Annotated in this window: 55 protein-coding genes (2 of these 55 cut by a window edge); 26 read left to right on the top strand and 29 right to left on the bottom strand. The window is 53.1% G+C overall.

What is annotated here, in order from left to right; genetic code table 11:
- Positions 1-563, bottom strand: the beginning of a protein-coding gene (locus ACXAGQ_RS03425) for a copper-translocating P-type ATPase (protein WP_475251850.1). The gene continues 2,431 nt to the left of window position 1, outside the view; the window shows 563 of its 2,994 coding nt (coding positions 1-563); the start codon lies at positions 561-563; the stop codon falls past the left edge of the window.
- A 176-nt stretch (positions 564-739) separates the two neighbouring features.
- On the opposite strand from ACXAGQ_RS03425, the gene cueR reads away from it, so the two are divergent.
- On the top strand, positions 740-1,132 hold the full coding sequence (cueR, locus tag ACXAGQ_RS03420) for a Cu(I)-responsive transcriptional regulator (protein ID WP_475251848.1): 393 nt from the start codon (positions 740-742) through the stop codon (positions 1,130-1,132).
- 95 nt (positions 1,133-1,227) lie between these two features.
- Here the strand turns inward: cueR and ACXAGQ_RS03415 are convergent, their stop codons facing one another.
- The 3 genes from ACXAGQ_RS03415 to tesA all read right to left on the bottom strand — a co-directional run bounded on the left by ACXAGQ_RS03415 (position 1,228) and on the right by tesA (position 4,100).
- The gene (locus tag ACXAGQ_RS03415; RefSeq protein WP_475251846.1) at positions 1,228-2,082 is read right to left on the bottom strand and encodes a co-chaperone YbbN; all 855 of its coding nucleotides are present in this window, start codon (positions 2,080-2,082) and stop codon (positions 1,228-1,230) included.
- 549 nt (positions 2,083-2,631) lie between these two features.
- Positions 2,632-3,471: an SDR family oxidoreductase gene (locus tag ACXAGQ_RS03410; protein ID WP_475251844.1), complete on the bottom strand. Its 840-nt coding sequence runs from the start codon at positions 3,469-3,471 to the stop codon at positions 2,632-2,634.
- A gap of 29 nt (positions 3,472-3,500) precedes the next feature.
- Positions 3,501-4,100: a multifunctional acyl-CoA thioesterase I/protease I/lysophospholipase L1 gene (gene tesA, locus ACXAGQ_RS03405; protein ID WP_475251842.1), complete on the bottom strand. Its 600-nt coding sequence runs from the start codon at positions 4,098-4,100 to the stop codon at positions 3,501-3,503.
- On the opposite strand from tesA, the gene ACXAGQ_RS03400 reads away from it, so the two are divergent.
- Together ACXAGQ_RS03400 and ACXAGQ_RS03395 are read left to right on the top strand one after the other, a co-directional pair.
- Positions 4,099-4,773, top strand: coding sequence for an ABC transporter ATP-binding protein (locus tag ACXAGQ_RS03400; RefSeq protein WP_475251840.1), 675 nt, complete (start codon positions 4,099-4,101; stop codon positions 4,771-4,773). The genes tesA and ACXAGQ_RS03400 overlap by 2 nt on opposite strands.
- Positions 4,770-7,226, top strand: a complete 2,457-nt coding sequence (locus tag ACXAGQ_RS03395; RefSeq protein WP_475251838.1) for an ABC transporter permease — start codon at positions 4,770-4,772, stop codon at positions 7,224-7,226. The genes ACXAGQ_RS03400 and ACXAGQ_RS03395 overlap by 4 nt, the downstream gene beginning before the upstream one ends.
- A gap of 201 nt (positions 7,227-7,427) precedes the next feature.
- On the opposite strand, the gene ACXAGQ_RS03390 is transcribed toward ACXAGQ_RS03395, so the two are convergent.
- Entirely contained in the window at positions 7,428-8,336 is a 909-nt protein-coding gene (locus ACXAGQ_RS03390; protein ID WP_475251836.1) for a TIGR01777 family oxidoreductase, read from the bottom strand.
- 215 nt (positions 8,337-8,551) lie between these two features.
- Here ACXAGQ_RS03390 and ACXAGQ_RS03385 point away from each other — a divergent pair, with 215 nt between their 5' ends.
- The 6 genes from ACXAGQ_RS03385 (at position 8,552) to focA (ending at position 12,651) form a co-directional block, all read left to right on the top strand.
- Entirely contained in the window at positions 8,552-9,286 is a 735-nt protein-coding gene (locus tag ACXAGQ_RS03385) for a DUF1538 family protein (protein WP_475251834.1), read from the top strand.
- 10 nt (positions 9,287-9,296) lie between these two features.
- Positions 9,297-10,091: a DUF1538 domain-containing protein gene (locus ACXAGQ_RS03380; protein WP_475251832.1), complete on the top strand. Its 795-nt coding sequence runs from the start codon at positions 9,297-9,299 to the stop codon at positions 10,089-10,091.
- Positions 10,081-10,431, top strand: coding sequence for a P-II family nitrogen regulator (locus tag ACXAGQ_RS03375; protein ID WP_475251830.1), 351 nt, complete (start codon positions 10,081-10,083; stop codon positions 10,429-10,431). Before ACXAGQ_RS03380 ends, ACXAGQ_RS03375 begins: the two co-directional genes overlap by 11 nt.
- On the top strand, positions 10,428-10,835 hold the full coding sequence (locus ACXAGQ_RS03370) for a CBS domain-containing protein (protein WP_475251828.1): 408 nt from the start codon (positions 10,428-10,430) through the stop codon (positions 10,833-10,835). The genes ACXAGQ_RS03375 and ACXAGQ_RS03370 overlap by 4 nt, the downstream gene beginning before the upstream one ends.
- A gap of 76 nt (positions 10,836-10,911) precedes the next feature.
- Positions 10,912-11,460, top strand: coding sequence for a phosphodiesterase (yfcE, locus tag ACXAGQ_RS03365; protein WP_475251826.1), 549 nt, complete (start codon positions 10,912-10,914; stop codon positions 11,458-11,460).
- A 345-nt stretch (positions 11,461-11,805) separates the two neighbouring features.
- The gene (focA, locus tag ACXAGQ_RS03360) at positions 11,806-12,651 is read left to right on the top strand and encodes a formate transporter FocA (protein WP_475251824.1); all 846 of its coding nucleotides are present in this window, start codon (positions 11,806-11,808) and stop codon (positions 12,649-12,651) included.
- A 135-nt stretch (positions 12,652-12,786) separates the two neighbouring features.
- On the opposite strand, the gene ACXAGQ_RS03355 is transcribed toward focA, so the two are convergent.
- From ACXAGQ_RS03355 to ACXAGQ_RS03345, 3 genes are all read right to left on the bottom strand, one after another.
- A complete protein-coding gene (locus tag ACXAGQ_RS03355) occupies positions 12,787-14,109 on the bottom strand; it encodes an anaerobic C4-dicarboxylate transporter (RefSeq protein WP_475251822.1) in 1,323 nt (440 codons plus the stop codon).
- A 300-nt stretch (positions 14,110-14,409) separates the two neighbouring features.
- On the bottom strand, positions 14,410-16,563 hold the full coding sequence (gene pta, locus ACXAGQ_RS03350; RefSeq protein WP_370577377.1) for a phosphate acetyltransferase: 2,154 nt from the start codon (positions 16,561-16,563) through the stop codon (positions 14,410-14,412).
- Positions 16,564-16,715: 152 nt separating this feature from the next.
- Positions 16,716-17,912 (bottom strand): acetate kinase, encoded by a 1,197-nt coding sequence (locus tag ACXAGQ_RS03345; RefSeq protein WP_475251820.1) that lies wholly within the window; start codon positions 17,910-17,912, stop codon positions 16,716-16,718.
- 333 nt (positions 17,913-18,245) lie between these two features.
- On the opposite strand from ACXAGQ_RS03345, the gene yfbV reads away from it, so the two are divergent.
- The gene (yfbV, locus tag ACXAGQ_RS03340; RefSeq protein WP_475251818.1) at positions 18,246-18,698 is read left to right on the top strand and encodes a terminus macrodomain insulation protein YfbV; all 453 of its coding nucleotides are present in this window, start codon (positions 18,246-18,248) and stop codon (positions 18,696-18,698) included.
- Between the two features lie 82 nt (positions 18,699-18,780).
- Here the strand turns inward: yfbV and ACXAGQ_RS03335 are convergent, their stop codons facing one another.
- The 6 genes from ACXAGQ_RS03335 to rlmA form a co-directional block, all read right to left on the bottom strand.
- Positions 18,781-19,083: a DUF6172 family protein gene (locus tag ACXAGQ_RS03335; RefSeq protein ID WP_475251816.1), complete on the bottom strand. Its 303-nt coding sequence runs from the start codon at positions 19,081-19,083 to the stop codon at positions 18,781-18,783.
- A 94-nt stretch (positions 19,084-19,177) separates the two neighbouring features.
- Positions 19,178-19,972, bottom strand: coding sequence for an ABC transporter ATP-binding protein (locus ACXAGQ_RS03330; RefSeq protein ID WP_475251814.1), 795 nt, complete (start codon positions 19,970-19,972; stop codon positions 19,178-19,180).
- A 6-nt stretch (positions 19,973-19,978) separates the two neighbouring features.
- A complete protein-coding gene (locus ACXAGQ_RS03325) occupies positions 19,979-20,917 on the bottom strand; it encodes an ABC transporter permease (RefSeq protein WP_475251812.1) in 939 nt (312 codons plus the stop codon).
- Positions 20,918-21,063: 146 nt separating this feature from the next.
- On the bottom strand, positions 21,064-22,035 hold the full coding sequence (locus ACXAGQ_RS03320; RefSeq protein ID WP_475254653.1) for an ABC transporter substrate-binding protein: 972 nt from the start codon (positions 22,033-22,035) through the stop codon (positions 21,064-21,066).
- A gap of 480 nt (positions 22,036-22,515) precedes the next feature.
- Positions 22,516-23,484: a ChaN family lipoprotein gene (locus tag ACXAGQ_RS03315; RefSeq protein WP_475251810.1), complete on the bottom strand. Its 969-nt coding sequence runs from the start codon at positions 23,482-23,484 to the stop codon at positions 22,516-22,518.
- Between the two features lie 156 nt (positions 23,485-23,640).
- Positions 23,641-24,459, bottom strand: a complete 819-nt coding sequence (gene rlmA / locus ACXAGQ_RS03310; RefSeq protein WP_475251808.1) for a 23S rRNA (guanine(745)-N(1))-methyltransferase — start codon at positions 24,457-24,459, stop codon at positions 23,641-23,643.
- 303 nt (positions 24,460-24,762) lie between these two features.
- On the opposite strand from rlmA, the gene ACXAGQ_RS03305 reads away from it, so the two are divergent.
- Positions 24,763-25,782 carry a porin gene (locus tag ACXAGQ_RS03305; RefSeq protein ID WP_475251806.1) on the top strand — a complete coding sequence of 340 codons (1,020 nt, stop codon included), beginning with the start codon at positions 24,763-24,765 and terminating at the stop codon, positions 25,780-25,782.
- Between the two features lie 53 nt (positions 25,783-25,835).
- Here ACXAGQ_RS03305 and ACXAGQ_RS03300 read toward each other — a convergent pair whose 3' ends face one another.
- From ACXAGQ_RS03300 to ACXAGQ_RS03285, 4 genes are all read right to left on the bottom strand, one after another.
- A complete protein-coding gene (locus ACXAGQ_RS03300; protein ID WP_475251804.1) occupies positions 25,836-27,107 on the bottom strand; it encodes a sigma-54-dependent transcriptional regulator in 1,272 nt (423 codons plus the stop codon).
- Positions 27,094-29,454 carry an ATP-binding protein gene (locus ACXAGQ_RS03295; protein WP_475251802.1) on the bottom strand — a complete coding sequence of 787 codons (2,361 nt, stop codon included), beginning with the start codon at positions 29,452-29,454 and terminating at the stop codon, positions 27,094-27,096. Before ACXAGQ_RS03295 ends, ACXAGQ_RS03300 begins: the two co-directional genes overlap by 14 nt.
- Positions 29,451-30,719: an ABC transporter substrate-binding protein gene (locus tag ACXAGQ_RS03290; protein WP_475251800.1), complete on the bottom strand. Its 1,269-nt coding sequence runs from the start codon at positions 30,717-30,719 to the stop codon at positions 29,451-29,453. Before ACXAGQ_RS03290 ends, ACXAGQ_RS03295 begins: the two co-directional genes overlap by 4 nt.
- A 319-nt stretch (positions 30,720-31,038) precedes the next feature.
- On the bottom strand, positions 31,039-31,539 hold the full coding sequence (locus tag ACXAGQ_RS03285; RefSeq protein WP_475251798.1) for a YfbU family protein: 501 nt from the start codon (positions 31,537-31,539) through the stop codon (positions 31,039-31,041).
- 282 nt (positions 31,540-31,821) lie between these two features.
- Here ACXAGQ_RS03285 and ACXAGQ_RS03280 point away from each other — a divergent pair, with 282 nt between their 5' ends.
- Entirely contained in the window at positions 31,822-32,475 is a 654-nt protein-coding gene (locus ACXAGQ_RS03280) for a hypothetical protein (protein ID WP_475251796.1), read from the top strand.
- A gap of 383 nt (positions 32,476-32,858) precedes the next feature.
- On the top strand, positions 32,859-34,109 hold the full coding sequence (locus ACXAGQ_RS03275; RefSeq protein ID WP_475251794.1) for a NupC/NupG family nucleoside CNT transporter: 1,251 nt from the start codon (positions 32,859-32,861) through the stop codon (positions 34,107-34,109).
- 116 nt (positions 34,110-34,225) lie between these two features.
- Here the strand turns inward: ACXAGQ_RS03275 and ACXAGQ_RS03270 are convergent, their stop codons facing one another.
- The 8 genes from ACXAGQ_RS03270 to ACXAGQ_RS03235 all read right to left on the bottom strand — a co-directional run bounded on the left by ACXAGQ_RS03270 (position 34,226) and on the right by ACXAGQ_RS03235 (position 42,795).
- Positions 34,226-35,980, bottom strand: a complete 1,755-nt coding sequence (locus ACXAGQ_RS03270) for a formate--tetrahydrofolate ligase (RefSeq protein WP_475251792.1) — start codon at positions 35,978-35,980, stop codon at positions 34,226-34,228.
- Between the two features lie 366 nt (positions 35,981-36,346).
- Positions 36,347-38,443: a flagellar biosynthesis protein FlhA gene (flhA, locus tag ACXAGQ_RS03265; RefSeq protein WP_475251790.1), complete on the bottom strand. Its 2,097-nt coding sequence runs from the start codon at positions 38,441-38,443 to the stop codon at positions 36,347-36,349.
- A gap of 79 nt (positions 38,444-38,522) precedes the next feature.
- Positions 38,523-39,665 (bottom strand): flagellar biosynthesis protein FlhB, encoded by a 1,143-nt coding sequence (flhB, locus tag ACXAGQ_RS03260; protein WP_475251788.1) that lies wholly within the window; start codon positions 39,663-39,665, stop codon positions 38,523-38,525.
- A gap of 1 nt (position 39,666) precedes the next feature.
- Positions 39,667-40,458 carry a flagellar biosynthetic protein FliR gene (fliR, locus tag ACXAGQ_RS03255; protein ID WP_475251786.1) on the bottom strand — a complete coding sequence of 264 codons (792 nt, stop codon included), beginning with the start codon at positions 40,456-40,458 and terminating at the stop codon, positions 39,667-39,669.
- Positions 40,445-40,714 carry a flagellar biosynthesis protein FliQ gene (gene fliQ / locus ACXAGQ_RS03250; protein WP_475251784.1) on the bottom strand — a complete coding sequence of 90 codons (270 nt, stop codon included), beginning with the start codon at positions 40,712-40,714 and terminating at the stop codon, positions 40,445-40,447. The genes fliR and fliQ overlap by 14 nt, the downstream gene beginning before the upstream one ends.
- Positions 40,714-41,424 carry a flagellar type III secretion system pore protein FliP gene (gene fliP, locus ACXAGQ_RS03245; protein WP_475254651.1) on the bottom strand — a complete coding sequence of 237 codons (711 nt, stop codon included), beginning with the start codon at positions 41,422-41,424 and terminating at the stop codon, positions 40,714-40,716. The genes fliQ and fliP overlap by 1 nt, the downstream gene beginning before the upstream one ends.
- Positions 41,425-41,470: 46 nt before the next feature.
- Positions 41,471-41,845, bottom strand: a complete 375-nt coding sequence (fliN, locus tag ACXAGQ_RS03240) for a flagellar motor switch protein FliN (protein ID WP_475251782.1) — start codon at positions 41,843-41,845, stop codon at positions 41,471-41,473.
- A gap of 2 nt (positions 41,846-41,847) precedes the next feature.
- The gene (locus tag ACXAGQ_RS03235; protein ID WP_475251780.1) at positions 41,848-42,795 is read right to left on the bottom strand and encodes a FliM/FliN family flagellar motor switch protein; all 948 of its coding nucleotides are present in this window, start codon (positions 42,793-42,795) and stop codon (positions 41,848-41,850) included.
- A 590-nt stretch (positions 42,796-43,385) separates the two neighbouring features.
- Between ACXAGQ_RS03235 and ACXAGQ_RS03230 the strand changes: the two genes are divergently transcribed.
- Genes ACXAGQ_RS03230 through ACXAGQ_RS03195 form a run of 8 tightly spaced genes read left to right on the top strand, consistent with a single transcriptional unit; the run spans position 43,386 to position 51,467 of the window.
- Positions 43,386-44,252, top strand: a complete 867-nt coding sequence (locus ACXAGQ_RS03230) for an OmpA family protein (RefSeq protein ID WP_475251778.1) — start codon at positions 43,386-43,388, stop codon at positions 44,250-44,252.
- Complete coding sequence (locus ACXAGQ_RS03225; protein ID WP_475251776.1) at positions 44,249-45,616, top strand: sigma-54-dependent transcriptional regulator; 1,368 nt, start codon at positions 44,249-44,251, stop codon at positions 45,614-45,616. Before ACXAGQ_RS03230 ends, ACXAGQ_RS03225 begins: the two co-directional genes overlap by 4 nt.
- A 12-nt stretch (positions 45,617-45,628) precedes the next feature.
- Positions 45,629-45,961, top strand: a complete 333-nt coding sequence (gene fliE, locus ACXAGQ_RS03220; RefSeq protein ID WP_475251774.1) for a flagellar hook-basal body complex protein FliE — start codon at positions 45,629-45,631, stop codon at positions 45,959-45,961.
- 10 nt (positions 45,962-45,971) lie between these two features.
- On the top strand, positions 45,972-47,726 hold the full coding sequence (fliF, locus tag ACXAGQ_RS03215) for a flagellar basal-body MS-ring/collar protein FliF (RefSeq protein ID WP_475251772.1): 1,755 nt from the start codon (positions 45,972-45,974) through the stop codon (positions 47,724-47,726).
- A complete protein-coding gene (locus ACXAGQ_RS03210; protein WP_475251770.1) occupies positions 47,713-48,744 on the top strand; it encodes a FliG C-terminal domain-containing protein in 1,032 nt (343 codons plus the stop codon). The genes fliF and ACXAGQ_RS03210 overlap by 14 nt, the downstream gene beginning before the upstream one ends.
- A 2-nt stretch (positions 48,745-48,746) precedes the next feature.
- Positions 48,747-49,709 carry a flagellar assembly protein FliH gene (gene fliH / locus ACXAGQ_RS03205; protein WP_475251768.1) on the top strand — a complete coding sequence of 321 codons (963 nt, stop codon included), beginning with the start codon at positions 48,747-48,749 and terminating at the stop codon, positions 49,707-49,709.
- Positions 49,706-51,046: a flagellar protein export ATPase FliI gene (gene fliI / locus ACXAGQ_RS03200; RefSeq protein WP_475251766.1), complete on the top strand. Its 1,341-nt coding sequence runs from the start codon at positions 49,706-49,708 to the stop codon at positions 51,044-51,046. The genes fliH and fliI overlap by 4 nt, the downstream gene beginning before the upstream one ends.
- Positions 51,039-51,467 (top strand): flagellar export protein FliJ, encoded by a 429-nt coding sequence (locus ACXAGQ_RS03195; protein WP_475251764.1) that lies wholly within the window; start codon positions 51,039-51,041, stop codon positions 51,465-51,467. Before fliI ends, ACXAGQ_RS03195 begins: the two co-directional genes overlap by 8 nt.
- Before the next feature lie 80 nt (positions 51,468-51,547).
- Here the strand turns inward: ACXAGQ_RS03195 and flgN are convergent, their stop codons facing one another.
- The 3 genes from flgN to flgA all read right to left on the bottom strand — a co-directional run bounded on the left by flgN (position 51,548) and on the right by flgA (position 53,166).
- On the bottom strand, positions 51,548-51,982 hold the full coding sequence (gene flgN / locus ACXAGQ_RS03190) for a flagellar export chaperone FlgN (RefSeq protein ID WP_475251763.1): 435 nt from the start codon (positions 51,980-51,982) through the stop codon (positions 51,548-51,550).
- A 38-nt stretch (positions 51,983-52,020) separates the two neighbouring features.
- Complete coding sequence (gene flgM, locus ACXAGQ_RS03185; RefSeq protein WP_107300628.1) at positions 52,021-52,329, bottom strand: flagellar biosynthesis anti-sigma factor FlgM; 309 nt, start codon at positions 52,327-52,329, stop codon at positions 52,021-52,023.
- Between the two features lie 69 nt (positions 52,330-52,398).
- The gene (gene flgA / locus ACXAGQ_RS03180; RefSeq protein WP_475251761.1) at positions 52,399-53,166 is read right to left on the bottom strand and encodes a flagellar basal body P-ring formation chaperone FlgA; all 768 of its coding nucleotides are present in this window, start codon (positions 53,164-53,166) and stop codon (positions 52,399-52,401) included.
- A 202-nt stretch (positions 53,167-53,368) separates the two neighbouring features.
- Here flgA and flgB point away from each other — a divergent pair, with 202 nt between their 5' ends.
- The 5 genes in view from flgB to ACXAGQ_RS03155 are tightly spaced (at most 37 nt apart) and all read left to right on the top strand, a layout consistent with a single transcriptional unit that may run on beyond the window.
- Complete coding sequence (gene flgB, locus ACXAGQ_RS03175) at positions 53,369-53,737, top strand: flagellar basal body rod protein FlgB (protein WP_475251759.1); 369 nt, start codon at positions 53,369-53,371, stop codon at positions 53,735-53,737.
- A 6-nt stretch (positions 53,738-53,743) separates the two neighbouring features.
- The gene (gene flgC, locus ACXAGQ_RS03170) at positions 53,744-54,166 is read left to right on the top strand and encodes a flagellar basal body rod protein FlgC (RefSeq protein WP_475251757.1); all 423 of its coding nucleotides are present in this window, start codon (positions 53,744-53,746) and stop codon (positions 54,164-54,166) included.
- 9 nt (positions 54,167-54,175) lie between these two features.
- Positions 54,176-54,892, top strand: a complete 717-nt coding sequence (locus tag ACXAGQ_RS03165) for a flagellar hook capping FlgD N-terminal domain-containing protein (RefSeq protein ID WP_475251755.1) — start codon at positions 54,176-54,178, stop codon at positions 54,890-54,892.
- Positions 54,893-54,929: 37 nt separating this feature from the next.
- Positions 54,930-56,144: a flagellar hook protein FlgE gene (gene flgE, locus ACXAGQ_RS03160; protein ID WP_475251753.1), complete on the top strand. Its 1,215-nt coding sequence runs from the start codon at positions 54,930-54,932 to the stop codon at positions 56,142-56,144.
- A 10-nt stretch (positions 56,145-56,154) separates the two neighbouring features.
- Positions 56,155-56,742, top strand: the 5' portion of a protein-coding gene (locus ACXAGQ_RS03155) for a flagellar basal body rod protein FlgF (protein ID WP_107300634.1). It continues 144 nt past the right edge of the window; 588 of the gene's 732 nt are visible here — the first part of the coding sequence; the start codon lies at positions 56,155-56,157; its stop codon lies beyond the right edge, outside the window.

Below are 56,742 nucleotides of genomic sequence, written 5' to 3'. Positions count from 1 at the left end.
CCGATAACCTCAGCCTGATCCAGCGAGGTTTGTATGCTGGCATGGGTTTTGGTCACCGAGAAGCTGTTTATATCTGTACGCTCTTTGAGCAAGGCTTCGACTTTGGCGACACACTTGCCGCAGCTCAGGCCCGACAGGGAGAACTCGTAGCTGCTTGGCGTAGCCGCTGGTTGCGCTGCGCCATGGGCGGGCACACTGAAGCCAAGCGATTCAATCAGTTCGATTAATTTTGGTTCGGGCAGTGTACCCGTTGCCGTAAGCTCGGTTTTGCTGACATCAAAACTGAATATTTCAGGCTGGCCGTCCAGCGCTTCCTTGACCTTGCGTACGCACTTGCAGCAAGACAGCCCAGCGAGGGGAAGCTGGTATTGGTACCCTGCTTCGTAACCCAGCTGTGAGATAGTATCGATGGCTTCAAGGGGGGCAAAGGTACCTTGAAGGTTAGCTTGCTTGGTATCGACGTCGACGGACTCGACGCCCGGTAATTCTGTGAGGGCCGCTTTGATTTTATTGGCGCAATTCATACAGCGCACTTTTCGTAGTGGCAGGGTTAACTCGACCATATTGAAGCCTTACTGATAAGACAGTTTGATGCATTTGAGGTAATCATAAAGCTTCCATCAACTGGAAGGTCAATAAATTTTGAATTCGGTGGGGGATAAGCACTAATTGACTTGCGACCGAAGCGATGACAGAGAATACTATTAAGTATAACCTTCCATTAACTGTAAGGCTGGATATGAATATCAGTGAAGTTGCCCAACAGACCGGGTTGACGACAAAGACCATTCGTTTTTACGAAGATAAGGGCATCATTTCACCGCCGGGCAGGGCGGCTAACGGTTACCGCCAGTACAGCGCCAAGCATGTCGATGAACTGCATTTGATCCGGCGTTCTCGCTTGGTGGGCTTTACCCTTGATGAAGGCCGCGAGTTGTTGGCGTTTTCCCGTGATCCGCAGCGGCGCAGTGCCGACGTCAAAGCCAAGGCAGAGCAAAAGCTGGTGGAGATCGACGAGAAAATCAAAGAGCTGCTGGAAATGAAGCAAACTCTAGAGGCATTGACGCAGCAATGCCCGGGTGATGAGGGGGCAAGCTGCCCTATCATCGAAGGGCTGTGCCGGCATGGCTAACCTTCTCTTTCCCATGAAAAAAGGCAGGGATAATCCTGCCTTTTCAAAATTTATTATTAAAAAAAACAGCCTCTTAATCGCTGTTTGCTAACCCACTAGTAAAGCAGCGAGTAAAGCTGGCGGCGGTATTTGCTGGCTACCGCGTTGCCTTGGCCTAGCGCAGCCAGGATGTCCATCATGGTTTTCTTGGCGCCGCCATCGGCAAAGTTCATGTCTTTGCGCAGCAGGCTGATCAGTAGTTCCAATGCTTCTTCTGCACGCTCAACCTGGCTGTACTGCACCGCAAGTTCAAATGCGATCTCCCGGTTGTCAGGCTCAGCTGCCAGCTTCTCTTCCAACAGGCGGATTTCCGGTGAATCGCTGGCTTGCTGGTGTAGCTCTAATTTTGCCATCAGGCCTTTGTATTTGGCGTCCTGATCTTGCATCGGGATAGTCGCAAGTAGCGTTTCAGCCTCATCGTATTGGGAGGTTGCTAAAAGACACTCGGCCATCGCCAAATTGATCACGCTGTTTTGGGGGAATTTGGTCGCTAGCTCACGCAGCACTGGCAGTGCTTCGTTGTATTGCTGGTTGTCGACTTGCTCTAGTGCTGCTTTGAGCGCCAGCTCTTCTGGGCTTGGTAGGTGCTTGGCGAGCATTTCCATTAGGCTTTGCTCTGTTTGTGGGCCTGCTGCGCCATCAACCGGTTGGCCATTTTTAAACACTGCGACAGTCGGCAGGCTGCGAACGCCGAACTGGCCAGCAACCATGGCTTGGGTCTCACAGTTTAGCGTTGCTAGGGTGAACTGGCCCTGATAGTTAGCTGCTAGCTTCTCCAGTATTTGGTTAACTTCAGCGGATTCCGGCATAGATGGTGCCCAGAAGCTGATCACCACAGGAGTTTGCATCGATTGCTCGATCACCTGTTGTAGATTCTGTTCGTTCAGTTCGATGGCTAGATGTGCATACATGGGTTTCTTCACTCCCTGGACTTCTTAAAAAGCGCTGAGGCCATAAATTTGGTGGTTGAAATAGTTATGGGGGGAAAGTGCCTTCTTTTCAAGGTGAAGCAAGAAGATGGAGGCTGGAAACCATGAGCAGGGCAGAAAAAGACAGCAGAAATAAAAATGGAGAGCCGGGCTTGGGCTCTCCAGATTTATTGAAACGTTAACAGCAATGCGAGTGTCACACACACACAAAGGATATTTATTTGGCGCAATGTCATCGTCACACCTTTCTTTATTCTGTATCGGAACGGTTATTGAGGAAAATAAAGGCCGGTAGGGAACAACCTCAATTTACACTACAAGCTTAACCGTGCTGTGTGACACAAATATGACATTTCTTACTTTTTTCGGCGGAAGATCTGCTTCCGCCTGCCTATTCAGTATTTTTTCAGGTTTGTTGTCCCTCAGTGGTGCTTTTTTGAACCCGGTTATTGGTAAGTGACTTATTTTTCAGTGTGTTTATTGAACACCATTTGCCAGTGTTATGTTTGGAACTATGCCTGATTTAGTTTATTAATCACTTTTGACCAACAGTGAATCGAGCAGCCTGGTAGGTAAAATACGGCGTAGAAAGCCAAAGATATATGTGGGTTGTGTAACGTAATATCGGGCTTTTGGCTCTTCCGCTTCCAAGATGGCTTGTAATGGCTTCAGAACGGCTTCTGGGCCGAGGGTGAACTTATTTGATGGTGAGTCTTTGCCCAACCGGTCTAGTGTGTGCTGGTAATTGGCCTGATGGCGTGAGCCTGTCATATTAATATGCTGCTCGAACTTTGCCTTGGCATTGGCTCTGAACTGGCTCTCAATCGGGCCGGGCTCGATCAAGCTGACTTTGATTGGGGTATTGCTAAGCTCTAGGCGCAGAGTATCCGTGTACCCTTCCAGGGCGAATTTACTGGCGTTGTAGGCCCCGCGGTACTTCATGGCAACTAGGCCCAATACCGAGCTGTTCTGGACAATTTTACCGTTGCCCTGGGCCAGCATCACCGGGATAACCAGCCGGGTTAGGTGGTGCCAGCCAAATAGGTTGCTTTCGAACTGCTGGCGCAGGGCATGGGTCGGGAGGTCTTCCAGCGCGCCTGGCTGGCCGTAGGCGGCATTGTTGAACAAGACATCCAGGGTGCCGCCGGTTATTTCAAGGACCTCGCTGAATCCTTGCTCGATGGAGGCTTCGCTGTCCATGTTCATCAGCACACAGTTAATGCCTTCACCCTGCAAGCGTTCGACATCACTTTGCTGGCGGCAGCTGGCAATAACCTGATGGCCCTGCTGGTGAAGAGTTTTCGCGCAGTAGTAACCAATGCCGCTGCTGCAGCCGGTGATCAGAATTCGGAGTGGGTTCGTTGCCGTCATTAGGGGCATTCCTTGTCTGTTTATTGTCGTTAGAGGTGCGGGGCAAGCTCTTTGGCCATGAAATCGGCTATCCACGGTTGGGCATCGGGTTTGGGATGCAGGCCGTCATCCATCATCCATTCTTGCTTGAGGATAATGTGCTCGAGGAAAAAGGGCAGCAGCGGGATCTCAAGCTGCTTGCTGATATCTTGATACACTTTTGCAAACTGGTCGCTGTAGCGCTTGCCGTAGTTTGGCGGTACAAATATCTGCATCAGCAGTGGATAGGCACCCGCTTGCTCGATCTCGGTGATCATCTCACTGAGATTATTGCGTATAGTAGAAGGAGGAAATCCTCTAAGCCCGTCGTTGGCACCCAGCTCAATCAAGACGAAATTAGGTTGGTGTTGTTCGAGTAGGCGGGGAAGCCGAGCCATCCCATTGCCTGTGGTATCGCCGGAAATACTGGCGTTGACCACAGTGACATCATGGCCATATTTTTCAAGCTCAGCATCCAGCAGGTTAGGCCAACTTTGCTCGGCCTGCATCTGGTAACCGGCACTGAGGCTATCGCCCAGTACCATCAACTTGGCCGCGAAGGCATGCTGAGTGAAAACAAGAAAAAAGATTACTGAAAGGAATCGCATCATGTCTACATCCGTGATTAAAGCTGTATCAGTGTCCAAGCAGGTGACGACAGCATCATCGTCTCTCACCATTTTGCAGGATGTTTCGCTCGAGGTCGAGCAGGGCGAGGCAATTGCCTTGGTTGGTGTTTCGGGGGCGGGCAAGTCGACCTTAATGACCTTGCTGGCCGGGCTGGATATCCCAAGCAAGGGCAGTATTGAGCTGCTGGGCAAGCCACTGGCAGCGATGGATGACGAGGCGCGGGCAGCACTGCGTAGTGACAGCATTGGTTTTGTATTCCAGAGCTTTTTGCTGATCCCGTCGTTGTCGGCACTGGAGAACGTGATGCTGCCTGCCATCATCAAGGGAGAGGAAGCCGATGAGGGGCGTGCCCGTGAGCTGCTTGAAAAAGTAGGCTTGAATGGTAGGGAAATTCACCTGCCTGCACAGCTATCGGGCGGAGAGCAGCAGCGGGTAGCACTGGCGAGGGCATTCATGACCCGGCCCAAGGTGCTGTTTGCCGATGAGCCGACCGGAAACCTGGATCAGCATACCGCCGCCAATATTATCGAGTTGCTGTTTGCCCTCAACCGCGATCACGGCACCACCTTGGTACTGGTGACCCATGACCCTCAGCTTGCCCAGCGCTGTGACCGCACCTTGACGCTAGAAAGTGGGAGTTTGGTAGCCGCATGACTGAAATGACCGATATCCAATCCGATTCCCCAGCTGCCAACCGTTCGTTGCTGCTCAAATGGAGCTGGCGCGAATTGTGGCACGGCCAGTTATGGCCAGTTGCCGTGGCCCTGACATTGATTATCGCCTGTGTGTTTGCCTTGGCGGCCTTGGTGGTGAGGGTCGAGAAGATCATGGTCGATCAAGGCCGATCCATGATTGCCGCCGACTTAGTATTCCGCTCGGCCAATCCGGTTGAACAACCCATTCTGGACAAGGCGGAGCAGCTAGGGCTGGTGGTTTCCCAGCAGGTTCGCTTCGGCACCATGGCCTTCAGCGACGAGGCCATGCAGCTTGTCAGCGTCAAAAGCGTCGAGGGTGACTTCCCGCTCAGGGGCGAGCTTGAGCTGAAAAGCCCGGCCGGTATCCACCATCAGGTTCAGCCCGGTGATTTATGGTTGGCGGAGCGGTTGTTTGATTTGCTGAAAGTCGAGCCCGGTGATGTGCTTGCTATTGGTGATGCCGAGCTCAAAGTGAGCGGCACTATCGTGCAGGAGCCGGAGCTGTCGTTTAACCCGTTTAGCCAGATGCCAGCCGTGCTTATTCACGCTGGAGACTTGGACAGTACCGGGGCAATCCAGCCCGGCAGCCGGGTACAGTACCGGGCGTATTTCACCGGCGCAGATAGCCAGCTCAAGGCATTGCAGGAGCAAGTAGAGCTTGAGCCCGGGCAGCGCTGGCTGAGTGAAACCTCGCAAGGGCGAACCGGTGATGTTATCGAAAAAGCCCGCCAGTACCTGTCGCTTACCCTGATACTGGTGATTTTGATGGCGACTGCCACCTTGGTGCTGACCTGCATGCATTACGCCTCGACCCGTACCGAGGTCGTGGCAATGATGAAAAGCCTGGGGGCTAGCAAGAAGTGGCTGTGGCAATGGCTGGCACGGCAGCTCGGTATGCTGTTTGGCCTTGCGCTGGTGGCAGGGGTAGCGATCGGTGCCCTGCTGGAATATTTGCTTCGGGTGCCCTTGGTGGATGTTCTGCCTGATCCCTTACCGGGAGTTGGCTTTACTCCGCTGGTGGTGAGTGTGCTTGTTGCCTTGCTGGTTGCTATCCCGGGCATGGGGATCCCGTTGCTGAAGCTGGTGGATGCGCCAGCGATTTCGGTGATCCAGAGAATGGATAGCTGGCAGACCAGCAACAAGGGCTACCTGCTTGCCCTCTTGCCGTTGGTAGCTGGCCTACTGTGGTTGGGAAGCAACGGGTTGATGTGGCTAACTTTGTTGGGGCTGGCTGCTATCCTTGTCATTCTTGCCGTGGTTGGGGTCGCCATTGTCCGGGGGCTCAAGCGGGGTCGCTGGGGGCCAGCGATAACGCTGGCGTTGAGCCGGATTAACCGTAGTCCGATGGCAACTGGGGCTCAGTTGGCGGCTCTGACCAGCTCACTGATGCTGCTGACAGTGATTTGGCTACTGCGCTCAGATCTGCTGGCGGACTGGCAGCAAACCCTGCCAGCAGATGCGCCGAATGTGTTCGCGCTTAATATCAGTGCAGAGCAGCAACAGGAGTATCTTAAATATTTGGATCAGCAAAATGTGATGCGATCTGATAGTTATCCTGTGATCCGTGGGCGGATAACCCATCTCAACCAAGAAGACCTTCTTGAGCGAGCTAAACAGAGTGACCAAGAGGTTGATGGCTCGTTGCGACGTGAGCTCAATTTGACGTGGCGTGAATCTATTCCTGTTCATAACAAAGTTATTGCTGGGGAATGGCAAGCCACCAATGGGGTCTCTGTTGAATCGGGTGTGGCTGAAAGGTTGGGGATCACTGTGGGTGATACTGTGGCTTTCAACGTAAACAGCCAGCCTTTCAGTGCCAAGGTGACCAGCATCCGTGAAGTCGAATGGCGAAACATGCGGCCCAACTTCTTCTTCATCTTCACCCCTGATGTGGTGGCTGATATACCGTCTACGTGGCTGGTGAGCTTCCGTATTGAGGCAGACCAACAGGCTATTGTTAACCAGCTTGGCCGGGATTATCCAACCGTTACTTTGCTCGACTTGCGCACCATGGCAACCCGTATCCAGGGCATCATGCAGCAGGTCTCCTTGTCGTTGTCGGTGCTGGCGGGCCTGGGTGTGGTCAGTGGCTTATTGTTGGTAATGACCTTGCTGCGCTTGAGCCTAGCCCAGCGCCGGGACGAAATCCGCTTGTACCGGACACTGGGTGCCAGTCGGAAAAGAGTCTCAGCAACGGTGTGGGGTGAGTACGGCATCATGGCTTTGCTGGCAGGTGTCATGGCGGCAGCAGGTGCCGAAGCGGTAGTGGCGGCGTTGGTGAAGTGGGGCTTTGAGCTGCCGGTAAGTCTGCACCCGGTGATGTGGCTGGTGGTGCCATTGCTATCACTGCTGCTGGTGGTGTTAATTATCCGTTCGATGATCAACAGCCTGCTGCAGCCGATTAGGGGCTAGGCACTACTTATTTCGTCATTGCTTTAAAAAGGCTTCCCGGTTCAATCGTGCCGGGAAGCCTTTTTTGTCATCACTATTTCTGTAGCCAGTTCTGTTGCTTGTTCTGTTACCTGTATTGGGGCAAGCAACCTGCCCGGTGGGTTTAGCTCAGGAGGCAGAACTCTGGCCGAAGCTATTCAGGTAGAAGCTATGTCACCCAAGTCAGGACGAAATTATGTCACCCAAGGCCATATCAATGGTTTTGTAGTGGAAGTCATAGCCGAGCGCTTCGAGCTTGTCCGGTACCGCCCGCTGGCCTTCTAGCAGCAGCGACGCGGCTTCGCCGAGGGCTAGCTTCAGCACGAATGCCGGGGTGAAGAAGATATGGGGCCGGCGCAGTGCTTTGGCTAGGGTTTGGCTAAATACCTTGTTGGTGACAGGCTCCGGTGCAGACAGGTTGAATGCCCCCTTGGCTGCCGGCGTCTCGAGCAGGAACACAATGGCATCGACCATATCCTGCAGGTGGATCCAAGGTGTGTATTGCGAGCCGTTGCCGATAGGCCCGCCCAGCCCAAGCTGGTAGGGTGGCAGCATTTTTGCCAGCGCTCCGCCATGTTTCCCTAGCACAATGCCAGTGCGGAGCAGGCACACCCGAGTTTGCTCGCCCTCAGCTTCGCGTGCGATGTCTTCCCAGCGCTGGCAGACATGATGGGCAAAGTCGTCGTGGTTCACATGGTCGCTGATGGCAAACGACTCGTCGATAATTGTGCTTTTCTGATCGCCATAAACCCCCACGGCAGATCCACTGATAAAGGTATGGGGCGGTTGGCTGCCGGCTCTGATTTTTGCGACCAGCTGTTCTGTCAGATCCCAGCGGCTGTGGCAGATTTTCTTCTTCTGCTGCGGGCTCCAACGCTTGTTGATGATCGGCTCGCCGGCAAGGTTGATGACCGCATCAAAGTGATCAAGGTTATCGAACTGGTCAAGGGAGGCGACGGCGTTGATTTTGCTGCCTAGGTTTTGGCTAGCCTTGGCCGGATCCCGGCTCAATACGGTGACATCATGCTGCTTTAGCGCATTGATCAAAGCTGAGCCGATAAACCCGGTTCCGCCGGTCACTAATATCTTCATGCTGCTCCTTTCAGGCTATGGCTTTGCCCTGCGTGTATGACTCTCGACATAAGTATAGCTAAACCAAAGGGTTGATACCGCTAACTATTTTCTTTATGACATTTGGTTATGTGGGCTAGCTCTCGTGTTGGCATATAAAAGCTGTGTCTATGTACGATTGGGGAGTACCTTGAAGGTATACCCTTTTGATTACCGGGCGGCAGCCAGGAGGTGGAATGTCGTTTGTACTCGCCCTGCTGAAATCCCTGCTTTCTAGCCTGCGTGACTTATTGCCGATTATTCTGGTGATAGGCTTCTTCCAATTGGTTGTGTTGCAGCAGCCAATGCCGCAGCTCGGCCCGATCTTAGTTGGTTTGGCATTTGTGGTGATCGGCCTGACTTTGTTTGTGTTCGGGCTGGAAATGGGGCTGTTTCCGATCGGTGAGTCAATGGCGCGATCCTTTGCCAGCAAGGGCAGTGTATGGTGGCTGCTGTGCTTCGCGTTCTGTCTGGGGTTTGGTACTACCATTGCCGAGCCGGCACTTACCGCAGTTTCGGCAGAGGCCGCCAAGGTGGCGGCTGAAGGGGGATTGATAGCCTCCGATGCCAGCAGCCAGCTGGATTATGCGACAGGCCTGCGTTTGACGGTGGCGCTGTCGGTCGGTATTGCCATTATGCTTGGGGTGATCCGTATCTTAAAAGGCTGGCCAATCCACCGGATGATCATCGGTGGCTATTTGCTGGTGATGGTCATGACCTGGTTTGCTCCTTCAGCCATTGTCGGGATAGCCTATGATTCCGGCGGGGTGACCACGTCGACCATTACCGTCCCGCTGGTGGCTGCACTCGGTGTTGGGCTGGCATCATCAATAAAGGGCCGGAACCCGATAGTGGATGGCTTTGGCCTGATCGCCTTTGCCTCGCTGACACCGATGATATTCGTCATGGCCTACGGCATGCTGGTGCACTAGGAGGACTGGGATGACAGAGCTCAATGGGATTGTTCCTCACTTTTTCTCCACCTTGCTGATGACAGTGCGCGATGTGGTGCCGATTGCCGTTATCATTTTCGGTTTCCAACTGGTGGTATTACGCCGCCCGGTTACCAACTGGCCGAGGGTCGCCCTTGGGTTCGTTTATGTCGTGGTCGGGCTGTCATTTTTCCTGCTCGGCCTCGAGCTGGCACTGTTCCCGCTGGGTGAGTCTATGGCCGCCCAGTTGACCGCGATGGATTTCCTGTTCGACAGCGGGGAAGGGATCCCGGATGTGATCCCCTGGACCCGGTACTACTGGGTATACATTTTTGCTGCCGCGATTGGTTTTAGCACCACCATCGCCGAGCCCTCGCTGATTGCCGTGGCGATAAAAGCCAACCAGGTCTCGGGGGATACCATTAGTGTTAACGGCTTGCGTGTTGCGGTGGCGCTGGGTGTGGCGGTGGGGATCTCGCTTGGCAGCTACCGGATTGTGGCCGGCGACCCGCTCCATTATTACATTCTGGCGGGTTACTGTGTGGTGGTGGTGCAGACCTACTTTGCACCCAAAATGATTGTTCCCTTGGCCTATGATTCTGGCGGGGTGACGACATCAACGGTGACGGTACCGATAGTCACGGCCCTGGGGCTGGGGCTGGCTTCCACCGTGCCGGGAAGAAACCCGATGCTCGATGGGTTCGGGCTCATTGCGTTTGCCAGCCTGTTTCCGATGATCACAGTAATGGCTTATGCCCAGCTGTCGGCAAGGCAGGCTAAGAGGAGAGAAGGAAATGCGATTTAAGTTGTTATTGGCCTTTGTCGAGGACTCGAAAACCGATGCGGTTCTGGATGCTGCGCGCAAGGCCGGGGCGACGGGGGCAACGGTGATTAACAATGCCCGCGGGGAAGGCCTGTACCAGAAGAAGACCTTTTTCGGCCTCGGGCTGGATGTCCAGCGGGATGTGATCTTGTTTGTGGTCGAAGAGCACTTGGCGAGGGCTATTTTGGAAACTATCGAGCGGGTCGGGGATTTTGATTCCTCCTCAGGGCAGGGAATTGCCGTCCAGCTCGATATCGAAGATGCGGTGGGGGTAGCCCACCAGGTTGAAACGTTAACCAAAGTTGTTGAGGCGAAGCTATGAGTGATGACACCTTGGTTCGGGTACGGGATGTAATGATGGACACCTTTGCGACGGTTGAAGGGCTGACAACGGTGGCCGAGGCGATCCGCACAGCCAAGCGCAAGCAAGTCAAGGCGCTGATCGTCAACAAGCGCAATGACGACGATGAGTACGGTATCGTGCTGATGAACGACATTGCCAAGAAGGTACTGGCGCTGGACCGCTCGCCGGAGCGGACGAATGTCTACGAAATCATGACAAAGCCGGCCTTGTCAGTTAGTGCCACGATGGATGTCCGCTACTGTGCCCGTTTGTTCGAACGCTTCGGGATCAGTCGCGCCCCGGTTATTGAAAATGGTCATATCATCGGTATGGTGAGTTACAACAACATCGTACTGAACGGCATGCTGCAGGAAGAATCGTAACCGTTCGTGCAATGGCATTGTCATGGGCTTAGGTGTAGGATCACTGGCATCCTGTACCGAAGAAAGATCACCTGACATGAAATTGTTTTTTGCTTCTGATATCCACGGCTGTGCCGACAGCACCCGCCGCACTCTGGCTAAGTTCGAGCAGAGTGGTGCCGACCACCTGATCCTGCTTGGTGATGTGCTAAACCACGGCCCGCGAAATGCATTGCCTGCGGGATATGCACCGATTGACGTGGCTGAGCAGCTCAACCAGCATGCCGAGAAGATCACCGCAGTACGAGGCAACTGCGACAGCGATGTGGATCAGATGCTGTTGGACTTCCCGATGATGGCCGACTATAACCTGGTACTGCTGCCGAATGGCCGCCGCCTGTTCCTGACTCACGGCCACCTCTACAACGGTGACAAGCACCCGCGCCTGCGCGATGGCGACGTGGTGGTGTCAGGCCATACCCACCTCCCTGTTGCTGAAAAGAAAGAATCTCTTTTTGTTTACAACCCAGGTTCAGTAACAATTCCGCGTGGCGAGTACCAGGCAAGCTACGGCCTGCTGGAAGACAATACGCTGAAAGTGCTGTCGTTTGATGACGAGATCATTTGCCAGGTTGAGTTGGTGTAACTGGAAAATTATTCAACAGTTTAGGTTAAGGCGGCTAATTAGCCGCCTTTTTTGATCCTGGCCGCTTAGGTTTGCTGGTTTGAGCCGCTGCATAATATTCTACAGCTATGCACATAGGGGTATAAATGTAGTTGCAATGTGACGGCATGTTAGCGCTATTTGAATCTTTGGCGTACGGATTTGTTGCTCAATGTTTACAATATTTGTTGATTCGGTATAACCGAGCAATTCGTTCGTATATCTCGAATTATTGTTTTGATGAAGCCTTGAATATTTGTGTGATAAAAGCCACTATCTCGCCTCCTTAATTTTGTGTGTTTCAAGATGTGTCAGGTGCCAAACAATATGTGTCAGAATCAGTTTGATTCGCTATTACCGCCACAGATGGCGGAGAAAGCGGCCGAGGTAGGGGTAAGCAAGGCCACCAAAGATCCGATGAAGTCGTTGCTGCTGGCGATCACTGCCGGGATGCATATTGGTATCGCGTTTGTTTTCTACACCACGGTCACCACGGGTGCCGGCGACATGCCGTGGGGAATGTCCCGCTTTATCGGTGGCTTGGCCTTTAGCTTGGGCCTGATCTTGGTGGTGATCACCGGAGGTGAGCTGTTTACCAGTTCGGTGCTGACATTGGTAGCCCGTGCCAGCGGTAAGATCAGCTGGAAGAGCCTGTGGCTCAACTGGGGGGTGGTGTACATCGGAAACTTGATCGGGGCACTGTTGCTCGTGGTCATTATGCTGATGACCAAGCAGTACATGTCCGGCAGTGGTGCGGTAGGTATCAACGCGATGCAAATCGCCCAGCACAAGCTGCATCATGACTTTACCCAGGCGGTCGCCCTCGGTGTCATGTGTAACGTGCTGGTATGTGTGGCGGTATGGATGACCTTCAGTGGCCGCACTCTGACCGATAAGATTCTGGTGATGATCCTGCCGGTGGCGATGTTCGTTTCCTCGGGCTTCGAGCACTGTATTGCCAACATGTTCCAGGTGCCGATGGCTATTGGCATCAAGCATCTTGCAACGCCTGAGTTCTGGCAGATGACCGGCATGAACCCGGCTGACTTTGCCGATTTGACCTTGAGTAATTTTGTTATCAATAACCTGATCCCGGTGACATTGGGGAACATCATCGGTGGTGGTGTGTTTGTCGGTATGGGGTATTGGATTATCTACTTACGCAGCAAGTAAGTGGGGAGTACCGTGTTCTACGTTTTACTAGCTTGGTATTGAGTTAGTGTTTTAAATTGTGTTGATTCGAGTCTGACATGTTGGCCGCTACGGATGTAGCGGCCTTTTTTTATTTTCGCTACAGATTAATAGGGCTTAGTTCACCATCATAGAGATGAAGTAACCAATGATGGTGGCAGAGCCCACACCAATAAAGCCAGGGATCATGAAGCTGTGGTTAAGTACGTACTTACCGATTGCCGTGGTGCCCGAGCGGTCGAAGCTGATAGCCGCCAGATCACTTGGGTAGAACGGGAAGAAGAAGTAAGCGTAACACGCTGGTAGCACACCAATCAGCACCGCAGGGTCGATACCTAGGGCAAAACCAAGCGGCATCATAATCGTCAGTACGGCTGCCTGGCTCTTCAGGAACACAGAGACGAAGAACATCGCAAAGGCGAAGGTCCATGGGTAGACGTTCACCATACCGCTCACCAGGCCAACTAGGTACTCTTTGTGGTGGCCGATGATGGTGTCACTGAACCAAGCGATACCGAAGATGGTGATCACCGCGCTCATACCGGCAATGAACACGTTGCTGTTGACGATACGCTTCGGTGAGATTTTAGTGGTCAGTAGGATAACCGCACCAACCGATAGCATCATGAACTGGATAGCAACCGACATGCCGACGCCTTGTGGCAGCACTTGCTTGCTGAACAGAGCAATACCAACTACCGCTAGAATACCCAGCAAGAATACAGTAAGGCCTTTCTTGGCCGTACGCTGGTGCTCAGCTTCTTCTTCGGCAGAGCCTTCCTGATCAGGATCAACTAGGCTGTTACGGAACTCTTCGTCTTCAAGGCGAGCTTGGAATTCAGGGTCTTTGTCCAAGTCTTTACCGCGCTTCAGGCTCCATAGGCACGCAATCAATAGGCCGCCGAAGGTTGCCGGAATGGTGACCATCAAGACGTTGATCAGGTTGATATCCAGGTTGTTGTCCATGGCCGTTGCCATTACAACAGCCGCAGCCGCTGCGATTGGGCTAGCTGTGATACCCATCTGCGAAGCGACGGTGGCCATTGCCATCGGGCGCTCAGGACGGATACCTTTTTTGTAGGCGACATCATAGATAACAGGCAGCAGCGGGTAGACCGAGTGGCCAGTACCTACTAGTACTGTCAGGGAGTAAGTACAAATCGGGCCGAGAAAGACGACGTGCTCAGGGTGTTTGCGAAGCAGGCGCTCGGCAAATTTAACCAGTAGCTTCAGGCCGCCGGTGGCTTCAAGCGTGGCAGAGGCGGCAACGACCGCGAGGATGATAAGCATAACGCCAACAGGCGGTGAGCCTGGCGCAATACCAAACACGAAGGTCATTACAGAGACGCCGAGGCCCCCGAGTAGACCAAAGGCGATACCGCCGTGGCGTATACCGATCAAAATAACAGCTAGCAGTAGTAACAGGTGTATCCAGAACATTATTCCATTATCCTTGTTTCATATAAGTTGCAATCCGCTCGAACTTCTGCACTAAGTTCATGGGGTAGACTTATAAACCATCAAATACACAAAAAGTGGTATACAAGTTCCGAAAAAACATCCTGTTAACGAATACTTATACTCTTTATATGGTTATTGTGATACCTGTCACCATATGATGTTGGATGCATGAAAATGGCTGAATATTATTTCATCGTAATTATTAAGCAACTGATTTTATACAGATAAAAAAATACCCCGCAGTGCGGGGTATTGAAAGGTTATGCAAGTAACAAAAAATTACTTGTTAGCGTCGTCAGCTTGTTTTGCCTGGATCGCAGTCAGAGCAACGGTGTAAACGATGTCGTCTACTAGTGCACCGCGAGACAGGTCGTTAACTGGCTTGCGCATGCCCTGAAGCATTGGACCGATAGATACTAGGTCTGCAGAACGCTGTACCGCTTTGTAAGTCGTGTTACCCGTGTTTAGGTCTGGGAATACGAATACAGTCGCTTTACCTGCTACAGGCGAGTTAGGCGCCTTAGAAGCAGCAACGTTTTCCATGATCGCAGCATCGTACTGTAGAGGACCGTCGATCACTAGATCAGGACGCTTCTCTTGAGCAAGCTTGGTTGCTTCACGTACTTTCTCAACGTCTGCACCCTTACCAGAAGTACCGGTAGAGTAAGAGATCATTGCAACGCGAGGCTCGATGCCGAATGCTTTTGCAGAGTCAGCAGATTGGATAGCGATTTCTGCTAGCTGCTCAGCTGTTGGATCTGGGTTGATCGCACAGTCACCGTATACCAGTACTTGGTCAGGCAGTAGCATGAAGAATACAGAAGATACGATAGACGCATCAGGTGCAGTCTTGATGATCTGGAATGGAGGAACGATAGTGTTCGCAGTGGTGTGAACCGCACCAGAAACCAGGCCGTCAACTTCGTCGTTTTCAAGCATCATAGTGCCTAGGAAAACAGAATCCTGAAGTTTTTCACGGGCAACAACATCAGTCATGCCTTTAGCGCCACGAAGCTCTACCAGGCGAGCAACGTAGTTTTCACGTACTTCATCAGAGTTGATGATAGTTACGCCAGCACCTAGAGTTACGCCCTGCTGCTCAGCAACACGCTTGATCTCTTCTGGGTTACCAAGAAGCACACATTCAGCGATGCCGCGCTCAGCACAGATAGCTGCTGCTTTAACAGTACGTGGTTCGTCGCCTTCTGGCAGAACGATACGCTTAGCCGCTTTACGAGCAAGTTCAGTTAGCTCGTAACGGAATGCTGGTGGGCTTAGGCGACGCTCTTTAGCTGAACCTTCAGTTAGAGATTCAATCCACTGGCCGTCAATGTGGCTTGCCATGTATTCGTTAACTAGCTCAACACGCTCTTTATCGTCAGCTGGTACTTCTAGGCTGAAGCTCTGAAGGTTCAGAGATGTCTGCCAAGTGTTACCCATCGCAGTCATAACAGGTAGGCCTGTTTCGAATGCGCGCTCACATAGGTCCATAACTGGCTTAGGTAGCTCGTAGCCACCTGTAAGCAGTAGGGCACCGATTTCAACGCCGTTCATTGCCGCAAGACATGCTGCAACGATAACGTCTGGGCGGTCTGCAGAAGTTACTAGCAGAGAGCCAGGGCGGAAGTGCTCAACCATGTGCGGGATAGAGCGTGCACAGAAAGTGATGCTCTTGATACGGCGAGTTGCGATATCACCTTCGTTGATGATTTCAGCGTTCAGGTGCTTAGCGATGTCAGTTGAACGAGTCGCGATCAGCTCAGCGCTCCAAGGTGCACAGCCTAGTACACGGATAGGGCTAGAGTTGAATACCTGCATAACTTCAACGTTTGAAGGTACTGTCGCTTCAGCGTCGTCGAAGATTTCAGATAGGTCTGGGCGAGTACGGCCTTCTGCGTCAACAGGAGCGTTAAGCTTGTTAACGATAACACCAGCGATTTGCTTGTTCTTGATACCGCCGAAGTTAGAACATGCTACTTCGATGCGCTCTTTAAGCTGAGAAGGGTTATCTGTACCAGAAGCAACAACGAATACGATTTCCGCACCTAGAGTTTTGGCAATCTCGTAGTTGATCTGGTTAGCAAATGGGTGCTTGCGAGTTGGAACAAGACCTTCGATTAGTGCAACTTCAGAATCAGCGGTTGACTCTTTGAAGCGTGCTACGATGTCTTCTAGCAGAACGTCGCTCTTATCGTTACGGATAAGCTCTTCTGCACAAGCCATTGAGAAAGGTTCAGCCACTTTCATATCGCTGTTAGCAGCAATGATGTTAGTTGTTAGATCTGGCTGATCACCGCCGTGACGAGGCTGGGCGATAGGCTTGAAGAAAGAAACGCGAACACCTTTGCGCTCCATTGCACGAAGCACACCAAGGCTTACGCTAGTAAGACCAACACCGGCGCCAACCGGAACAAGCATAATAGTACGGGACACTATGGATTCCTCAACTATTGAAACAAGACAGCGCTGTGCAATAACGATGGGTGAACCGGTATTGGACAGCACCACAAAAAAGCATGACCTAAGGTCATAAGTCATGAAAAAACGGCCGGCCTAGGCCAGCCGTTGGAATCAGTATCGACCGATTAGATTTCAGCTAGACGAGCTGTATCTTCAGCGATAACTAGTTCTTCGTTAGTTGAAACAACCATTGCAGGAACACGGCTGTTTTCAGTAGTGATCACACCTTCGCCGCCGAAACGAGCTTTAAGGTTAGCTTCACCGTCAACTTCAACACCTAGGATAGCAAGGCGGTTTAGAACCATCTCACGGATAGGTGCAGAGTTTTCACCGATACCACCAGTGAAAGTGATTGCGTCTAGGCGACCTTCTAGAGAAGCTGTGTAACCAGCAACGTACTTAGCTAGACGGTGGCAGAACACGTCCATTGCACGTGTTGCTTCTTCTTTCTCGCCGTAGTTGTCTTCAACGAAACGACAGTCAGAAGTCACTTCAGTCAGACCTTGTAGGCCAGACTCTTTAGTTAGCATCGTGTTGATCTTCTCAACAGAGTAACCTAGGTTGTCGTGTAGGTGGAAGATGATAGCTGGGTCGATGTCACCACAACGAGTACCCATTACTAGGCCTTCAAGAGGAGTTAGACCCATAGAAGTATCTACAGACTGACCGTTCTTGATTGCACAAACTGAAGCACCGTTACCTAGGTGACAGTTGATGATGTTTAGCTCTTCTTCTTTCTTACCTAGCAGCTTCGCAGTTTCGCGAGTGATGAATAGGTGAGAAGTACCGTGCATACCGTAGCGACGGATACCGTGCTCTTTGTATAGGTTGTACGGTAGTGCGTATAGGTACGCTTCTTCAGGCATAGTCTGGTGGAACGCAGTGTCGAATACAGCAACGTTCTTCAGCTCAGGGAAAGACTTCTGAGCGGCCTTGATACCGATGATGTGAGCAGGGTTATGAAGAGGTGCTAGTGTTGCACAGTCTTCGATACCTTTTAGTACGTCTTCACAGATCAGTGCAGACTTAGTGAACTGCTCGCCGCCGTGTACTACACGGTGACCGATAGCTTTTAGGTTTTCAGATAGTTCAGGCTTAGAAGCAAGAATTGTGTCTACCATGAACGCTAGAGCTTCTTCGTGAGCCGCGCCGTCACCTAGTTGAGCTTCGTGCTTGCCGTCAAGTTTCCACTTGATACGAGCTTCTGGAAGGTGCAGACATTCTGCAAGACCTGTCAGGTGCTCTTCACCTGATACCGCGTCAACAACAGCGAACTTTAGAGAAGAACTACCGCAGTTTAGAACTAAAACCAGCTTAGACATGAGTGACTACCTATAATCTGTCTGAAAGTTGATATTCAACTGAAATAAAAATTACCCATAGGATAGACGACTTTTCGACAAGCCGGTCTAATCAGGGTCAAAATCGTGCTACATCCGTATCAAGATAGAATCGTGTAACCCAGATTCTGGGCCATCCTTGGAAGCGCCTTCAGTTGCCAGAACGATGATTACAGGCAACAATAAATGTAGGCGTGCATAGGATAGCGATTGTGGTGCAATATAACAAAAGTATTTTTAGAAAAAATTAATTTGAATCAAGTTTGTTATCGCGAGTTTTGAATTTTTACTGTTTTTTTTGAAATTTGGTGGTTTATGAGTCAACAACATTCTATTTGGCAAGCTTTCCGTCATGGCCAGGATTACATGGCTACGTGGCCAATGCGCAAAGAGTTGGCCATCCTGTTTCCCGAGCAGCGTTATATTAAAGCGACACGTTTTGCGATGCGGGTAATGCCTGCAGTTGCGGTAATGAGTGTATTGAGCCAAATGGCCTTTGATAACTATGACGCTTTACCCCAGGCGATCACCATTGCCCTGTTTGCTCTGAGCATGCCCTTGCAGGGGCTGTGGTGGCTCGGCAAGCGCAGCCGTACCGATTTGCCGCCGTCGCTGGCGACCTGGTACCGTGAAATCCATGACAAGATCGTGAGTGAAGGGTATACGCTGCAGCCGCTGAAGAGCCGCCCGCGCTATAAAGAGTTGGCGCAAGTGCTAAACCGTGCTTTCAAGCAATTGGACAAATCGTCGCTGGAACGCTGGTTCTAGGCTGGTAATTGAAAGGCAGTGGGGCTACCCCGCTAAATTGAAAGATAAAAAAGTAGCCTATGGCTACTTTTTTTATCGACGATTACTCTTCGTCTTCAACTTGGCGCTTGTTGCGGACTGCCGGCTTGGCCAAGATTTCCAAGTAGAAAGACTCAAGCGCCAGTGATTCGGCTTCGTCAATGCACTTGTTGATTTCTTTAACGTGGATAACCTTTGCTTCCTGCTCGGTGTGACCATATTTACAGTCGAAATCCCAGTAGTCAGCGCCTGCTGGCAGGGACTTGTTACGTTCACGCTTGAGGTATTTCTTTACCTCGAACTTTACAGCTTCGACAACGCGCGGAACCGCTTTCTTCGGGTGAGTTAAAGCAAATGTTTTTTTCATCGTTTTCCTAAAAAATCAATAAGGCCCAGAACACGCTGGGCACGATGGGTATTTTACTTTAATTTGCCGCAGGTCGCGAATAGCAATTTCGGCACTAGTTCAGCAGCAGGCTATCGTCCGCCAGCTCTTCGCCGCGAACCTTGCTAAACATTTCCAACAAGTCTTTGACGCCCATCTGGTTACGCTCCTCGCCAGCGACATCGAGGACGATTTCGCCCTGGTGCAGCATGACAGTACGCTCGCCATAGGCCAGGGCATCTTTCATCGAGTGGGTGACCATCAAGACAGTGAGGTCGAACTCCTGCACGACTTTATTGGTTAGCGCAAGGACGAAGGCGGCCATCCGGGGATCCAGCGCGGCGGTATGCTCATCGAGCAGCAATAGCTTGCTGTCAGCCAGTGTTGCCATCACTAGGCTCACGGCTTGGCGCTGGCCGCCAGACAATAACCCGATACTATCGCCGAGGCGGTCTTCAAGGCCGAGGCCGAGAATGCTGATCCGCTCCTGGAATAGCTTGCGCCGCTGGGAAGACAGGGCAAGCCTCCAGCTGCGGTTGCTGCCCCGTTTGTAAGCCAGTGCCATGTTCTCCTCGATAGTCAGAGAACCACAGGTGCCGGCCAGCGGGTCTTGGAACACCCGTGCAGCATATTGGGCGCGCTGGTGGACACTTTTTTGGGTGACATCAATATTGTCGATCAGTACTTGCCCTCCCACCATTGGGGTTTCGCCGCTGACTGCGCCGAGCAAGGTCGATTTCCCCGCCCCGTTCGACCCAATCACGGTGACAAACTGTTTTTCCGGTACCGTCAGGGAAACCCCCTTCAGAGCTTGGTTTTCCAGGATAGTGCCTTCATTGAAGGTTACGCGGATATCTTCAAGTTCTATCATGTTGCCTTATCCCCTTGCACTGGCCTTGTTGGTGGCGACGGATGGTTTCTTCTTGCTGCGCTTCAGCTGCCCTTTCATGCGCGGGGCGATCAAGGCGATGGCAACCAGCAGGGCGGTGATCAGGTTGAGGTCTGATGCCTGCAGGCCGAACATGCCGCTGCTCAGGGCAAAAGCGACGGCCAGGCGATATAAGATAGAGCCGAGGATCACGGCAATGACTGCGACCCAGATCTTACGGCCGGGCAGCAGGGTCTGGCCGAGGATCACCGCGGCGAGGCCAACCACTATGGTCCCGACCCCCGAGGTTACGTCGGCAAAGCTGTTGGTCTGGGCAAATAGTGCGCCGGCAAAACCCACAAACCCGTTGGATAGGGCTAGGCCGAAATAGGTATACAGCGCAGTGTTGCCGCCTTGGGCATTGACCATGCGGCTGTTGACGCCCGTTGCGCGCAAGCCAAGGCCAAAATCACTGGCCAGCAGGCGGGTGATAACCCACGCACTGGCGATCACCAAGGCCAGCACTACCGCGAGGCGCATAATGCCCTCGTCCAGCCCATAGTCGAAAGCGAGTATTTCGAATGGGGTAAACAAGGTATCTTCACCGAGCAGCGAAAGGTTTGGGCTGCCCATGATACGGATATTGATGGAGAACGCCGCGATCATGGTCAGGATGCTGGCCAGCAGGTGGAGGATCCCGCAGCGCACGGCAAGAAAGGCGGTGACCAAGCCGCATAACCCGCCAGCAGCGATAGCCAGCAGTGTTGCCGCCCATGGATTGAATCCAGCAATAATCGCCGTTGCAGCGACAGCGGCCCCCATCGGGAAGCTGCCGTCGACTGATAGGTCGGGGAAGTCCAGAATACGGAAGGTGAGGTAGACGCCGAGGGCGACCAGTCCATAGACCAGCCCTATTTCAAGCGTCCCGAGAAAGGCAAAGAAAGACATCCTTATTCTCCTTGTCTTTATGAGTAATGTACGGGAAATGTCCTACCCAGGACCCAGGACCCAGGACCCAGGACCCAGGACCCAGGACCCAGGACCCAGGACCCAGGACCCAGGACCCAGGACCCAGGACCCAAGTTCTGCTTCTGTTACTTCTCTATCGTCGTTGCCCGCTCAAGCACGGAGTTCGGGAAGCTGATCCCCAGCTTTTCAGCGGCTTTCTGGTTAAGGGCGAGATCTGAGCCTTTGGCGATTTTTACCGGCAGTTCAGCGACTGTTTTTCCTTTTAGCAAGGCATCGACATAGTCGGCAGTCTGCACACCGACTTGGTAGTAGTCGAAGCCAAGGGCGGCAAGGGCACCGTTCTCAATATAGGTAGTCGACGCACCGACGATAGGGGTCTTGGCCTGGTTGCCGGCATTGACCAGCCCGTCAATGGCGCTGGCGACAGTGTTGTCGGTTGGGGCATAAATCACATCGGCTTTGGCTGCGACAATCTGGGCGGCAGATTGTACGTCAGCACTTTTCAGGGCAGTGCCTTCGACCACGGTTAGGCCTTTCTCTTCAGCAGCAGCACGGAGCAGCTGGACCAAGGCTACCGCATTGGCTTCACCCGGGTTGAAAACGACACCGATGCTTTTCATCTCAGGCAGCAGCTCTTGCATTAACTCTACGTGCTGGGCGACGGGGGACAGATCCGATAATCCGGTGACATTACGGGCGGGTTTGTCCATGTCTTTGACTAATTTTGCCCCGACCGGATCGGTGACGGCAGTGAAGACAACGGGGATAGAGCGGGTAGAAGCGGCAAGTGCCTGTGCTGTCGGGGTGGCAATACCGACTAAAACATCAGGGCGCCCACCCACAAACTGCTTGGCAATCTGGACCGCAATAGCAGGGTTGCCTTGTGCTGTCTGGTAGCTGAATTCTAGGTTTTCGCCCTCGATGTAACCTTTTTCCTTCAGGCCATCGAGCAGGCCATTGCGAGCCGCATCGAGAGCGGGGTGCTCGACAATTTGCGAGACGGCGACTTTGGCAACATCGGCCGCCGTGGCGGAAGTCGATGCGATGGTCAGTGAAGCGGCGACGCAGATAGCGGTTAGCAGTTTATTCTTTTTCAATTCCATTCTCATACACTCCCTGTTGATTGGCGGCTGTGCCAGTCGCTCAGCCCGTTATAGGCATTAAATAACTGTTTGGCATATTGTTTTAGCGCATTGGCGATGAAATTGGTATCTGTGTTTTAACAATGTCGTAACAATGAGGGCGGAGATAGTACTGAAATGCCTGCTGGGAATAGTGAAGTACGTGAAATAACTGAAATGTATTGGAGGGTTTGTTTGGCTGCTGTTCAAAATATAGTCAGATACCCTTTATTGTTATTTTTATAACTGACCGAAGGATATTTTTTCCCTTGGAGGAATGGCGCTATGAAAAACTGTGCTACAGATCATGCTGTGATGGCAAGGTGTTCAGGAAAGGAACAGGTCGGGTGGGAAATAATAAGCCCTATGAGATATTAGCTGTATCTCTCCCAAAGACCCCACAAGCTTGGCCGCCGGTGGGGTCTGTTTTTTCAAGGCAATCAGCTTCCAGCTGGGCTATTCATAGCACTTCAACCCTTTATTCCTGCCGTAGATGGCCTTCATGGCCGCTTTCATTTTGTCTTTGTCGACGTAGGCCGTCGGCAGCGGCATGACCTCAAAGGTAAAATCTGGCGAGCCTTCTGCTACGTTACTTTTCTCGGTAACAGGTGTCACCATCATGACTTTCAAGTCTGGGTTGCGTGCAGTGATCCGAGAAGCGGTGCCTAAGCCTTCCGCGACGTGGAAGCGGCCAGCGACATGGATAATTTGCTTGCCAGGGTGCAGGGCAAGGTAGTCCACCATGCTTTCGGCCATGGTGTCATCCCAGGCGGTCTGGGCGGCAAACTGGCGTTTGGTTTTCTCTTCATCGCCATGGTGCATCGAGGCATTGAACTTGGCATGGTAGGCATCATCACCCAGGGTCAGTTGCTCGGCAACCCACTTGCGCTCGGTTGCCGGGAGCAGATCCAAATAGCCTTCACCTTGCTGGCCTATGCAGCGGACAATGGATTTCGGTGCGTTGGCTGCAATGACATCCAATTGGTTTGCCTTGGCAAATTCGACCAGCGAGCGGTAGTCACTGCTGTAGTTTGGCCAGGCATTACCTTCTTTGACCAGAGTTTTCTCACCAATTTCTCCAGCCAGGTACTGATTAACCACATGCTGTTTGTCGCGGGTGAACTGCTCCATCGACAAGGCCATAGCCGGATTCTGCTGGTACAAGGCTGCGAAAAGGTGGGCCTGCATCAGGTGCGCGCCAGGGTGGCCATGCCACTCGCCGACCAGTACGACATCGGCATCGCGCAATGCCTCAGCCAGTTGGGCTAGTGTCATCGGCTGGCCGGTTGGCGACTGGATAGCCGAGTCATACATAGTCAGCGGCAGCGGGGAAGCACCAACTTGGTTGTTCATATCAGCGACATCAGGCTGGGAGGCGCAGCCAAACATTAGGCTAGCTAGGCCGAGGGAAAGCCATTTCTTCATGGGTATCAAATCACAGTGGGTTGATTGGAGCCGGGTAAAAAATACACGGCAAACAGAACATTAAGTATAGAAGCTGTGATGATAGATGAGTTGATAGTAGTTATCAATTGCAATTGATAACTACTATTGTTTGTCTTGGTGGTTGGATGAAAGGGGCTACGCCTTGCGCTGGTAAACCCGGATGGCAAAGTCGGCTTCGCAGCGGAACTGCTTGCTCTGCGCCAGTTGCTGCCAAACCTCGTCGCTGGTCTTCCAGGCAAACGGGGTCATCTGCATGAGTGCTGTGGCTTCCTCACCGTTGAGCACCATGTCGTAGTGAAGCTGGGTTTGCTCGATGAGCTCAAACCCATCGATGCTCTCAGCGTCCATGTCATGCAGCCTTACACCGTCGTAAATCAATTCTTTCAGCTGGTACAAATGGCGGGCGGCGGGTGTCACGGTAACAATAATGCCACCGACTTTCATCGTACGCTTGAGCTCTTCTGCCTTGCACGGGGCATAGATCCTGACAATGGCATCGAGGGAATGGTCGGCAAACGGCAGGCGGTGGCTGGACGCGACACAGAAATGGCAGGTCGGGTAGCGTTTGGCCGCGTAGCGTACTGCTACTTTCGAGATATCCAAACCGTGTACCTCAAGGGCAGGGTGCGTTTCGAGCGCCGCTGCAAAGCCGGAGGTGTAATATCCCTCGCCACAACCGATATCCAATAGCTGCTCGGCATTTTCTGGCAAATGCTTTTCCAGCTGGCCAATAACCTGCTGGCGCATTGGGTCATAGTGGCCAGCGTCGAGGAACAGGCGGCGGGCCTGCATCATCTCTTTGTTATCTCCCGGGTTCTTTGACCCTTTGTGGTGTGCTGGCATTAAGTTGACATACCCTTCCTTGGCCTGATCGAACTGGTGGTTGCTGGCGCATTTCCAGGTTCTGCCTTGTTGGTTTAGCGATTGGTGGCAAAGGGGACATTGGTATGGCATAGGTGTTACCGAACTAAAGGAGTAGGCGGAATATTGTAAACGCCCGGCATAGACGCCTGCAAGCGCAGGGTCACCGGCATACAGGTGGCGGCGCGAAGCAGAGGCAAAGCTTCATTCTCTTTTGTGCATAAAAGTTCAATAAATTTGCAACAAGTATTCAACATTTCGACATCTGTACTATGCTGAATAGGCGCGAATAAGTGCTTGATTTGTTGAAGTAGCATGTCGCAAATAACGAATAGCAGTGCTTTTTACGGGGCAAATGATGGCCTCGACAATAAAAATGTACAACAGGAGTTGAACATGAAAAGAGTAGCATTAGCAGTGGCAGTATCGGCGTTGTTGGGAGCAGGTTATGCCCAGGCGGGGACGGTTTTCCAGGGGGATGATGGTTCGACCATTGATATCTATGGCCGTTTGGCATTTAACGTTACCGACAAAGGCACCAGTGACGTGGAAGGTAAGTTCGATGCCCGACTCGGCCTCGGTGGCTCGCAGACCGTCAATGATGATGTCTCGGTGATTGGCTGGGCGGAGTACCAAGTAAACGCAGCGGAAGGAGCGAATGCAGGCAAGGGGAATGACAGCTTTACTGCCCGATATGTCTGGGCGGGGGTTGATGCTTCACAGTACGGTAGATATACCGGTGGCCGTGTGGCTTCGGGCCTGATCATGTTTACCGATATTGTCGATGTATTTGCCGCATCAGATATTGCCATTGCACGACAAGTGGGAGCGGTGGATAGTACAGCCACGCAGGTTTTCCGCCAAGACGGTACGCTGCAGTATCAAAATAGCTACGAATATTTAGATGTGTCGCTCGCGTACATTCTCGGCAACGGTGAGTCTGATTTGGATACCGGCTACAACATTGCCCTGCGATACACTTTTGACATGGGGAATGCAGGCAAATTGGCACCCGTTGCGGTCTACCAGGTCGACGAGGGTGATGACAGCGGGCTCGACTATTACGTGTGGGGTGTCGGTGCCAGTTATTATATCGGTGACCTAGTGCTGGGCTTGATTTACTCAGAGGATGAAGTGGACAACAACAACGGCACCAAGAGCAAGGACGAGGTGGCCGAGTTTACCGCGGTCTATGAAGTCAATGATGATTGGGTGCTGCGCGGCGGCTACCGCTGGCTGGAGAACAGTGACGGTGACAAGGCGGAGCTAAGCGATTACACCCTGGAAGCCCAGTATCGGTTGACATTGCGCTCGTCGATCTTCGGCAGTTATGTATTCCGTGATGGCGAAGGCAAGGTATTCGACGATGATGCCGACGATGACTATATGTTCCTCGGCCTACGTTATGAGTACTAACGGCAAAGCAGTAAGCCAGCAGCAATTGCTGGCTTACCTTTTAGCGGGGTAGGTTAGCCCTTGGCCTTGTATTCCGCTTTGTCGAGGCTGTGTTTTTTCATTCTTAAATACAGTTTCTTGCGCGGGATCTGCAAATAATTTGACACGTCATTGATGCGGCCGGCAAACAGGTACAGCGCATCTTCAATCACCTGTTTCTCGTAGCTGTCGACCAGGTCATCAAGCGGGCTGCTCATGTGCTCCAAGGGTTTGGTCCGGTCTTGCCCGGCTAGCTTCACGATGCCGATGGCATATAGCTCAGCGACGTTTTTCAGTTCAAGGACGTTGCCGCTCCATTCGTGGCGGTTAAGCGTATTGATATACGCCTTGTCGATAGCCGGCACCGGTTTGTGTAGCTTCTGGCAGCTTTGCTTCAGGAAGTATTTGAACAGCGGGGCGATATCGCTGACCCGCTGGCGCAGTGGCGGTAGCTGGAAGCGAACCTGGCTGAGAAAATAGAACAGCTCCGGCAACAGGACTTCTTGCTCAACCAGGGCCTCAGGGTTGGCACCGGTAATGGCCAGCACTCGTACTTCTTTTTTGTTCTGGCGCTCTTGCTCTAGCAGGAAGCGGCACAGCCACTGCTGGGTTTCCAGCGGCATGCATTGGGGCTCGCTCAAGCTGATGCTGCCGCTGCGGGCGGAAATCATTGCCCGCTGGAGATCGGCGGTGCATGTAATATTGCTGCCCTGGGTAGCAATGAACGGCCCTTTGTGCATCTGGCTGTGCTGGTGCAGCAGCTTGGACACGGTATGGCGGCCGGTGCCGTTTTCCCCTTCGACCAGGACATCTTTGGAGGTCAGGGCGATCTGGGTGATTTTTTCACGGATTTTAACAATCAGTGGGCTTTCGCCAAGCAGTATTTCATTGGTGGACTGGCCGATGGCCTCGCGCTGCTCGATAACCGCCTTCCGGGTAGGCAGGTGCTTTTCTAGCAGGGCCAGCAGCTCTGCTGGCTGCAGCGGTTTCTGAAGGAAGTCGAGCGCCCCGCGCTTCACGGCATCGACCGCCATAGGGATATCCCCATGGCCGGTGATCATGATAACAGGCAGCTCGGGGTCAAGGTTCTTGATGTACTCCAGCAGATCCATGCCACTGAGACCTGGCATGTACATGTCGGTCACCACAACACCGGGCCAGTGCTTGTGCAGCAAGGTGGTAGCAAGTGTTGGATCGGTAATGGCCTTGACCTTAAAGCCAGCCATTTCTAGCAGTTGCTGATAAGAGTCCAACACGTCCTGGTCATCATCAATAATTAGTACTTCAATATCATTATTCATTATCATAATTGTTTAGCTCCAACACGACCATGGCACCCCCTTGTAGGTTCGAGGCTAGGAAAATATCACCATCAAGGCGGTTCATGATTGAACGGCAGATACTCAGCCCGAGGCCGAGCCCCACTTCTTTGGTTGTGGTAAATGGTACAAATAGTTTTTCGATGATTTCGGCGGCAAATCCATTGCCGCTATCACTGACCGCCAGGCAACATCGACCAGCCTGGCAGCCAAGGGATTCAAGGGTAATAATGCGCTGCTCGCTCCCGGCAACGGCATCGCAGCTGTTGACCAGCAGGTTCACCAGAACCTGCTCGAGCTGGACTTGGTCGGCATAGCAGTAGCATGGGGAGGTCAGCAGGCTGCGGATTTCTGTCTGCTGCACTTTGGCCCGGCTCTCGACAATCATCATTGCCTGTTTGATAGAAGCGTTGAGCTCTACCTGCCGCATCGGGCTGTCGGATGACTGTTTTTTCGAGAAGCTCTTGAGGCTGGCGATGATCCGTCCCATTCGTGACGCAAGATCCTCCACTTTCGCCAGTGAGGCCGGCAGCTGATCCAGCCGCTGCTTGTCCAGTGCCAGCTTGGCAGTGAAAATATGGGTCGAGATAGCCGACAGCGGCTGGTTGAGCTCATGGGCCAGGGAGGTCATGGTTTGCCCCACCACGGCCATTTTCGCTGCTTGGATCAGTTCGTCCTGGGTCGCGCGCAAGTCGTCTTCTACCCGTTTGCGATCCTCGATTTCCAGCTTCAGCTGTCGGTTGCGGCTGGTCAGCGAGTGGGTTTTTTCACGCACCATCTTCTCTAGCCAGCGGGCGGCTTTTTCCTGCTCGGTGATATCAGTCATGGTGATGATCACTTTTTCTTTCTGCCCCTGCTGGAACAGGCGGAAGTCCAACCGCAGGTAGAGGTTCTCCTGGTCGACTTTCTTCTGCTTCAAGGTCAGGTTGCACCCGCCTAAGCTAAATAGCGGGCTGGTTTCGGTGAACAGCGATTGCAGACGAGCATGCATGGTTGGGCTGAACAGCTCCCAAATCGAGCGGTTATGGGGCACCTCGATGTTGTCGAAAAGGTTCATGGCGCTGGGGTTGACCGATTCGATGATGCCTTCGAGGCTGCAGGTGATGATACTCGCCTGGGTGTTGTTGATCAGGTTGAGGGCATTGCTCTGCTGCATTTCCTGCATCTGGCGGCAGAATTGGCGGAGGTTATCGCCCAGCTGGCCGATTTCGTCATTGCCGGTCACCTGGATTTGGGCATCCAGCTGGTTGTTGGCAACGGCAATGAGATCCTGGGACAAGAGGTTAAGCCGCTTGACGATACCTTGGCCGACCAGGTAAATCGACAGCATGACTGACAGGAACAGGGTGATCACTATGGTGCCAAACAGGATCAGGCTACTGATGGAAATCGCCTGGCGGGTATTTTCATTGAGCACATTCAGCGAGGCGTCTTCCTGCTCCACCATCGTCAGGATCAGCTCTTCCTGATAGGCCAGCTGGGCTTGGATTTTGTCTTGGTACTGGGTGATCTGCAAGAACAGTTGGTAGTCTTTCAGTAGCTGCTTTTCCAGCACCCCGCCTGGCTCAACCAGGGTAATGAGCTCCTCAAGCAGCTGGCGGTAGGAGGCTGTCGAGGAATAGTGGCTCAGGCTCCGGCTCATCTTGCTGATTTCCTCGGTTTTATAACCGATGAAGTAGAAGGCGTTGCTGATATCCCTTTCCTGCCGCTGGAGGATGATTTCCTGTACCAGCTGGTGCAGTTCGTTTTCTTTCACCGTAATGGCCTGCAGCAAGGAAAACTCGGTCATCACTTCGTTGATTGTGCTGGATGCCAAGGCATTGGGCAGCATCCGGGTCAGCTGCCATTCCACTTCCTGGCGGATAGGAGTGAGCTCGTCGACCATGTCATGGTGCAGCCATTTGATATTGCTTTCGGTTTGCGCCAGTACATACAGGTGGGTATTGCGCTGGTGCAGCAGGTTGGCATAGACCTCGATATCGCTGAACAGGGTATCGTGCTCGGCCTTGATGGCTGAGTGAAATTTCAGGCCAGATGTCTGCACGATTGCCGCGTTGATCTTGGCAAGCTTGCTGTTGATATTTTGCTTCAACTCGGCGTGGAGGATCGGGTCGGTGTTGTTGCTTAGCAGGTTCAGGGCAGCCTGCAGGCCGGCAGTATTCCGCTCTAGCTGGTAGCTGGCCCGAAGGGTCGGCATGTTCTTCTCAACCATGGTCTGGATCTGGTCGTCCAAGCTTTCCCAGTTGACGATCGCTATCAGGCTGACGCTGATCGTCAAGAAAGCCATGAATGCAATCGACGCAATCAGGCGGTTGCCGATGGTATTGCCGATCATTGGTGCCCCCAGCTCTGGCCATGGCTATTGAGCAGCCGTTCACAGATGCTGATGGCCTGGTCAAGCTGCTCCGCCATCAAGCTGCGCCATTCCTTGATGTACCGGGCTGTGTGCATATCGGTTCTTGACATGGTGAGGGTATTTCTTAGCTGCGGGTTGCGCGACTGGACTTCGGAAACCGGCGGGGTAGTCGCCAATCTGATTGCCAAGTTGTACTGGCGCTGCTCTTCCGGGGTCAATGTGTCAATCTGCTTGACCTTGTGGATCAGCTGCCAAGCCTGGTTCAGGCGGATTAGCTGGTGGTTGATGGTTTGCTCGAACAGCTGCTTGACCAAGGTCGAGCGATCCTCCATCAGCTGGTGGTCTATCGAAGCGATCTCGAATGGCTGGGTCATGGCCTGGTTTAGGGCATATTTGTTGAGTGAACTACTCGACAAGGTTTGCTGGATCTCGTCCGATAGCAAGAACTCAATAAACTCGATACTGTGCCGTGCCTGGTTGATGTTTTTGACTGCTGCGACATAGCTCGGCAGTAGCGGGCTTTTCGGCTGGTAGGCAAATTGGACAAAGGGAAACAGCTTCTGGCTTTCATAGGCATAGCTGTCAATGATCGGGCCGATCCCGGCCAGGCCGCGGGCAATACTGTCTTTGACCCCATAGCTTCGGGCCGACACGGAGGATAGGTTGCCGCCGATTTGCAGCAGCAGCTGCCAGCCGTTCTTCCAGCCGTAATGCTGGAGGATATTCTCGACCATGATATGGGTGGTGCCAGAGCGGGACGGGCTACTCATTACCAGGTGGCGGAAGTAGCGCGGATCCGCCAGGCTCTCCCACTTATTGGGCAGCGGAAGCTGGTGCTTTGCTAGGTAATCCTTGTTCCACATCAGCCCATAGCCGGAATAACCAAAGATAGCGACATTGTCGATTGAGTCCTGCATAAAACGCTGCTGCTGGAAGGTGGTGTCGAAATTGAGCGCATTGAGCGGCAACAGGCGGTCTTCAGCAACCAACGGGGTAAACAAAGAGCGCGAGGAGGAAATCACGATATCAATATCATGGTCTTCGTGGCTGAGCAGGCGCAGGCTGGACGTTTCCCGGCGGTGGAGAATAGTGAAATGAACCTCAGGGTATTGCTGCTTGAACTGCTTCAGTATCGGCTGCAGTGATTCGATAGTAAACGTAGTCAGGATGATCAGCTGATCGGTTGGCTTGGCCCAACTAGAGAGCGAGAATAACAGTATGACGGCATAGAGAAATTTCATCATCAGAGATCAACCAACCAGAATGTTTCCTTGTATACAGGGAAAACGGTACCAAGAGTAGCGGAATTGGCAGAGAATAATTTGATTTATTAGTGGTATACCGCTTTTACCGCATGCGCTGAATGTTAAGGGTCGAAGTTGACCCAAAGGGTGAGCGTTTATCGGCAGGGCTCACATTTTTGCTATCAGGAAGGGGATGTCAAGGCTTATCCCAAGCCGGGTGGCGATTTTTCCCAATAGGCCAGGAAATAGTGACGGCAGGTATAAATACAACAAGCCGGAGCATGGGCTCCGGCTTGTTGGCTGAATCATAGAGAGAAACTTAAGCGTTGAGAACCTGCTGGATCTCTGAAGCTGACAAGTGGTACTGGCGTGGGCAGTTGCGCCAAGTACGCAGCATACGCTGGTATTTTTCCAGCATTGGCACCTGGCTGTTGAACTGGTGCTCTGACTTGTCGAACTGCGGGTACAGACCCTCTTCTTCGGTCAGGAAGCGAACATAGTGAACATGCTGGGCTTCTGTTGCCGCATCAAAGCCAAGGAAGTTAAGGCGGCGCTGATCAACTTGCTTCTGGTTTTCTTCAGACAGCATTTTGTAAGACTCTTGCATAGCATGGTGCATTTCCATGAAGTCAATGATTTCACGGCATTTGTCTTCAGGTAAATCACCAAACTCTTTGTCCAGTTCACGCATCTGCAGGCCGTAACCACGTTCCACGATAGTTTGCAGGCGGCGGTATTTGGCTTCGTTCTCAGGCGTAAGCTTAGACATCAAGTAGTATTGGTTAGAGAGGATCAGGCGTTGTGCGTTAGTCATTTCCATAATGATAGGCCTTAATTTTTATTGAGCTGGCATTGAGGTTAACAGGATAAAACGAAAAAAAATTGATCTGGTTACGTCTTGCTAACTTTTTTTTGTTAAAAATTACTAATCGTATAAAGTCTATCCAAATCCACTGCAATTTGGCGAATTAATCAAACTATATCCCTAATTATTACCTGGGTTTAGGGGCTTGCTGGGCGGTGGTTATTGCATTGAAGCACGTGGATGGTGTGATGCGGTGCAAGGGATTTTCAATTGGGGTTGAAAAGGAATGGAACAAGGATGTTTGAGGTGATAAGCGGTTTACAGTTAGTCGGCTTTTTACTTGCGGCGATAACGCTTGCTGTCAGTTTCCCCCGGGAGTTTTGGCCTAAGTTTCGGCAGGAAAAGGATTACCAGCACTGGGTATTTGCCAGTGTGGTGGTGCTGTTTCTGCTATGGAGCCTCAAGGCAGGACTGTCCGCTGGGCTGCAGGTGCACTTCTTGGCTTTGACCACCTTGGCGCTGTGTCATGGCTGGCGCATCGCTGCCTTAATCGGTGTTATCCCTACCTTGCTACTGGCTGCTTTTGGCTTGTTGCCCGCTGCCGATATCGGTGTTTATCTGGTGGTTTCGGTAATATTCCCTGCTTGGCTGAGTTTTTGTCTGTTTCGCTTGACCTACCGCTACCTGGCCCACCACCTTTTTATCTATATCTTCGTTGCAGCTTTTCTTAACGGTGCGTTTACGATTGCTGCCCACCAACTGCTCAATGGTGGGGTAATGTGGGGAAGTGGCTTGTACAGCTGGCACTATATCGTCGAAAACTATTTGGTGCTGACACCGCTGCTGCTGTTCCCCGAAGCCCTGCTCAACGGGATGGCAATCACTCTGCTTGTGGTGTACCAGCCGCAGTGGGTGAGAACCTTCCATGACAATGATTACCTCAGCAAATAGCCCGCAATGCTGGATTTGTGGAGCTAATGTGTTTGTTGGCATTTCATCCGGTTTGCTGCTTTCCTTATCGCTTGGCACAGCATACCTTGCAGTTGTTCACAAAACTCCTTAACCTGCGCGCGTTTTTCCGCACGGCTTGCCCGTGCCCACTCGCATATTGCGCGAGAATCCCCGTTTTATTCATACGAACAAAATGCCGCCAGGAGGCAAGGATTCAAAGCAGAGGGAAATCGAGTGCATTTGGTGCCTGAGATTTTGTCCCGGGCAGAGGTGTACCTAGGTAGCGCCCCAAGCACTTTGGATCGGATTGTTTTGGACAATTGACTGGCTCTGGACAACACGGCCAGGGTGTGGCACTGCCTGATTGTTTCTATGAGTTATCTATGCAAATCTTTTCTAGTCTGATCGGTATTCTGCTGCTGGTTGTATTGGCTTATTTCCTTTCTGAACAACGCGATCGTATTAATTGGCGTACTGTTTTAGGCGCCCTGGCTATCCAGATGGGCTTTGCCGCCATTGTCCTTTACAGTTCGCTTGGGCGGGAAGCCCTGTCTGATTTTTCCAACGGTGTGCAGACCGTGATCAACTACAGCAATCACGGGATTGGCTTCTTGTTCGGCGGCCTGGTGTCCGACAAGATGTTCGAGCTGTTTGGCGGCAATGGCTTTGTCCTTGCCCTTCGGGTGCTGCCGGTGGTGGTGTTTTTCTCAGCCTTGGTATCAGTACTCTACCATCTTGGTATCATGCAGTTGCTCGTCAATACCTTGGGCCGTGGGCTGGCACGCGTGCTTGGCACCAGTCGTCCTGAGTCGATTTCAGCCACTGCCAATATCTTCCTTGGGATCTCCGAGGCCCCTTTGACGATCCGTCCATATTTGCCAACCATGACCCGCTCCCAGCTGTTTGCCGTGATGGTTGGTGGCATGGCCTCGGTCGCGGGCTCGGTGCTGGTAGGTTACGCCCAGATGGGTATTCCCCTTGAGTACCTGCTGGCGGCTTCATTTATGGCTGCCCCGGCCGGCTTGATGATGGCCAAACTGATGATCCCGGAAACCGAGGATGCGACGGGCTGTGTCGAGGAGCAACAACAGGAGCAAAGAAAACCTGCCAATGTGATCGATGCGGCAGCCCAGGGTGCAGCCCAAGGGATGCAGGTCGCCTTGAATATCGGTGCGATGCTATTGGCGTTTGTCGGCCTGATTGCCCTGATCAACGGCATGCTGTCGGGCGTTGGTGGCTGGTTCGGTATGCCTGAGCTAAGTCTGGATGTGCTGTTCGGCTACTTGTTCCTGACGTTCGCTTTCATGGCAGGGATCTGGGATTTTGACTCTGCCCAGCAGATGGCGGTTATTTTCGGTACTAAAACTACAATCAATGAGTTTGTCGCCTTCTCGCAGCTGGCACCTATGATTGCTGAAGGTATCTTGGAGCCCCGTGTCGAGGCGATCATTGCCTTTGCCCTGTGCGGTTTTGCCAACTTCGGTTCGATTGCGGTTATGCTCGGCAGTATCGGGGTGATGGCACCAAGCCGCTACCATGAGATTGCAACCTTGGGTGTACGCTCGCTGGTGGCAGCAACGTTGGCAAACCTGCTCAATGCCACTGTGGCCGGGCTGTTTGTCAGTTTGGTGTAGACTCGGAAAAAATAAAAAGGACAATAACAAAAACGCCAGCATTTGCTGGCGTTTTTTTATCGGGTAAGACCTTTGGAGCTTGTGGTCATATAAGGCTATGCAGTGTTTTCGAACACTTAGCTCAGGCCAACAATGTTGCCATCAGCATCAATGTCCAGGCCAAGGTAGGCTGGCTTCTCTGGCAGGCCAGGCATGGTCATCACATTACCGCACAGGGCGTAGACGAAACCGGCACCAGCGCACAGCTTGAGCTCGCGAACTGGAACAATAAAGTCGCTCGGTGCGCCTTTCTGGCTTGGGTCATGGCTGATAGACAGCGGGGTCTTTGCCATGCACAGTGCCAAGTTGTCATAGCCCTGGGCTTTGAACTGGGCCAGCTGTTCTTTGGCAAGCTCAGATAGTTCAACACCGCGGCAGCCGTAGCCTACTTCGGCAACAGTCATTAGCTTTTCTTCCAGCGTCTGTGACAGTTCGTACAGCGGCTTGAAGTTCGCCGGTGTTTCACAGGCACGGGTCACCGCTTTCGCTAGCTCAACGGCACCTTCACCGCCTTTGCCGAAGGCTTCGCTGATTGCCACATCGACATGGGTAGAGAACTGCTCAGCTTCAACCATCGCTTTAAGCTGAGACAGTTCAGCATCGGTATCCTGCGGGAAACGGTTGATCGCCACAACAACAGGCACACCGTACTTGGCAGCGTTGTTGATGTGCCATTTCAGGTTTTCAAAACCGGCAACCAGCGCTTTTTCGTCTTCTTCGAAGATGGCCTGTGGCAGCGCTTGGCCCGGACGAAGGTCATATAGGCCAGAGTTGGCTTTAAGGCCGCGCAGGGTAGCAACGACAACAGCACAATCAGGGCCGCGGCCTGCTTGCTGGGCTTTGATATTACAGGCTTTCTCGAAGCCCATATCAGAGCCGAAGCCCCCTTCGGTGATGGTGTAGTTGGCCAGTTTCAGGGCGATACGGTCGGCAATGATTGACGAGTTGCCGTGGGCGATGTTGGCAAATGGGCCGGCGTGGATCAGGGTCGGCACGCCTTCCAGTGTTTGCATCATGGTTGGCTCAATGGCTTCAACCATGGTTACGGCCATTGCACCGGCAACTTGCAGGTCTTCTGCCGTCACAGGTTTGCCATCTAAATCATAGGCCAATACCACACGGCCGATACGCTGGCGCATGTCAGCCAGGTCTTTCGACAGGGCAAGGATAGCCATTAGCTCAGATGCCGCCGAGATATCAAAACCGTCTTCACGCTCAAGGCCGTTGATGGTTTTGCCTGGTTGGTTTTTGCCGACAGTGATCATGCGCAGAGCACGATCATTGTGGTCCATCACACGGCGCCAGACGATGCGGTCCATATCAATGCGCAGGGCAGGCATGCCGGTCTTTTCGGTAAAGCCTTCGTAGCCGTGGCGCTGTTCGTGGTAAACACGGGCGTCGATAGCGGCTGCAGCTAGGTTATGGGCTGCAGTTACTGCGTGGATATCACCGGTCAGGTGCAGGTTCAGTTTTTCCATTGGTGCGACCTGGCTGTAACCGCCACCGGCAGCACCGCCTTTGACACCAAACACTGGGCCCATCGATGGCTGGCGGATACATGCCATCACCGATTGGTTAATCTTGGCTAACCCCTGGGCAAGGCCAATGGTGGTTACGGTTTTGCCTTCGCCAAGTGGCGTTGGGGTGATTGCCGTCACGACAACCAGCTTGCCTTCTTCCTTGTCAGCCAAGCGCTTGAGGACAGAAGGCTTCACCTTGGCTTTCAATGTGCCTTGCGGAGTCAGATCTTCAGGAAGCAGGCCAGCCTGCTGAGCGATGAGATCAATCGGGGTGAGTGATGTATCACGGCAAATTTCAATATCACTTTTCATGGACGACCATAACCTCGCATTTGGTAACTTTGTATATATCGCGCAAGCAGGCTTTATGAGTTGCGCAATCGTTTGCGTTGGATTTATACCATAATTTTATCACGGGTAAAGCGATAAATACGGATGGATATGTCACGAGATTGGTCAATCTTTATGGGGATGTTATTTTACTAGCTTGTTGTTTATCTGAAGTTGTTGATGAGTAAGGGAAATTGTGGTGTTACTTTTTTGTTTCTGTAACGTCATTTTGCTGTCTTGGTAGAGGAGGAAATTTACGGCTACTTATTTCAACAGGCGCTTTCCGAACTGGATTCCCGGTAGGCTCCAGTTCGGAAGCAAGAGTGATGAGCGTTTTACGAGTTTGCTTTACCCCAGATGACCGAGCACATTGATATTCTTGTCCTCGGGGATTTCGTTATAGGAAAGCACCACCAAGCCTTTGGCAAAGGTGCGGGCATAGCGAGCCAGCAGCGGCCTTAGCTGTGGGGTGACCAGCAGGATTGGCTTGAAGCCATTTTGCTTGAGCTGCTCTTTGACTGCCGGCATATTTTGCTGCAGCTGGGCGAGCAGGCTAGGCTCTACCGGGAAACTATCCAGTGCCATCTGCACGCCGTTCTGCTGGGCCTTGCCCAATGAGGCCATCAGCATTTTCTCGAGGTTGTCGCTCAAGGTATAGATGTTGAAGTCCTTGCTCGGGCCGACCAGGCTATTGGTGAGCGAGCGTTTGAGCCCGCTGCGGATATCGGCTGCGATCAGGATAGGGTCTTTGGTGATTTCGCTGCTCTCGACCATGATCGAGGCAATATTGGCGATATCCTTGATGGGCACCTGATCCACCAAAAGCTGGCGGTAGACCCGCATTTGCTGCTGGTGGTTGAGCTGACCAGTCAGCGCCTCCATCAGTTTGGGTGCCGAGCCGCCAAGGCGTTCCATCAAGCGCTCGACATCATCGTGGCAGAATAGCTCGGCCAGGTGCTCCTTGATGATTTTGCTTAGGTGGGTGGCAATTACCGTTGCGCCATCAACCACGGAATAGCCCTGGTTGAGCGCCTGGGGTTTGTTGGCCGGCTCAATCCACACCGCATCTAGGTTATAGGCTGGATCTTTGCCAAGTACGCCATCAAGCTGGCCGTAGACTTCACCGACCGCAAGGGCCATCAAACGCTCGGGGTCGATCTCACCCTGGGCAATGACTTCGCCGTGAAGCATCAGGGAATACTGGGTCGGTTTGAGCTTGAGGTTATCGCGGATGGCAATTTCCGGGATCAAGAAACCCACCTGCTCGGTGACCGTCTTCCTGACGCCGCGGATACGCTGGGCCAGCGGCTCGCCTTGGTTTTTATCGACCAGGTTTACTAGCCGGTAGCCAAGCTCGAGGGCAACCGGGTTGACGGTAGGCACATCATTCCAGCCCAGGGTCGGGGTATTGTCCTGGGCAATGGCCTCGGCAACGGCCTCGGCTTGCTCAAGCGGCTCAGGGTCGTTTTCAATCCGCCTTTGTTTCCAGCCGGCATAGGCCAGTACCGCAGCAAAGACAAAGAAAGCCAGGTGCGGCATACCCGGTACCAGGCCGATGATCAGCATGATGGCCGAGGCGGTAAACAAGGTCGCTGGTGAGGCGAGCATCTGGCGGTGGACATCAACCGAGATATCACCGCTGTCGTTGACCCGGGTGACGATAATGGCTGCAGCCGTCGCTAGTAGCAGCGAAGGGATCTGTGCCACCAGGCCATCACCAATGGTGAGCAGGGCAAAACGCTGGAATGCCTCGCTGGCGGCCAGGTCATGCTGCACCATACCAATGGTGATACCGCCCAAGATATTGATAACCAAGATCATCAAGCCGGCAATGGCATCCCCGCGGACAAACTTGGAGGCACCGTCCATCGAGCCATAGAAGTCGGCTTCTCGGGCGACGTCTTCACGGCGGGTACGGGCTTGGTCTTGGTCAATCAGGCCGGCGTTCAAGTCGGCATCGATAGCCATTTGCTTGCCCGGCAGGGCATCGAGGGTAAAGCGGGCCGAGACCTCGGAGATCCGCTCACCCCCTTTGGTGATCACCACGAAGTTGATGATCATCAGGATAACGAACACCACGATACCGACGAAATAGTTACCGCCGACCACCACGTCACCGAAAGCCTGGATCACCTTACCGGCAGCATCCCCGCCTAGGTGGCCGTTGAGCAACACCACCCGGGTCGAGGCGACATTGAGGGTTAGGCGCATCAGGGTGGCGACCAGCAAGATGGTCGGGAACACCGAAAAGTCGAGTGGTCGTTTGCTCGAGACCGCAACCAGCAACACAATGACTGCCAGTACGATATTGAAGATGAACAGGGTATCGAGCAGCCATGGCGGCAAGGGTAAAATGACCATGGCCAGGATCGCCAGCAGCATGATGGGGATCCCCAGGTAGCTGGTGGTCAGGTTCGGAAACAGTTGTTGCAGTTTCGCTTTCATAGGACTTCTAGCTCAAAGTTGACGTTGCTTATTGTTGTTGGTCGTAGTGTTGGTGGTGTTGCTGTATCTGTTGGTTTCGTTAAGGTTTATTTGGGCTCAGCAGCTGCTTCGGGATGGCAAAGCTCGGCAATGGCTGAGGTTTGTCCTCTTTACCCTCTTTATAGGCTTTGAGCTGCATCACATAGGTCAGCACATGGGCGACAGCGACAAACAGCGGCCCCGGTATTTCCTGGTCGACCCGGGTATTGAAGTAAATGGCCCGGGTTAGCGGCGGCAGGTTAATCACCTCTATCTGGTGCTGCTCGGCAATGGCCTTGATGCGTAAGGCCATCTCGTCCTCCCCTTTGGCGACGACAAAAGGGGCACCGGCCCGGCTGAGATCGTACTTGAGGGCGACGGCATAATGGGTCGGGTTGGTCAGGATAACGTCGGCAGTCGGCACCGAGTTGTCGATCCGGCGGCGCGACATCTGCTGCTGGATTTGTCGGATACGCTGTTTGACCTCCGGCCGACCCTCACTGTTTTTGTGCTCGTCCTTCACTTCCTGCTTGGTCATCTTCAGCTCTTTGATGTGGTTCCATAGCTGGTAGGGCATGTCAATCAAGCCGATGAGCAGTACCACGATGCCAAAATAGATCAGTGCCTTAATAATATGGTTGAGGGTGATCCCCACGCCTTGCTCGAACGGTGCCCGCTGGGCGGCGATCAGGGTGCTAAGGTTGTTATCGAGCAGCGTATACAGTACGGTGGAAATCAAGGCTATCTTGAGGATGGATTTAACCAGCTCAACCAGCGACTTTATAGAAAATAGGCGCTTGAGACCGGCCAGCGGGCTGATTTTACTCAGCTTGGGCTGGATAGGCTTGAGCGACATGACCCAGCCCCCCGGTACCATAGAGGCAAGAATCGTCATGATGATCAGCACCATCGCCATGGGCACGAAGATGCCAGCCAGCAGCAGGACGCTTTCGCCGAGCTTGCGGGCCATGATATCGGGCTCTCTGTGCTCGGCGGCACTGAGCTGGTAGTTAATGGTGAACAACTTCTCAGCTTGCTCGCCGAGGAAGGGGCCATAGGCCCACAGGAACAGGGCGATAGCGATGAACAGCACCCCGACCACGAATTCCTTGGAGCGAGCGACCTGGCCTTCGCGTTTGGCTTTGCGCAGTTTCTGCGGGCTGGGTTTTTCGCTCTTGTCTTGGCTGCTCTGCTGCTGGGACATATCAGTTTCCTCCCATTAGGCGCATTTCACTGAGGATTTGGTGGCAAAGCTCGGCATAAATGCTTGGCAGGCCAGATGTCGACAATAAGACGGCGCATAGCCCGAGCATCATCGACATCGGGAAGCCGAGGGCGAAAACGTTGAGCGACGGCGCGGCACGGTTCATGACCCCGAAAGTCAGGTTAACCGTGAGCATTGCGGCGATTGTCGGTAGGGCAATGGTAACCGCAGCGGTCATCATCCAGCCGAAGAGATCAATCAATCGGGCAAAAGACACCACATCGAAGCCGCCACCGACCGGGTAGCGTTCGAAACTCTGGACGATGATATCCACAGCGACCAGGTGGCCATCAAGGCCAAGGAACAACAAGGTAGTGAACATCAAGAAATAGTTGCCCAGCAGGGCGACGGTGACCCCGTTGGCCGGGTCGTTCATCATTGCCATCCCGAGGCCCATTTGCATCGACATGATCTGGCCGACCATCGCCATGGCGGCAAACAGGAATTGCAGGCACATACCGAGCAGGGCACCGATAACAATTTGTTCTCCCGCCAGCGCTACAGCCTTGAGTGATACCGGGTCAACCGCTGGCATAGGTGGCAGCAATGGTGCGGCAATAAGGGAAACTGACAGCGCCAGCAGCAACCGGGTGCGGTTGTTGATATGCGCATTGCCGATAAATGGCATGGTTATGAAGGCGGCCGAGATGCGGAAAAATGGCCACCACAGCTGGCCGGCCATGGCGGTGATTTCGGCAAAGGTCAGGTTTACCAGGCTATCAGCTAACGACATTGGCTATCGTGTGGAACAGCGAGGTAAAAAAGTCGCTGATGTTGCGCAGCAACCACGGGCCGGCAAATACCAGCATCAGCAGGGTGGTGAGCAGCCTTGGCAGGAAGCTCATGGTCTGTTCGTTGATTTGGGTCGTCGCCTGGAAAACGGCAACCACCAAGCCAACCAGCAGGCTCGGGCCAATCAGGATAACCACCATTGAGATGATCATATAGATGGCATCGGCATACAGGTTAGCAGTTGCATCTATCCCCATTACAAGCCTCCGAAACTGGCCGTCAGGCTACCGACTGTCATGGTCCAGCCATCAACCATCACAAACACCATCAGTTTGAACGGCAGTGAGATGATGAGTGGTGACAGCATCATCATACCCATGGCCATCAGCACGCTGGCGACGACGATATCAATGATCAAGAACGGGATGAACAGCATGAAACCGATTTGGAAAGCAGTCCTTAGCTCGCTGAGTACGAAAGCCGGCATCAACACCGCAAAGCTGATCTCTTCTGGCTCGAGGTCGAGTGGATCCCCGGCTATACGCAGCATCTGCTCGAGCGAGTTCTCGTAGGTTTGCGCCAGCATGAATGCCCTTACCGGCTTTTCGGCTACGGCGACAGCCTGCTGCAGGGTGATATCGCCATTGTCATAGGGCATATAGGCGTCGGTATAGATGGGATCCCAGACCGGCTTCATTAGCAGCATGGTCAGGGTCAGGCCGATACCGATCAAAATCCGGTTTGGCGGGCTCTGCTGCAGGCCGAGTGCCTGGCGGAGAATCGCCAGTACCACGATGATTCGGGTAAAGCTGGTCATCATCAGCAGCATCGACGGCAGAAAACTCAGCGCTGTCATCAACAGCAGGATCTGGACCTTGACCGAGTATTCCTGATTGCTTTCGCCGTCAAACACAGACATGAAGGCAATCCCCTGATCGGCCAATGCCTGGCCGGAAAAGCCAAGCATCAGTGCCGCAACAGGCAGTAACTTAAGCCAAACCGGCATGTGCGCTTTATGCCGTGACGTCATGCAGGGCATCTTCGGCAATATCTGTAAGGCGCAGGCCGTATTTGTCATTAACCACAACCACTTCGGCATGGCCTAAGAGACGGCCATTTACCTTGACATCAAGCGGCTCGCCGTTGAGTTTATCCAGTTCAATCACCGAATTTGGCCCGACAGTCAGCAGCTCTCCAAGGGCGATGTCGGTGCTGGCGACTTCCAGCGTGACCGTTACAGGGATCTGGCGGAAAAAGCCAAGGTCACGTGGTGCGTTAGATGGTTGGTCCAGCGTCTCGGATGCGGCTGGCGTCTCGAAGATGTCTGCGACATCGGCATCAATATTCAGATCGCCATCAAGCAGGTGTTGGATGTTTTGTTCGTTCATAATCAGTGTCGCTCCTGAGGAGTAATATTATCGATAACTTGCAAGACCAAATGACCATTTCGCTCAACGATATGGGCTTGATACAGAGGTAGTGTTCCGGCGTGAACATCAACCACTTCCTGAATATCGGACGAGATGATGTCTCCAACCTTCAAGTTGATGACTTGATCGAGGGTCAGAGTCTGGCGGCTAAGTACGGCATTGAGGCGAAGCGGTACCTGTTTGAGGTGCATCTCGCGCAGGCTTTCGACTTTCATCGGCTCGGCCTGGGTAGCAACGTCCTTTGCCGTTAATTGCAGCAGCAGGTCATCATCAAGGTGGAGGTGAACTTCCCCGTAGCTTTGCCCTATCTGGATCGCAAATTTGGCGTGCAGTACGCCATTGTTGAATGCAGGTTGCTCGTTTGAAACCTGCCACTGGTGGCTGATTTCATTGAGTAGAGTCGCTGCAAGCCGGGCTTGAACGCGTTTTTCACTGGCGTTCATAGGCTGCACTTTGGTTAAGGCTACCGTCTCTTCGTCGCTGAACTCGGTATCCTCATTCCCCTGCATGTTGCTAGCCGTGTCATGGCTGATAGTGTTTGCCAGAGAAAAACAAGGCGTCCCACCATAAAATGCTTCGGCAATTAGGTGGGTGAGTGGCTGGGAAATACTGACAAGACACTGGCCGCCAAATGCATTATGGCTAAAGCAAATAGGCTCTCTGTCTTTTATTTCCTGGTAGCTAACGTCCAATCCATAACTGAGAAGTTTGACATGGCAATCCGTTCGCCTAGTCATGTTGTTCAGTGTTTGCTCTAGTGCTTTTACCGACAGAGAAATATAAGGCGACAAAGACTGCTGAGCAGCATTTAAAGGTCTTCCTAATGAACGAATGTCGATAGGGAATACATTCTTTGAACTCTGTATATTCCTCGGTTTGACTTTATTCTTGCTAATGCTCGGTTTCATTAATAATCCCGAAGATATAAAAGTTAAACTTAATAGCTTAATAAGCTCAATAAATTGCTTGCATCTGTTCGGCGATTATTTCTATCAGCATTTTTTCAATAATTCAAACGCTTGAAAATAAGTGTCAATTTCTTGCAAATTAAATTTTTTAAATGAATTTTTAATTATTTGATGAATCAAGATCACATTATTATTCTTTATATCAATAAGAGTAAATTTGAGACTGTCTTGAAAGTGTGCGCTTGTGCATGATTTTTCGGCTTGTTTGTTTTTATTTTGTTAATTTTCATGGTTTGGTTTGTTTTTGTTGTAATTGTATTGTAGTTTTTAGCTGTTTGTAACCAAATATTAAAACGTGATCTTAAGCCAAGCAAAATAAATAGCACAAATTACTGCCTAGTAAATCAATTAAATGCTGCCTAATATCCACCCACAATGTCTTGCTTTATTGACAAATATAATAATAGACGTGTCTTGTTGCATATAAATTAAGTTGATATTAATAAAGATACGCGTGCAAGCATTATTTTTCTCGTTGTTTCTCAGTGCGAAAATAAAATATTTATTACCAGTTAGGCAATTTGTTTAATATGAAAGCAATCAAATCAACCGCAGTGCTTTCTTTGTTAGTTTTTTTATCAAATGATGTAGATGCTACAACTATTCAATCACCATTAGATAAAGTGGATTGGCAATTCTCAGGAGATCGCTTTTCTTGCAAATTAGCAAAGGAACTTAAGTTCGATGGCAGTGTAGCGTTTATTGCAAACTCAGCTCAGCCATATTTGGTTTCCTTTACCAGTAGCCAGCGTCCTTATTTTGTCGATAAGGTGTCGTTAAGCGTCAATTATTCGCCGTGGGAGCAAAATCAGCCTCTGCGGGAGTTACTGCAGGGCCAGGAACAGGGTCAGTATGGACTGGCTTTCAGCGGGACAGAATCACTTCATTACCTGCTAAATAAAATGGAAAAAGGGGCCTGGGGCCAGATCTCGGTCAGCTATAACCAGCACCAAGAAACCAAACGCTGGGATATTCCGTCGGTCAGTTTTGCCCCCGCCTATCAGGCATTCAAGTCATGTTTGGCACAGATGCTTCCGGTGGGTTACGAACAGGCCCGAGACAATACGTTCCTATTTGCCAGCAGCGAGAGCCGGATCAGCGCCGAGCAACGGAAGATGCTCAGTGATATCGCCCGGTATATTCGCTACGACCAGGAAGTCAGCACCTTGCTGATCGATGGCCATACCGACCTTACTGGTACATCACTGGATAATTTATGGTTATCGCGCCAGCGAGCCCAGGCCGTTGCAGATGAGCTAGTCGCGCTGGGGGTTGACCGCAACCTTATCCAGCTTCGCGCCCATGGCCAGCGTTACCCAGCCCTGCAAGGGACAGGTGATAGTGCCAACCAGCAAAACCGCCGGGTGCAATTACGCTTGGTCAAGGGGGATGTATGAATAACGGTAATGTAATTTTTGCCCACCGTTGCCTGATCCAGGCCGCGGCAGCTATCAAGCTGCTGAGTGCGGAAGGATATAAGGTTTGTAATGCCTCTACCGCGACTGATGCCTTAGCGAAACTGCGGGCGCAGCCAGACAGCTTGTTGTTTGTTGCCGACAACCTGGCAGACATGGACATGCTATCGACTATCCGCCGCGCCAAGCAGGTGACGGCTGGCGGTACGGTTGTTGCCATCGTCGATTACCAGCAAAGCAAACTGGCCAGCGATGCCATGCAGGCGGGAGCCGATGATTACCTGCTGCAGCCATACCAGCCAGAGCAGATCACGGCGTTGATGAAGCGTAACCAAATTGTGCAATCGCCCAAGCGCGAAGTAGTGGCGACCAGCCGTCGCAGCTTGCAGGTACTGCAGATGGCCCACCGTGCAGCCCAGACCGATGCAACGGTTTTGATCACCGGCGAATCGGGTACCGGCAAAGAGGTCTTGGCACGTTATGTCCATGAACATTCCCCACGAAGCGAAGGGCCGTTCGTCGCGATTAACTGTGCGGCGATCCCTGAAAGCATGTTGGAAGCGGTACTGTTCGGCCATACCAAAGGCGCATTTACCGGGGCGACTCAAAGTCAGGCCGGCAAGTTCGAGGAAGCCAATGGCGGGACCCTGCTGCTCGATGAGATTGGCGAGATGCCACCTGCTTTGCAGGCTAAGCTGTTGCGCGTGCTCCAGGAGCGCCAGGTCGAACGCCTTGGCAGCCACCGCTCGATTGCGCTTGATATCCGGATCATTGCAGCAACCAATGTTGACCTGCAGCAGGCGGTTGCCGAGCGCCGGTTCCGCCAGGATCTTTATTACCGTTTGGATGTTTTGCCGCTGCAGTGGCCGCCGCTGCGTGACCGCAAGGAAGATATCTTGCCATTGGCTGAGCACTTTATCCGCAAGCTCAATGCCGGGGACTCGGACTCTTGCAGCTTGTCCAAGGAAGCTCAGCAGGCCCTGTTGCACTACAACTGGCCGGGCAATATCCGTGAGCTGGAAAATACTGTGCAGCGTGCCCTAGTGATGCGCCATGGCCATTGGATCACGGCGCAAGATCTGATGCTCAACGACATGCTCAGCACCATGGTTGAAGGGGCAATTACCGAGGTGGTGGAAGATGCCAAGCAAGCCCTCAAGCAAAGCCGCAAGAATGCCGAGCAGCAATTTATCCTCGACACTTTAGCCCGCTTCAACGGGAAACGAAATGACACGGCAGAGGCTCTCGGGATGTCAACCCGTGCGCTGCGATACAAGATCGCCGCCATGCGCGAGCAGGGGATCAACATCGATTCATATATTCACCAATCAAGCTCAGCGGCGTAAGGAAAGCAGACTATGTCAAATCAGGCCTCAATGATGCAAAGCGAGATGTTGCAGCGCATGGCTGTGATGCGGGAGCAGGCCCAAACCGGCACCCAGGTTGCGGCGAATACCTCGCACCCGCCTACCGGTAACTTTCAGTCAGCCATGCAACAGGCAGTGCGTCGGGTCGATAACCAGCAGCAATTTGCCCACCAACTGACGGCGGATGTGGATGCCGGCCGCTCCGATGACTTGGTCGGCGCAATGGTCGCCAGCCAGAAAGCCAGTATTTCTTTTTCAGCATTGACACAGGTAAGGAACAAGCTCTTGGCTGCCTATGACGATGTACTGAAGATGCCTCTGTAGTGAGAAGAAAATGAGTACAACAGTAGCTGAAAACCCAGAACAGGCACCATCTAACAAATGGCTGTCATTTAAAGAAAAAATCCAGCAGCGCTTGGATGGAAAGTATAAAAACGTGGCGCTTATCACTGCGTTGGCGGTATTGGTATCGCTATTTATCGTGGTGGTGATGTGGACCCAGAGCAGCCCGTATAAGCCCCTTTACGGCACTCAGGAGCGTTACGACAACAGCGAGATCCTATCGGTGCTTGAGCAGGAGAAAATCCAGTTCCAGCTTGATAGCGAGTCGGGCCAGATCATGGTACCGGCCAACCGCTTGGCGGATGCCCGTATTATTTTGGCCGCCCGTGGCGTCAAGGCCAAGTTGCCGGAAGGGTTGGAAATCCTCGACCGTAGTTCAGGGCTGGGTACTAGCCAGTTTATTGAAAATGCCCGCTACCGGCAGGGGCTGGAAGGGGAGCTGGCGCGTACCATTTTGGCTATCCGTGCCGTCAACCATGCCAGGGTGCACTTGGCGATCCCTAACCGTACCTTGTTTGTTGGCATCAACGAGGAAAAGCCTTCGGCGGCGGTGATGCTCGAGCTTGAGCCAGGGATGCAGCTCGACCAACCCCAGGTTGAAGCGATCGTTAATTTGGTCAGCGGCAGTATAACGGGTATGGCAGCGGATGCCGTGTCGGTGGTGGATCAGTACGGCAACCTGCTCAGCGCCGATCTGGCGATGGGGCAGCAATCCCAGGTCAATGTACGTTTCCACGAGCTGCAGCAGCGGGTCGAGCGTGACATCGTGCGCCGGGCCGGTGATATGCTGGCACCTCTGCTGGGAGTCGGGAACTTCCGGGTTCAGGTTGCGGCAACATTGAATTTTGACCAAATCGAAGAGACCCACGAGTCTGTCGACAGCGACCCGGTATTGCGTACCGAATTTACCAAGCAAGACCAAACCCAGGGCCAGTTGGCAATGGGGATCCCGGGGGCACTGAGTAATCAGCCTGCCGGAGAGGAAGGCCCGGCCAGCAATGAAACCCGCAATGAGCGTGCCGAGCTCAGCCGCCAATATGATGTCGGCCGCAAAATCCGCCATACCCGCCATGCCCAGGGCGGTATCGAAATGTTATCAGTCTCAGTGTTGCTCAACGATGATGTCCATGAACAAGGTTGGCAACAAGCACAATTGGAGCAAATAGCCCAAATGGTTAAAGATTCCGTCGGATATGTCGCTGAACGCGGTGATCAGTTCAGCCTGCATGCATTCAACTTTGCCCGTGCGATAGACACCGCGCCGGTTGACACCCCATGGTGGCATGATCAGCAGCTGCTGTTACTGGCTAAGTACGGTGTTTATGCATTGCTCGGTTTGTCATTTATCGTGCTGGTGCTCCGCCCGCTGGTCAAAGCGCTGCAGCGCCCGGCACCAGTGACCACGGCACTGGCAGCAACACCTGAAGGCAGCGTTGAGTTTGTCGCCAGCGAAGAGCTGCCTGCCGCTGAGCCACCAAGCGAATATAAGCCGGTGAGTATTCCTACCGGCGGTAGCGAGCAGGATCTGGCGGATGCGCTGTTAGATTCGATTGCCCAAGGGGGCATGGTGGCCGAGGACAGTGAGCCACAGCCTGCTGCCGAGGCGGAGTTTGACTTGTCTACCTTGCCGCCTCCGGGCTCTGAGCTGGAAGTGCAGGTCAAGCACCTGCAAAAACTGACCGAAGTTGAACCAGAACGTGTTGCCGAAGTGATCAAGAAGTGGGTGAACAGCAATGAGTCTAAGTAATTTTAGCCACCTGGCAGACGGTGATGTCCTGCTAGACCCGATGGAGCAGACGGCGATTTTGCTGCTTAGCATGGGGGAAGAGTCAGCCTCGCAGGTAATGCGCCATATGTCACGGGACGAATTGCTCAAGGTTAGCCATGCCATGGCTAAGCAGCCGGCGATCCGCAGTATCGAAGCGCGCTTCGTGCTGCAGGGATTTTTCGAAGAGTTCCGCGCCCAGTCGGGGATCAGTGGTGCATCACGGACCTTCTTGCAACGTACTTTGGATAAGGCGCTCGGCGGCCGCTTGGCCCGTAACCTGCTGGATACGATTTACGGTGATGAGATCCGTACCACGATGCAGCGGCTGCAATGGATTGAACCCAAGCACCTTGCCAAGTTCCTGATGAATGAGCATATCCAGATGCAGGCAGTGTTTATTGCCTTCCTGCCGCCGGATATTGCTTCGCAGGTACTGGTCGAGTTGCCAGCAGAAGAGCAAAAAGACGTGCTGCGCCGTATTGCGGTGTTGACCGAAGTCAGCCGTGAAGTCGCTGTGGAACTGCAGGACTTGGTAGACCGCTGTATCGAATACCTGGCTGAAAACTCAAGCGCGGTGGTCGAAGGCGAGAAGCAGGTGGCCGATATCATCAACCGCTTCACGGGTGATCAGATGGCGCTGATGTCGGCGCTTGAAGAGCACGACACAGAGTTGGCCGATCGTCTTAAGAACAAGATGTACGAGTTCTCTATCCTTACCCGCCAGCCTGAAGCCGTTCGCCTGCGTATTTTGGAAGACTTGCCAACAGACCTGCTGGCTATGGCCCTGAAAGGTGCAGATTCCGCTATGCGCAAGTCGCTGCTGGCTATCTTGCCACGCCGTATGCAGCAGTCGATGGAAACAGAGATTGCCCAGCTTGGCAAAGTGTCGGTGCGCCAGGTACAGGAAGCCCGTGCGGAGATCATGGACTACGTCCGCGAGCTGAATGAGTCCAAGGTGATCAGCCTGCAGCTTTACCAAGAGACGACGGTGGAATAGTCATGTTTAGACGAAATAGAATCATGCGGTTGCAGCCTAGCCAGTTCCGCAGCCACCGCTTTCCGCCGCTGGTCGATGCGGAAGCCTTGGCCCAGGCAGCCGCACAAGCGCATAGCATGCCGCCGGAAGCTGCGATGGGAGCAGGGTTGGACAGTGACTTTGACGCTGGCCTGGGGCTGGACGAGGAGTTTGGTGTTGATGAACTGGGCTTCGATAACTTGGCAATGGACGATTTTGGCCTTGATGAACTAAGTGAAGATGCCCGCTTGCTGCAAGATACCCGTGCAATGACAGGGTCGGGAGGGGAGTCGGTGCTTGACCCGGCTCCTGAGCCGCCCCAGCAGGAGGATTTCCAGGCCCAGTTTAATAAAGGGTTTCAGCAGGGGATGACCCGGGGTCATGAAGAGGGTTTGCAGCAGGGCATTGAGCAGGGCCAGCAGCAAGGTTTTGAGCAGGGTATCCAGCAAGGCTGTGAGCAGGGAATGAAGCAAGGGATTGAGGAGGGCAAGGCTCAGTTCATCCAGGCCACAGCCCCTTTTGCCCAAATACACCAGCAGACCGCCGAGTTGTTTGCTGGCCACGAACGCCGCCAGCGGGAGCAGGTTTGTGAATTGGTCCAGAAGGTTGCCCAGCAAGTGATCCGCTGCGAGCTGGCACTGCAACCGCAGCAGATCATGGCCTTGGTGGAAGAAACACTTGAGAGCCTGCCGGGCGAGCCGCAGGGCTTGAAGGTCAAAATGGCGAGGGAGGAGTTTACCCACCTCGAGAAAGTGGCGAGCGACAAAATCGACGAATGGAACATTGTCTGCGATGACACCCTGCGCCAGGGGGAATGCCGGGTCGTAACCAAGAATGCCGAAGCCGATGCCGGTTGTGAGCAGCGGCTTGATACCTGCATGTCAGCCGTTAAAGGCCACCTGCTGGATGAGCAAGAAAGCAATGGGGACGTTAGACAGGCATCATGAGTAACATAATCGATTACCGCCTGGAACAAGCCCTGGCCTCACTCGATTCGGTCCCGGTGGCGAAAGTCACCGGGCGGCTGGTGAAGGTCACGGGGTTGATGCTAGAAGCGGTGGGATGCCGTTTGCTCACTGGCCAGCGTTGCCTGGTGGAGACCGGTAACGGCACCAAAATAGAGGCGCAGACTGTCGGCTTCAACCGCGAGGTGGCTTACCTGATGCCGGTCAGTAACGCATCCGGCTTGTTTTCTGGGGCCAAGGTATGGCCGCTAGAAGGCGAAAGCCAGCTCCGTATCGGGCCGCAGTGGCTTGGCCGGGTGCTCAACGGCCTCGGTGAGCCGCTTGACCGCTTGGGGCCAGTGCTAGGCCAAGATGATATTAGCCTTGAAAGCGAAAACATAAACCCGATGTCGCGCCGCCCGATTGATGGTGCGCTGGATGTCGGCATCCGGGCGATGAATAGTTTGTTGACCCTGGGCAAGGGGCAGCGAATTGGCCTGTTTGCCGGCAGCGGGGTGGGTAAAAGTGTGTTGCTCGGGATGATCACCCGCCAGACCAGTGCCGATGTGGTAGTGGTTGGCTTGATTGGCGAGCGTGGCCGCGAAGTGAAGGAATTCATCGAGCATTCCTTGGGGCCAGAAGGGCTGGCACGGGCGGTCGTTATTGCCGCCCCGGCCGATGAGTCGCCATTGATGCGTCTGCGGGCTTCCCAGCTTTGCCACCGGGTTGCAGAGTACTACCGTGATCAGGGCAAGGATGTGCTGTTGCTGATGGATTCGTTGACCCGTTTTGCCATGGCGCAGCGTGAAATTGCCCTGGCACTGGGTGAGCCGCCGGCAACCAAGGGATACCCGCCGTCAGTCTTCAGTATGCTGCCGCAATTGGTTGAGCGGGCTGGCAACAGCGCCTCGCAGCAGGGCAGCATGAGTGCAATTTATACGGTACTGGCTGAAGGGGACGATCAGCAGGATCCTATCGCTGACAGTGCCCGGGCGATCCTCGATGGCCATGTGGTCTTGAGCCGCCAGTTGGCAGAGGCCGGGCATTACCCGGCAATTGATATTTCCCAGTCTATCTCAAGGACGATGCCCCAGGTCGTGAGCAAGGAGCATCTCCGCTATGCAATGCGATTCAAGCAGCTCTACAGCCGTTATCAGGAAGTCCGCGAGCTGATCCCGCTTGGCGGCTACCAGCCGGGCAATGATCCGGACATGGATCAGGCAGTGGGTGCCCATCCCAAGCTGGTGGCTTTCCTGCAGCAGGAGATGGATGAAAGCGCGGATTGGGAAACCGTAAATCGGCAGATGCAACAATTGATACAGGAGCTGAACCTTGGCTAAGCATTCACAGGCACTGGATAGGTTCCGCCAGATCAGGCAGGGCGAGTTGGAAAAGCTCGGCCAGCAGTACCAGCAAAAACAGCAAGACAGTGCCAACCATTTGCAAAAACTCGAGCAGCTCGGTGAGCTGTATGACTCATGCCAGGTGGTTGCCGGAGAAACGGCATTGGCCTGGCATAACCGCTTTGCGCTTCGTGACCACCTCAAGCACCTGGCGGAAATCCAGACCCAAACCTTGGCCCTGTCTCAGGCAGAAGAGGCCAGCCTAAAGCAGCATGTCACCCAGCAGCACGTGAAAGTGAAAAGCCTTGATAGTGTGATTGACAAGCGCCGCCAGCAGCACGAAAGGCAGGTAGCGAGGGGCGAGCAAAAGCTGATGGATGAGATGGCAATGCAGCGGTTCATCCGGGCCAATTATTGATAGTGGGTGATGATTCAGAATAAAACAAAAACGCCACAGCATCTGCTGTGGCGTTTTTGTTTTATTCGATCTGCTCGGAACTAAAGCGGCTGGTACGTTGCTTCACTGTCTTGGTGCAGTACCTGGCCGAGTATTTCCTGCTGCATACTGAGCAGGCGGCTGTTGCGGTCATTTTGCGCCTTACAGCTGTGAACCAGGTCTTTTAGTTCACACCATCTATGGTCGACAGGTTGGCGGTATTGGTTCGGAAGGGCAGAGATCAGGCGGTTGACACTGTCCGGTGAGTTTTCCATACCAAGTTGTCCCAGCAACCAGCTCCGGTGATCAGCGCGCTGTTGTAATTGAGCTATCAGCTTTTGGTGTGGCTCTGTCATCGCAGTGAGTTTATCGCTGTTGCGGTGCAGCATATTGTGGTGCTGCACCTTCAACAGTTGATGGAGCTTTTGGTAATCAGCCAGGTCAAGATTGATATCTTGGATAAATGCCTTGATCACTGACGCGGGTTTTTGGCTCATGGTATTCTACTTCCGTCGTGTAATGTTTTTGTCCTGTATTAATCGCGACGGTGGGCACCGCGGATGCTGGCAGCTAGGCCATCGAGGTCGACCTCGTAATTGCCACTGGCAAGCAAGGTGCGGATTTCATTGACCTTGACCATATCCACATCTGGGATGCGCTTTAGCTCCTGCTGGAGGTTATCCAGGCTTTGAGCCTGCGGGCTGACGTCTGCACTTGGCTTGGTCACTGATGCGACCGGCGCCGGCGAGGTTGATACCTCTTTGCTGCTTGCTTCTGGTGTTTTCTGAGGTTGGCTCTGAGCCGCTGTCGCTAGCTGCAAACCTGCTTTAGTTGACTCGATCATGGCAGTTCTCCTGACTTCTTCTCCAATACTTTGGTTAAACGACCAAGCCGGCTGCGAGATTAAATCAAATTAGAAAAGCGTGGTGACCAGCCCAGCCCTGGCTACCGTTGCTTGGATCACCTTGCCGGAGCTGCTGTTCCTCACCCGTATCTGTTGCTCTTCATACCCGCCCTCTAAGGCAACCCCCTGCATGTTGGCACTGAACTGCCCGTTGCTGGCTTGGATGATCACGGTGTCTCCGGCAGAAACCATATAGGCCGGGCTAAGATGCGAGGGAGAAAGCTGTTGGTCGCGGCGGACTTGCCTCAGGGCACGCAAGCCAATGTAGCCCTGCTTTGAGGCAAAGAACTCACGGTTGATAGTGGCAATATCCGTTGGCTTCAGAACGATGTCACCGTCGGTGATAACGGCATCCTTGCTCAGTGTTTTGGCAGCAAACGCAACTGGTACTGTCACACTGACATCGGCCTGCACAGTGATCTGCCACGATTCGGGCAGGTCACAACTGGCCGCAAAGCGCAGTCGGCCGGCAGGGTAGCGGCGCCGGTCGATACGCTCGATACCTAACGGGGTGTGGCATGCCCTGAGCCGCTGGCTTCCGCTCGGCAGCCTCAGCGAAATATCGGGTTGGACGGGGGGCCAATGGTGCTGCGCCGCGGCGCGCTTTATCTCTTGTTCAATGGCGCTGGTGACCTGGCTTTTAATTTGGCTTCCGGCATCGGTATGCCCGGGCATGCCCTCATGCGTTTGGGGCGCAGCTACGGGGTGGGCGCCGAACAATACCAGCAGCAGAGCGCGGGTAGCTACAGCTCGTGTAGCGTGGGTCAATGTAGCCATTTGGTGTATTCCATCTCGTTTTGCCCTTGGTGCGGAACGGCTTCCGCTTTGCTGTTTCCGCCTGCCTTCCTGTGGCGGAAGCAGCGCTTCCGCTGGTGCGGGCTTTCTGTTTTATTTTCTTTTAAATCAATATATTAAAAGTTGGCACGGTAATTGTTTGTGAGAGTCCAGATTTTAGAATTCTTGCAATCAAGGACACAAAATGGGAATCAACTTTGACAACGCCCTTGGCATTCACCCGCACACTTTAAACCTTCGTACCGAGCGTGCCAAGGTGCTGGCGGGTAACTTGGCTAACGTCGACACTCCGGGGTTCAAAGCACGCGATTTTGATTTTCAGGCAGCGGTTGCCTCCGTTGAAGCGCAGCAGCGCCAATACGGCCAGGTTCAGTCGCAAACGTCTCCAGCACTGCAGTTCCGTAATCCTTACAACAACACAATGGACGGCAATACCGTCGAATTGGGGGTAGAGCAGGCCCATTACGCCCAGAACGCAATGGACTTCGAAACCAGCCTGACTTTTTTGAACATGAAATTCCAAGGGCTGGCGACAGCTATTCAAGGACAGTAACCCGTTATGTCATTTAGTGAAATTTACCACATCGCCGGTTCGGCGATGACTGCGCAAAGCATGCGGCTCAACACCATTGCCAGTAACTTGGCCAATGCTGATGCTGGCTCAACGACAGAGGCCGGGACGTACCGCAGCCATAAGCCGGTATTTGCCACCGTGTATGAAAACAGCCAGTTCCAGGCCAACCAGCGTGCCGGGGCCCGCGTTCAAATTATGGATGTCGTGCCTGTCGAGGGTGAGCTTGACCGACGTTACGAGCCGGGTAACCCGATAGCGGATGCCGACGGCTACGTGTTCTACCCCAACGTGGATGTAGTGTCGGAAATGGCCGACATGATGTCGGCATCACGCAGTTTTGAAACCAGTGTGGATGTCCTGGGGCGTGCGCGCAGCATGCAGCAGGGTTTGTTGAAGCTAGGCCAGTAAGGGATCGCGATGAGTACTCCATATGTCACCAATAGCGGTGGGGCGACAACAAGCAGCGGGCAGGATCCGATCGCCAGCAACGGCCAGCAGGACAATACCTTCCTGACCCTGATGATAGCCCAGATCCAGAACCAGACTCCGCTAGACCCACTTGATACCACCCAGTTCATGACCCAGTTGGCGCAGATGACCCAGGTCGAGACCATGCAGAACATGAACAACACAGTGGTTAACCAGATGGTGCTGCTGGATAACATCCAGGTGCTGACCACCGCTGGCATGGTAGGCCAAGACGTTCGTGTGACCACCGATACCCTCGAGCTGGAAGGCAACCCGCTGGATGCCGTCATTGAGTTAGATAGCCAGGTTGACGACATCAAGGTTGAAATTCGCAATGACGCTGGTGAGTTGGTGCATACCATTGAGCTCGGAGCGAACGCCGAGGGAGAAGTGGCCTTTGTGATTGATCCTGAGGCCATGGGCCTGAAAGACGGTCAGTACGATCTGACTGTGGTCACCAGTGATGCTGGCTATACGCCGGATGTCATGGTGGCTGGCACGATTGAGAAAATGCGTATTCCGCCAGGTGGTGGCTCACCGGAATTCCTGATTGGTGGCGTCGGCTATGTGCCTTTCTTCAACGTCAACCAATATGGCGAATCAAACAGTGGCAGCGATAACGGCGTCGAACCCACACCTTTATTTACGTTGGCTGGCCGCCGATAGCGGCCCGCAAAAACTAGGTTAGCAAGAGAAAAATATAATGAGCTTTAACATTGCAATGAGTGGTTTGAATACCACCTCTCAGGAATTGAACACGATCAGTAACAACATCGCCAACGTATCAACCGTTGGTTTCAAATCATCCCGTGCTGAATTCTCGGCACTGATGAATGGCGGCATGGGCGGCGGTGTTGAGCTTGCGAGCCTGTCCCAGTCATTCAACGATGGCGCGTTCAGCATGACAGGCCGCACCACCGACCTTGCCATCGGTGGTAATGGCATGTTCGTTCTGCAGGGTGAGGACGGCAGCTACACCTACACCCGTGCAGGTATGTTCCAGCAAGACAAAGACAACTATCTAGTAAATAGTGCGGGCCTGCGCCTGCAGGGCTACACCACCGACAATAACGGCAACCTGCAAACAGGTTCTATGGGTGACCTTCAAGTATCAACAGGATCAGTACCAGCCAAAGCGACAGACCGGGTGGATTTCCAAGCCAACCTTGATGCTGGCGCATCACCTATTCTCGATGAAGATGGCAACCGTATTGCGTTTGACCCGGAAGACAGCGACAGCTTCAACTCCTCCTACACCACCACTGTGTATGACTCTTTGGGTAACGAACACACCCTGACCCAGTACTTCGTGAAAACCGGTGAAAACGAGTGGGAAGTGCATTATGCAATGAACGGTGAGGTCATGGTTGATGCAGATGACAACCCAATCAGCGAAGCATTGGAGTTTGATGACAGCGGTAAGCTGGTTGCGCCAACCGGCAACATCAACCTGAGCTTTGCTCCTGAAGGTGCCGCTGAGATGAACTTTGCCCTTTCTATGTCCGGGACGACCCAGTTCGGCAGCGAATTTGCCGTATCAACCAACCGCAGCAATGGCCACAGTGCCGGTGAGCTGACCGGGATCACCATCGACGAAGACGGCATGGTGTTCGCCAACTACAGCAATGGTGAGCAAATGCTGCAGGGCCAGGTGGTATTGGCAGACTTCCCTAATACGGGAGGCTTGATGCAGACCGGCAACACCGGTTGGAGCGCTACCCAAGCATCTGGCCAGCCACTGATTGGCGCTCCAGGCACAGGCACGCTAGGTGGCCTTTACTCAGGCTACATCGAAGAGTCAAACGTTGATCTGACCGGCGAGCTAGTGGGCCTGATGACTGCCCAGCGTAACTACCAGGCCAATGCCCAGTCGCTGTCCACCCAGCAGCAGCTGACCCAAGTGCTGTTCAACATGTAAGGGCATTAGTGTGGATCGTTTGATTTATACCGCGGCAAGCGGGGCGGGTCGGGTATTCAACGCCCAGCAGGTACGCGCTAATAACCTAGCCAACATTAATACCCATGGCTTCCGTGCCGACATGGAGCGCGCCCAGGCGTATGCCGTGCAGGGCAACGGCTTCGACAGTCGCACCATGGTTCAGGCCCAGTCGGCAGGCACCCGTTTTGATGCCGCCGAGCTACAAACCACAGGGCGTGAGCTTGACCTGGCAATTCGTGGTGATGGCTTTTTTACCGTCCAGTTACCCGATGGCGATGAGGCTTACACCCGTTCGGGGGCCATTGAGCGCACCGAAGAAGGTGACCTGCACATTGGCGGGTTGCCGGTATTGGCCGATGGCGGTGATGTGGTGAACGTGCCGCTTTATAGCAGCATCGAGTTTGGCGATAACGGCCTGATCAATATCGTACCGGAAGGGGAAGTGCTGGCGGTGGAAGTTGCCCGCCTAAAGCTCGTTAACCCTGAGGTACAAGAGCTTGGCAAGCTGGAGAACGGCCTGTTTGTGACCAATGACCGCGAGCCACTCAATGACGACGAGACCGTGATGATGGTGTCG

Source organism: Photobacterium sp. ABD4_091, from assembly GCF_056160145.1.
Note: the sequence above shows the minus strand (reverse complement) of the source record. Positions and strands in the feature narration are given on the sequence as shown.

Coding starts and splice junctions, on each gene's coding strand:
- flgA (WP_475251761.1), bottom strand. CDS start 53,166: ATGGCTACATTGACCCACGCTACACGAGCTGTAGCTACCCGCGCTCTG.
- fliH (WP_475251768.1), top strand. CDS start 48,747: ATGTTTAGACGAAATAGAATCATGCGGTTGCAGCCTAGCCAGTTCCGC.
- ACXAGQ_RS03305 (WP_475251806.1), top strand. CDS start 24,763: ATGAAAAGAGTAGCATTAGCAGTGGCAGTATCGGCGTTGTTGGGAGCA.
- fliP (WP_475254651.1), bottom strand. CDS start 41,424: ATGCTTGGCTTTTCCGGCCAGGCATTGGCCGATCAGGGGATTGCCTTC.
- ACXAGQ_RS03410 (WP_475251844.1), bottom strand. CDS start 3,471: ATGACGGCAACGAACCCACTCCGAATTCTGATCACCGGCTGCAGCAGC.
- ACXAGQ_RS03275 (WP_475251794.1), top strand. CDS start 32,859: ATGCAAATCTTTTCTAGTCTGATCGGTATTCTGCTGCTGGTTGTATTG.
- ACXAGQ_RS03385 (WP_475251834.1), top strand. CDS start 8,552: ATGTCGTTTGTACTCGCCCTGCTGAAATCCCTGCTTTCTAGCCTGCGT.
- ACXAGQ_RS03375 (WP_475251830.1), top strand. CDS start 10,081: ATGCGATTTAAGTTGTTATTGGCCTTTGTCGAGGACTCGAAAACCGAT.
- ACXAGQ_RS03225 (WP_475251776.1), top strand. CDS start 44,249: ATGAATAACGGTAATGTAATTTTTGCCCACCGTTGCCTGATCCAGGCC.
- ACXAGQ_RS03415 (WP_475251846.1), bottom strand. CDS start 2,082: ATGTATGCACATCTAGCCATCGAACTGAACGAACAGAATCTACAACAG.
- ACXAGQ_RS03300 (WP_475251804.1), bottom strand. CDS start 27,107: ATGATAATGAATAATGATATTGAAGTACTAATTATTGATGATGACCAG.
- flgN (WP_475251763.1), bottom strand. CDS start 51,982: ATGAGCCAAAAACCCGCGTCAGTGATCAAGGCATTTATCCAAGATATC.
- fliN (WP_475251782.1), bottom strand. CDS start 41,845: ATGAACGAACAAAACATCCAACACCTGCTTGATGGCGATCTGAATATT.
- ACXAGQ_RS03325 (WP_475251812.1), bottom strand. CDS start 20,917: ATGTCTTTCTTTGCCTTTCTCGGGACGCTTGAAATAGGGCTGGTCTAT.
- ACXAGQ_RS03230 (WP_475251778.1), top strand. CDS start 43,386: ATGAAAGCAATCAAATCAACCGCAGTGCTTTCTTTGTTAGTTTTTTTA.
- ACXAGQ_RS03270 (WP_475251792.1), bottom strand. CDS start 35,980: ATGAAAAGTGATATTGAAATTTGCCGTGATACATCACTCACCCCGATT.
- flgB (WP_475251759.1), top strand. CDS start 53,369: ATGGGAATCAACTTTGACAACGCCCTTGGCATTCACCCGCACACTTTA.
- ACXAGQ_RS03285 (WP_475251798.1), bottom strand. CDS start 31,539: ATGGAAATGACTAACGCACAACGCCTGATCCTCTCTAACCAATACTAC.
- focA (WP_475251824.1), top strand. CDS start 11,806: ATGTGTCAGAATCAGTTTGATTCGCTATTACCGCCACAGATGGCGGAG.
- rlmA (WP_475251808.1), bottom strand. CDS start 24,459: ATGCCATACCAATGTCCCCTTTGCCACCAATCGCTAAACCAACAAGGC.
- flgM (WP_107300628.1), bottom strand. CDS start 52,329: ATGATCGAGTCAACTAAAGCAGGTTTGCAGCTAGCGACAGCGGCTCAG.
- ACXAGQ_RS03355 (WP_475251822.1), bottom strand. CDS start 14,109: ATGTTCTGGATACACCTGTTACTACTGCTAGCTGTTATTTTGATCGGT.
- yfcE (WP_475251826.1), top strand. CDS start 10,912: ATGAAATTGTTTTTTGCTTCTGATATCCACGGCTGTGCCGACAGCACC.
- cueR (WP_475251848.1), top strand. CDS start 740: ATGAATATCAGTGAAGTTGCCCAACAGACCGGGTTGACGACAAAGACC.
- ACXAGQ_RS03370 (WP_475251828.1), top strand. CDS start 10,428: ATGAGTGATGACACCTTGGTTCGGGTACGGGATGTAATGATGGACACC.
- ACXAGQ_RS03235 (WP_475251780.1), bottom strand. CDS start 42,795: ATGAAACCGAGCATTAGCAAGAATAAAGTCAAACCGAGGAATATACAG.
- tesA (WP_475251842.1), bottom strand. CDS start 4,100: ATGATGCGATTCCTTTCAGTAATCTTTTTTCTTGTTTTCACTCAGCAT.
- yfbV (WP_475251818.1), top strand. CDS start 18,246: ATGAGTCAACAACATTCTATTTGGCAAGCTTTCCGTCATGGCCAGGAT.
- flhB (WP_475251788.1), bottom strand. CDS start 39,665: ATGTCCCAGCAGCAGAGCAGCCAAGACAAGAGCGAAAAACCCAGCCCG.
- ACXAGQ_RS03345 (WP_475251820.1), bottom strand. CDS start 17,912: ATGTCTAAGCTGGTTTTAGTTCTAAACTGCGGTAGTTCTTCTCTAAAG.
- ACXAGQ_RS03380 (WP_475251832.1), top strand. CDS start 9,297: ATGACAGAGCTCAATGGGATTGTTCCTCACTTTTTCTCCACCTTGCTG.
- ACXAGQ_RS03395 (WP_475251838.1), top strand. CDS start 4,770: ATGACTGAAATGACCGATATCCAATCCGATTCCCCAGCTGCCAACCGT.
- fliE (WP_475251774.1), top strand. CDS start 45,629: ATGTCAAATCAGGCCTCAATGATGCAAAGCGAGATGTTGCAGCGCATG.
- ACXAGQ_RS03390 (WP_475251836.1), bottom strand. CDS start 8,336: ATGAAGATATTAGTGACCGGCGGAACCGGGTTTATCGGCTCAGCTTTG.
- flgC (WP_475251757.1), top strand. CDS start 53,744: ATGTCATTTAGTGAAATTTACCACATCGCCGGTTCGGCGATGACTGCG.
- ACXAGQ_RS03290 (WP_475251800.1), bottom strand. CDS start 30,719: ATGATGAAATTTCTCTATGCCGTCATACTGTTATTCTCGCTCTCTAGT.
- flgE (WP_475251753.1), top strand. CDS start 54,930: ATGAGCTTTAACATTGCAATGAGTGGTTTGAATACCACCTCTCAGGAA.
- fliI (WP_475251766.1), top strand. CDS start 49,706: ATGAGTAACATAATCGATTACCGCCTGGAACAAGCCCTGGCCTCACTC.
- flhA (WP_475251790.1), bottom strand. CDS start 38,443: ATGAAAGCGAAACTGCAACAACTGTTTCCGAACCTGACCACCAGCTAC.
- ACXAGQ_RS03210 (WP_475251770.1), top strand. CDS start 47,713: ATGAGTCTAAGTAATTTTAGCCACCTGGCAGACGGTGATGTCCTGCTA.
- fliQ (WP_475251784.1), bottom strand. CDS start 40,714: ATGGGGATAGATGCAACTGCTAACCTGTATGCCGATGCCATCTATATG.
- ACXAGQ_RS03165 (WP_475251755.1), top strand. CDS start 54,176: ATGAGTACTCCATATGTCACCAATAGCGGTGGGGCGACAACAAGCAGC.
- fliR (WP_475251786.1), bottom strand. CDS start 40,458: ATGTCGTTAGCTGATAGCCTGGTAAACCTGACCTTTGCCGAAATCACC.
- ACXAGQ_RS03335 (WP_475251816.1), bottom strand. CDS start 19,083: ATGAAAAAAACATTTGCTTTAACTCACCCGAAGAAAGCGGTTCCGCGC.
- ACXAGQ_RS03280 (WP_475251796.1), top strand. CDS start 31,822: ATGTTTGAGGTGATAAGCGGTTTACAGTTAGTCGGCTTTTTACTTGCG.
- ACXAGQ_RS03330 (WP_475251814.1), bottom strand. CDS start 19,972: ATGATAGAACTTGAAGATATCCGCGTAACCTTCAATGAAGGCACTATC.
- fliF (WP_475251772.1), top strand. CDS start 45,972: ATGAGTACAACAGTAGCTGAAAACCCAGAACAGGCACCATCTAACAAA.
- ACXAGQ_RS03315 (WP_475251810.1), bottom strand. CDS start 23,484: ATGAAGAAATGGCTTTCCCTCGGCCTAGCTAGCCTAATGTTTGGCTGC.
- ACXAGQ_RS03400 (WP_475251840.1), top strand. CDS start 4,099: ATGTCTACATCCGTGATTAAAGCTGTATCAGTGTCCAAGCAGGTGACG.
- ACXAGQ_RS03295 (WP_475251802.1), bottom strand. CDS start 29,454: ATGATCGGCAATACCATCGGCAACCGCCTGATTGCGTCGATTGCATTC.